Consider the following 54,941-nt stretch of genomic DNA (forward strand, 5'->3'; position numbering starts at 1 on the left):
ACCCGGCTCGGTCCGGACGCGGCCGTCGGCACCGTCGGCCGTCGGACGGTCGACGTCGTGCTCCGCCCGCCCGCGGGGGCCGACGTCCCCGCGGTCGCCGCGACCGACGCCGTGACCGCGGAGTTCGCCGCGATCGACGCGCAGCCCGGCGTCACCGCGCGGGTCCGCGTGCAGCCGACCGGACGGGTGGACGGATGAACGCCACGAACCGCGTCGTCGGACGGACGACGCTCGTGCTGGTCGGACTCGCGCTGCTCGTGCTCGGCGTCGGGGCGATCCTCGTCCAGACGCTGCCGTGGGCGGCCACGGCGTGGCACGAGCGTGCCGGCGTGCTCGACGCCCTGGGTGCGGATGCCCCGCGCGAGGCATCGGTGACGGCGTGGACCTGGGTCCTCGGCGGCGCGGTGGTGCTCGGGGTCCTGGCGATCGTGGTGCTGTCGACGCTCGGTGGCGGTCGGGTCGGCACCGTGGTCGAGGACGACGGGTCCGCCGGCGGGGTCGCCGGTTCGGTCCGGATCGACGCCGCTGCGGTGCAGCACGCGCTGTCGTCGGCGATCGGTGCCATGCCGCAGGTGGGCTCGCTCGCGGTCGACGTGTTCCGGGTCCGGGGCAGCCGGGCGATCCGGATCCGCGTCCGACCCCGTCGCGGAGCCTCGCCGCGCGACATCACGTCCGGGGTGGAGGACATCGTCGCCGACCTGGACGCCCTGCTCGGGGACCGTCTGCCGGTCCTGCTCGAGATCGCCCGGGGTGGCGCGGGCTCCGGCCGCACGGACCGGGTGCACTGAGGTCGGCATGCCGCGCTCGATCGACGGACTGTCCCGCGCGCGGGGTGCCGTCGCGGTGCCCGCGGTCGTCCGTGGCGTCGCACGGGGTCGTCCGGTGCAGGCCGTGTGGGTCAACGAGATCGGTGGCCGGACGTTCCGCATCGGTGCGGACGGCCTGGCCGAGGAGTACGTCAAGGTGCTCCCGCACGCCTACGCGCCGTGGATCGTCGGCGAGGCCGCACGCCTGACCTGGGCCTCCCGGTACGCGCGGGTCCCGGAGCTCCTCGACCACGGGGTCGACGACGAGGGGGCCTGGCTCCGCACCCGCGCGCTGCCGGGGTGGAGCGCGGTCGACCCCCGGTGGCACGACGAACCGCGCACGGCCGTGATCGCGGCCGGCGAGGGACTGCGGGCGCTGCACGACACCCTGCCCGTGCTCGACTGCCCGTTCGAGTGGTCCACCGTGCAGCGGGCCGGACGGGCCCGCGCTGCCGGTGCCGACCCCGAGGCGCTCGGTCCGGAGCCGCCCGTGGACCGCGTGGTGGTGTGCCACGGCGACCCGTGCACGCCGAACACCCTGATCGGCGCGGACGGCCGGTTCGCCGGGCACGTCGACCTCGACGCCCTCGGCATCGCCGACCGCTGGGCGGACCTGGGCGTGGCGACGATGGCGCTCGGGTGGAACTACGGCCCCGGGTGGGACGGACTCTTCCACGAGGCGTACGGGCTGCCCGTCGACGAGGAGCGGACAGCCTGGTACCGGGCGCTGTGGAACCTGGACGACGACGGCATCGAGACCGCTTCCGGCACGGAGACCGCGTCCGGCACGGAGACCGCCGACGGGACGAGCGCCGGACCGGATGCCGGACGGGACGGCTAGAAGGCCACGCCCCGCGCCTGCATGAACGGCACCGGGTCGACCGTGGCGCCGTTCACGTGGACCTCGAAGTGCGTGTGGCAGCCGGTCGAGTTGCCGGTGGAGCCGACGAGCGCGATCAGCTGCCCGGCCGACACCTGCTGGCCGGGGCTGACCCGGAACCCGCCGTTCACGATGTGCCCGTAGGCCGTCTGGACCCCGCCGCCGTGGCTGATCCGCACGTAGTTGCCGTACCCGCCGTACCAGCCGGCGTAGTCGACCGTGCCGGCCGCCGCCGCGACGATGGGCGTCGAGCACCCGCTCGCGAGGTCGGCGCCGTCGTGCTTGATCACGGTGCCGTAGATCGGGTGCACGCGGTACCCGTAGGGGCTGATCACGTACCCGCTGGCCGGACGGACCCAACCCGTCCCCGAGCCGGACCCCGGCGAACCGCTGGAACCCGAGCCGCTGCTGCCGGTACCGCCACCCCCGCCGCCGCTGCCGGCGTTGGCCGCGTTCGCGGCGTTCTGGGCGGCGATGGCCCGGAGGTAGGCCTCGCGCGCGGCCTTCTCCTCCGCCGCCTTGCGCACGGCCTCGCCCTTGGCGAACTCGGCCTCGGTCCGGACCCGGCCGGAGGTCAGCGTCGCGAGCTGGGCGTCGAGCCGTGCCTTGTTGGTCTGCTGTTCGTCGTAGGCGGCCTGTACCTTGTCCGCCGCGGCCTGGGAGGCCTGCATGCGGCGCTCGGCCTCGGCAGCGAGGTCGTCGAGCGCCTCGGACGCACGGTCGGCCTGCGCGGTGAGGGACCGGGCGACTGCGGCGTCGGCGGTGGCTGCGGCCTCGACGCGTTCGGCCTGCTCGGAGAGCTTGCTGAGCGCACCGAGGTTGTAGAGGAGGTCGCTGGCGTCCTGGCCGCCGGAGATCACGGACGCGGTGACGTCGGCGCCGCCGGACCGGGCCATCTGGGCGGCGAACTGGCCCGCCTGGGCGGCGCTCTGCTCGGCGACCTCGGCGTGGTCGTCGGCGTCGGCGCGGAGCCGCTGTTCCTTCTCGGCGGCGTCCTGCGCTTCGCTCTGCGCATCGAAGAACTCGGTGCCGAGGCGCTCGGCCTCGGCCTCGGCCGCCTTCACCTTGCTCGACAGCCCGGAGATGATGCCGCGGATCTCGGTGATCTGGTCCTGCTTGTCGGACTCCTGCCCGCGCGCGGCCATGACCTCGTCCCACGAGGGGTAGGTCGCCGCGCTCGCCACCGGCGCGTCGAACACCACCGTGCCGACGAGGCCCGCGAGCGCGAGGCCGGTGGCGGCGAGACGGAGTCGGACGGCGGCACGGGGACGGGAGTGGCTGGTGGGACGAGTCACGGGCACGAGCCTATACATCCGTTCAGGCACGATCGGCCGTCGCCGCGCGGCTGTGGACAACTTCGCAGGGCGGGCGTTCAGAAGCCGCGTTCCCGCCGGACGGCATCGGCACTGTCGACGACGTCCCGCTGCAGGACGGCGGCGCCCGACGTCCCGGCGTAGTCGTACACGTCGAACCCGGTGCAGTGGGTGATCGTCGCGGGCGGGCCGAGCGAGTCCTCGACGGCGGTCGTCCAGACGTCGCCGGACCCGATCACCACGAAGGTCGGCGCGGCGTCGCGGTAGGCCCCCAGGTCGACGAGCCAGGGGTAGGTCGCGAACGTGTCCCGCACCTGCAGCAGTTGCACGTTCGTGGACGCGTACGTGGCGAGCGGGCGGATCGTCCAGAACTGCCCGACCCCGACGACGTCCCGCCCGTCGGCCCAGCGGTCGAGGCAGGCCGCCGGGTCGTACCGCGCCTGTGCGACCGCGCGGGCGGTGCTCGGTGCGGTGGCGGTCCCGGCGAGCAGCACCCCGGCGGCCGCGAGGGCGAGCACGGCCCGGATGCCGCGTCGCGGCCGGTGCACCTGGGTCCGTCGGACGGCGGTGCGGGCGAGCTCGGCGACCGCGACCAGGGCGAGCAGCGGTGCCGTGACGATCGGCTCGAGGTAGCGCGGGGTCTCCGAACCCGCGACGACGACCCCGACCGACACCGCCACGACGGTGACGAGCGCGAGCGCTGGGGCGACGAGGACGGTCCGCGAGGTCCGGACCCGCCACGCCCAGACGGTGCCGCCGACCGACAGGAGCACCCCCACGAGCAGCAGGAGCAGCCCCGCGTCGCCCGCCGCCGACCCCGCGCGGTCGTCGGTGAGCGCGGCGAAGAACCCGAGCGTCTCGCCGGCCCGCGACGGCTGGACGTAGGTCGACGGGTCGAGGGACACGAACGGCCGCAGCGGGATCCGCAGCAGGTACCCGACGACGGACCCGAGGGTGAGCGTCGCAGCGAGCAGCCCGACCGGACGCCACGGGAGCCGGCGGGCGAGTGCCAGGAGCACGAGGGTCACGACGACCGGGGCGGCCGACCACGGGACGTACAGCGGGTTCGACGCCGTCGTGCACGCGGCGACGAGGCCGAGCACGACGAGGACCGTGACGGACGCCCGCCCGAGCCGCACCGCACGGAGCACGAGCACCGCGGTGCCGAGCATCGCCAGCACCGCGCCGTAGTAGTACGTCGTCGTGAGGAGCAGGGACGCGAGCTCCAACGAGGTCGCGGTGGCCGACGACTCGGTGAGCACCAGGAGTGTCACGAACCCGAGGGCGACCGCGGACACCGCGATCCGGGCCGACCGCCGGGCCGCCGGCATGAGCTCGTTCGCCGCGGCCCGGACGAGCGCGTACACGGCGAGCAGCACGAGGACGCCGTTCAGCGCGAGCGCCTGCTGCGGCGTGGCCGTCACGAGGGAGCACAGGAGGTAGACCGGCAGCTCCGGGAAGAAGAACAGCGCCGGGGACATCGCCCACTCGAACGGCTGCCCGAGCTGCATCGACCGTTCGACGAGCGGCAGCAGCACCGAGTCCCCGTCGTACCAGAGCAGGGCGACCCTGGAGGTCGCGACGACGTGGCGCAGGGCGATGACGGCCAAGGCCAGCGCGACCAGGGCGCCCAGGGCCTCCTGGCCGACCGCGAGCCGTCGCGCGCGCCACCGCGAGCCGCCCGTCGGACGCACGACCTCGCTGACCGGGCGCGCGTCGGAGGACATGACCGGAGCGTACCGAGCGTGGCTCGCAGCGCACCCCACCCACACGGGGCAGCGCGCTGCGGGGACGACCGGCTACCCTTGTGGGCTGTGACCGACGCGCGCGACCAGCTCATCCAGTTCATCACGGACGAAGCGGTGTTCCACGGAGACTTCACCCTCACCAGCGGGAAGAAGGCGACGTACTACATCGACCTCCGCAAGGTGAGCCTGGACCACCGTGTCGCCCCGCTCATCGGTCAGGTGATGACCGACCTCATCGGCCAGGTACCGGACGTCGCCGCCGTGGGCGGACTGACCATGGGCGCCGACCCCATCGCGAGCGCCGTGCTGCACCAGGCCGCCGCCCGCGGACTCGCCTACGACGCGTTCGTCGTGCGCAAGGAGCCGAAGGACCACGGCCGCGGCAAGCAGGTCGAGGGGCCGGACCTCGCCGGCAAGCGCGTGATCGTGCTCGAGGACACTTCGACGACCGGCGGCTCGCCGCTCAAGGCCGCCGAGGCACTGGAGCGCGAGGGCGCGATCATCGCCGCCGTGGCCGTCGTCGTCGACCGCGACACCGGCGCGAAGGAGAAGATCGAGGCTGCCGGGTACCCGTACTTCGCGGCGATCGGGCTGGCTGATCTGGGGCTGAGCGCGTGACCGAGGAGCGTCCGGACGACGCGCACGAGCCCGACCAGACCGCCGGTCCCGCAGACGGGGACGACGGACTGGAGGCACGGCGCGACTCCGCCCCGGACGCTCCGTTCCACGGTCTCCGCAGTGCCGCCGACATCTTCGGTGCGCCGCGGGGCGCGGACGACTGGCCCTCGCGCCGTGAGCGGCGCGAGGCGGAGAAGACCGCGCGCGAGACCGGCGCACCCCTGCCGGACCCGTTCGAGCCGGTGGTGTCCGACGAGCCCGTGACCCCCGCGTCGCCCGCGTCGCCCGCATCGCCCGCGTCGTCCGCGTCGTCCGCGTCGTCCGCCGAGGACGACTCCACGCAGGCGATCTCGATGCCCGAGCAGCTCGAGGCACCGTCCGAGAACCCCCAGGCCGACGCCGAGGCCGAGCGGGCCACGCTCTCCGACCGGATCCCCGCAGCGGCCCCGGTCCCGCCGTCGTCGACCGCACCGCACCCGTCGTCGATCAGCCTGCCGACCGCCCAGTCCCACCGCGACCAGCGTGCGGCCGAGAACCGTGCGATCGACGAGGAGCGGCGCCGCACCGACCCGTTCGGCGCCGGACGCGAGGACGTCGACTGGCTCGGTCGGGCCACGGGCTCGCAGCCGGCCGACGCGCCCGCTGCCCCTGCGTTCCCCGTCGTGCCGCAGCCGGTCGGCGTGGAGAACGTCCTGCCGGCCACCGACGAACCGCCGAGCTTCACGGAGCTGCTCCGCATCGCCGACGGCGAGGGCGAGGGCACCGGCGGGCAGGAGCGCCCGTTCGACTGGGCGATCCGCGACGACGAGGCCGGCGAGGTGCCGGCGACCCTGACCACGAACGCGTTCGACACGACGGCGCTGGCCGGCGGCTCGTGGAGCCTGGCGGACGACCCGGACGACGACGTCGTCGCGGGTGCACTGCCGACCCCGGTCGGCGGCACGCCCGTCGTCGAGCCGACCACGGCGGTGGAGCCCGGGCGCCCCGACGACGCGACGGCGGCGCCGGAGGACGAGCCGCGCCTCCAGGCCGACGAACCGACCACGGCGCTGCCCGTCGCCGGCGGCCCGTGGTGGGCCGAGCCGGACGGCACCGTGCCGCCCACGGCTGCCCCGCCGCTGGTCGAACCGGCCGCGTCCGAAGCGGAGCCGAGCGCGTACCCCGCGCACCTGCCTCCGGCGGTCGGGCAGGACCTCGACGCCGTGATGGGTATCCGCGGTCACGAGCCGGCGCCGCAGCGCGACGAGCCGGCACCGCTCCCGGCCGCCGCGCCGGACGACCTCGACCAGTCCGAGTGGGACGGTCGCGAGACCAGCGACACGAGTGCGATCAAGGACCTCTTCGGGACCGAGGCGGTCGGGCAGCTCGGTGGGACCGGGTACGACCCGCACGACACCGGAACGCGCATGATGCCGGCCGTCGGTGCCACGCCGGCGCACGCACCCGCGCCCGAGCGCACGCCCGTGCCACCCGTGGCGCCGGTGCCGTCGGCCTCCGCGGGCGGGGGCGACCGCGACAACTTCATCAACGAGGGCTTCGCCAAGCTCCGGAACGAGGGACAGCGCGGGAAGCGGCTGCTCATCTGGGGCTCGGTCGCGCTCATCGTCGTGCTGCTCGTCGCCGTGTTCGCGCTGACGCGGTGGATCCTCGGCAACTCGATCGAGGAGCGCACGCCGGCGCCGACGTCGACCTCGGCGGCCTCGGCGTCGTCGGCGGCGACCCCGAAGGAGACGCCGTCCGCCGCGGCGTCGCAGCCCTCGTCGGCATCGACCTCGCTCGAGACGCTGCAGTTCGCGACGACGCCGGCGGCCCCGGGCGAGCACGCGTGGACCGACCTCGCCGGCGGGGAGTGCCTGTCGCCGTTCACGAACGCGTGGGCGCAGACCTACACGGTCGTCGACTGCCAGACGCCGCACGTCGCCCAGCTCACCGCGCGGCTGCCCGTCTCGGCGAACCAGTGGCCCGGGCCGGACGCGCTCGCGGCCCAGGCGGCCGAGCAGTGCCAGACCTCGGCGGCGTTGAACGCCTCGGCCGCGGCGGCGTACGGCGATGTGCAGGTCCAGGGCTCCTACGCGCCCGACCAGGCGACGTGGGACCAGGGGGACACGTTCATCTCGTGCTTCGTCACCCGGTCGTCGGGCGACACGATGACGGGGTCGGTCGCGCCGAGCGCGTGAGGGGTCGGGCCGGGCGGACCCGGAACGACATCACCGAGGTCGTACGACGTCGGTGATGTCGTCCCGGGTCGACCGCGCCGGTGTCAGGCCGCGGCCGACACCTTCCCCGACACGTCGGAGAGGGTCCGCAGCTCGTCGGCGCTGAGCTCCAGCTCCGCCGACGCCAGCAGTGCCGGCAGCTGCTCGGTGTTGCGTGCGCTGGCGATCGGCGCGACGACGTCCGGCTGCGCCTGCAGCCACGCGAGGGCGACCGTCGCGACCTCGGTGCCGCGGTCCTGGGCGATCGTGGCGAGGGCGTCGACCACCGCGAGCCCCGCCTCGTTGAAGTAGCCGGAGACCTGGCCTTCGCGGTCCTTGCCGGCGAAGTCCTCCTTCGTGCGGTACTTGCCGGTCAGGAAGCCCGCCGCGAGGGAGAAGTACGGAACGACCCCGAGGTGCTCGGTGGCGGCCAGGGGAGCGATGTCCGACTCGTACGGCTCGCGGGTGACCAGGTTGTAGTGCGGCTGGATCGCGACGGGCAGGGCGAGGTCGTTCTCCCGCGCGATGCGGATCCACTCCGCCGCCCGCTCCTTCGAGTAGTTCGAGATGGCTGTGTACCGGACGAGGCCGTCGCGCACGAGCTGGTCGAACGCGCGCACGGTCTCCTCGAGCGGGGTCGACTCGTCGTCGAAGTGCGCGTAGTACAGGTCGATCCGGTCGGTGCCGAGCCGCTCGAGGCTCGCGCGTGCGGCCGCGGCGACGTTCGTGGCGGAGAGGCCCTGGAACTGCGGGTGCTGGGAGACCTTCGTGGCGATGACGACGTCGTCGCGCTTGCCGGACGTCGCGAGCCACGAGCCGATGACCTGCTCGGACTCGCCGCCGGAGTTCCCGGGTGCCCAGGCGGAGTAGACGTCCGCGGTGTCGACGAAGTCGCCGCCGGCCGCGGTGTAGGCGTCGAGCACCTGGTGGGAGGTCTGCTCGTCGGCCGTCCAACCGAAGACGTTGCCGCCGAGGGCGAGGGGGAACACCGTGAGGTCACTGGTACCGATGCGGGGCATGGGGATCCTTTCGTGGTCGTGTCGAACGAACCCGCCCACGCTATGCCTCGACCCTTGGCGGGCGGTCTCCGGACGTCACGCAGCACGGTGCGCTTGCATGGGACCATGTCCGCGCTCACCACCGCACTCGCCGACCCGCGCTCGTCCGTTCGCCTCCGCGCCGTCATGGCCGCGGGGACGCACCCGGACCCGGCGGACCTCGACGCGCTGGTGGAGCAGTGCGCCGTCGAGCCGGACTTCTTCGTCCGCGACATGCTCACGTGGGCGCTCATCCGGCTCCCCGCCGACGCGGTCGTCCGTCGGGTGCTGCCCGAGCTCGACCGACCGCTGCCGCAGGCCCGGAGCCAGGCGCTGCACACGCTCTCGAAGATCGGCGACCCCGCGGTCTGGCCGTCGGTGCGACCCCTGCTGCGGGACTCCGACGTCGGGGTCCTCCGAGCGGCCTGGCGCACCGCGGCCGCACTCGTCCCGGACGCCGAGCGGGACGCCCTCGCCCGGACGCTCGCGGAGCACCTCGGCCGTGGCGACCAGGAGACCCGGCTCAGTCTGTCCCGTGCCCTGGTCGCACTCGGCGAGGACGCCGTGCGACCGGTCCTCGACGACGCCTCGGCGCGCGGTGCGGAGGACGTCCGAGCGCACGTGGCCGAGGTCGACCGCCTGCTCCGCGACCCGGACGCCGCGAGTGCCCTCGCCGTCGAGCGCGCCCGCCGCGAGGTCGCCCTCGGCCGCACCCGCTCCGCGAAGGGGTAGCGCGCGCCGCGCGCACCGCGCGCCGCCGCGCGGCGTCGTTTCGTGAGCAGGAACGGTCGAGTCGGCGGGGGCGACCCGACCGTTTCTGCGCACGAAACGCGGTGGGCGCGACCCGGGGACGGACGGGAGGCGCGGTGCGGCGCCGCCACGCGCCTCCAGGCCGTTCCGGGGCGGGTCGGGGAACACCGGGATTCGGGATGCCGAACAGGCCGGATCGGCTTGCGCACGCGGATCGGAGCGCGCCAAGGTGGTGGCGAAGGGGAGTAGCTCCCAGCGCGTGCATCGACACACTGGCCATCACGACGATCGGCCCGGTGCACGTGGCCCTCGAGGCGAGCGAGACCTTCGGCCGTTCCGCCATGGCCGAAGCCGCTCGAGTGTGTGCAGCGTCATGGCTCGACCACGAGGACCACCATGACCGACACCCTGTCTGCTCCGACGCCCGGCGTCGTGGCGTCCCGGATGGGCGCCAGCGCCTGGGGCCGCATCGCGATCTGCATCGCCATCGCCCTGCCCGCCGTCGTCTTCCGGATCGGCGGGTTCGCGCCGAACCCCGTCGTCGACCTGCTCGTCTTCGGCGGTGCCGTCGTCGCCGCCTCGTTCCTGCTCGCCTGGGCCGCCGAGGCCGCGCAGAAGGACATCGCCGGCGCCCTCGCGATCGCGATCCTCGCCCTGATCGCCGTGCTGCCCGAGTACGCGGTCGACCTGTACTACGCGTTCCGCTCCGGGTACGACCCCTCGTACGAGCAGTTCGCCGCGGCCAACATGACCGGCTCGAACCGGCTGCTGCTCGGGTTCGGGTGGCCTCTCGTCGTGATCATCTCGCTGCTCGTGGCGCGCCGGTTCGTCCGGACCGGGTCGCTCCCCGCCTCGGCCACCCGGGTGCTCGAGCTCGAGCGGTCCTCGCGGCTCGACATCGGGTTCCTGGCGCTCCTGGCCCTCGTCGCGTTCCTCATCCCGCTGATGGGCTCGATCCCGATGTGGTTCGGGTTCGTGCTGCTCGCCGCGTTCGTCTGGTACCTCTGGCGGGCGTCGAAGGTCGAGGACGGCGACGACGACGAGGAGGAGATGGTCGGCATGGCGGAAAACATCGCCTCGATGCCGCAGCGTGGGCGTCGCTGGACGATCGTGGCGCTGTTCGTCGTCGCCGCGGCCGTGATCCTGTCCTCGGCGGAGCCGTTCGCGGACGCGCTCGTGCAGTCCGGCAGCGCGCTCGGGATCGACAGCTACTTCCTCGTGCAGTGGCTCGCGCCGCTCGCCACGGAGGCGCCGGAGTTCATCGTCGCCGCGCTCTTCGCGCTGCGGGGGATGGGCGGGGCGGCGATCGGCACGCTCATCGCATCGAAGGTCAACCAGTGGTCGCTGCTCGTCGGGTCGCTGCCGATCGCGCACGTGCTCGGCGGTGGCACCTCGGGCGGGCTGCCGCTCGACGGTCGGCAGGTCGAGGAGTTCATGCTGACCGCGTCGCAGACCGTGCTCGGCGTGGCGATCATCATCGCGCTGCGGTTCCACCGGTGGTCGGCGATCGGGCTCGCGGCGCTGTTCGCGGTGCAGTTCTTCGTGACGGACACGAACGGGCGGTGGGTGCTCAGCATCGTGCACCTCGTGGCGGCGGTCGTGGTGTTCTGGATCAACCGGCGGGAGATCCTGCCGACGGTCACGGCGCCGTTCCGCCGGGCGTCGTCCCCCGTGTTGCGGGGCTGACGCGCGGCGTGCGTGGGCGCGTGCGGCGGGGGCGCGCGGCGCCGAGGTCGCGTGTTCTGCCGGATGGCGGGCGTGCGGGCGGCGCTTCGTGCGATCTCGGCGGACGTGAGCGGCATGTCGTGCGACCGCGGTGCGGCGCAGCCGCGAGCGGCGCGGCCGCGAGCGGCGGGCGCGGGGCGTCAGTCGGCGTCGGGGGCGAGCCAGATCGCGGAGGCCGCCGCCGCGGGCAGGTCCACGAGGGACTCCGACCCGTCCGACGACCGCCGGGACACCGCGATGACGCCCGCGTAGTCCCGCACCTGCTCCACCCGCAGGTGCGTCCCGAGCCCGACCCCGAGCTCGTCGAAGTACCGCAGCAGCGAGGGGTCGTCGTCGGACACCCGGTCGACGGTGCCGCACGCCCCGGGCTCGATGGCCCCGAGCAGGGTCCCGGGGGAGTCCGGCACGGTGCCGTCCGCGCGGGGGATCGGGTCGCCGTGCGGGTCGTGCGTCGGGTGCCCGAGGTCGGCGTCGACCCGGTCGAGGAAGGTCTCCGACACCGCGTGCTCGAGCGCCTCGGCCTCGGTGTGGACCTCGTCCCACGAGTACCCCAGCCGCTGCACGAGGAACGTCTCGATCAGCCGGTGCCGCCGGACCATCGCCACGGCGACCTGCTGGCCGAGCGGGGTGAGCACGACGCCGTAGTACGGGGTGTGCTCGATGAGGCCGTCGCGGTCGAGCTTCCGGAGGTTGCCCGAGACCGTCGACGCGGACACCTTGAGCGCCGCGGCGATGTCGCGGGTGGCCAGGCCTGTCCCGCCGCGCTCACTCGCCTTCCAGACGAGCTTCACGTAGTCCTCCGCCATCGTGGACAGGGAGGGCAAGCGCATGCCCCAATGGTACAAACGGCAGGTGACCGCCGCCGACTCCTCCCGCCGCCGCCGCTGGCCCGTTCCGCCGTCGCTGCTCGTCGGCCTCGCGCCGCTCGTGGTGTTCGCGGCCGTCAGCGCCTGGCGGGCCCGGCCGAGCGACGACTACCCGACTCTCGGACAGACGGTGGACAGCGTCGTCCGGTCGCTCGTCGTCCCGGAGGGCATCGCCGCCGTCGCACTCTGCCTCGTCGTGACCGGGCTCGGCTGGTGGCGCATCGCGACCGTCGACCCGACGCGCACGCGCCTGCGGTGGACGATGGTGGCGCCGATCCTCATCGTGGTCGTGTGCATCGTGCGGCTGCCGCTCGTGGACTGGTCGGCGCTGCCGGTCCGCTACTTCCTGCTGCTCGCTGTCGGGGTGCTGCTCGTCGGGGTCTTCGAGGAGCTGATGACCCGCGGCGTCCTGCTCGTGGGGCTCCGGCGGCGCCTGCCCGAGTTCGGCGTGTGGATCGCGTCGTGCGCGCTGTTCGGGGTGCTGCACCTGCTCAACGCCCTCGCCGGGGCCGGTCTCGGGGTGACGCTCGTGCAGGTCGTGTTCGCGGCGTCGTTCGGTTCGACGCTCTACGTCGCGCGTCGGCTGACCGGGAACCTGCTCCTGCCGGTGCTGCTGCACGCGTTCTGGGACTTCGGGTCGATCGGCCTCTCGGCGACGACGGACGTGCAGGACCCGTCGAAGCTCGCCGTCGTCGGCGTGATCGGGCTGCTGTCCTTCGCGGTCCTCGCCTTCGGGGTCGTCGCCGGTGGGGTGATCGCCTGGCGGGACGACCGGCCGCGCCGCCTGCGGCGCCGGTGGCGGACGGTGCCGCCCATGGGGGCGTACGCGGTGCTGGGCGACGAGCCCCGCCTCTCCCCACTCGGCACGGCCTGACCGCCGCTGACGCGTCGTCCAGGGACCGGCGAGCGTGGGCCCAGTCCGCCGTGTGGTGACGACGGACGGACGGGAGGCGCGGGGCTGCGAGTGCGCACAGGCTGCGGTCCGGTTCACCTCGGCTTGGTGCACCGTTCCCCGCTCGGCAACCACCCGTCCTTAGCGTTCGGCGCATGCACAGATCAGCACTCCGCGGGGCGACCGTCGCCGCCGTCGCGACCGCCCTCGTCGTCGGCTCGCCCCTCGTCGCCACCGCGGCGGGGTACCCGAGCGACACCGCCAAGCCCGACCTCGTCTCCCTGCTGAGCGGGTACGACCAGTACTGGAAGTCGAGCGGGACGAACGACCTGCACGGCACCGTGCTCGATGCCGGGACGCTGGCGGAGAACGACCGGCTGACCTCGTGGATCAACCAGCACGCCACGAAGGCGCAGCAGCTGAAGGCGCTGCAGGACTCCGAGTACCAGAACGCCACGAACACCGCCTACGACCAGTCGATGACGGTGTCGCAGGGGCTCGGTCCGGCACTCGAGAAGATCTACGTCGAGGGTCGGAACGCCGGGAAGCTGCCGCTGACCTCGGCGGTGGTGAACTCCTCGAACGGCACGAGCGGCGCGTACGTCAGCACGGGTGACGCGAAGGCGCACTACAGCTACCCGCGGCCGTACCTGCCGGCGAGCAGCACCGCGACGCTGCCCGCGACCGACGACCAGACCGGCTGCGCCCCGGCGAAGGTGAACGCGTCGTCGCTCGCCGCGAACCGCGCCGGCAAGGCCTGGGCATCGGCGGACGGGACGCTCGACATCACGCGGGTGCCGGTCGCCACGGACACGTCGCACGAGTTCTCGCCGAACGACGTCGTGCTCGACCCCGGGTACGGCACCGCCGGCATCTGCACGGGCGGCTCGTACCCGAGCGGTCACACCACCACGGCGTACCAGGCGGGCATCACCCTCGCCACGCTCGTGCCGGAGCTGGCACCGGAGCTCCTCGCCCGCGCTTCCGAGGCCGGCAACGACCGCATCGTGCTCGGCGTCCACTACCCGCTCGACATCATGGGCGGGCGCATCGACGGCGAAGCGGCACTCGCGGCCCGCTGGTCGGACACCCAGTACCGCACCGAGGTCCTCGAGCCGGCGCGGAAGGAACTCGTCTCGTACCTCGAGCAGCAGTGCGGCGACACGCTCGCGAACTGCATCGCCCACTCGACGGCGTACTCGGACGACCCGTACGGCGGGGCCGCGATCCCCGGTGGCACCGCCCAGGTGGTCACCGACCGCGCCTCGGCCGCGGCGGTCTACCGCGAGCGGATGACCTACGGCTTCGCGGCGACCGGCACCACCGGGCTCGCCCCCTCGGTGCCGACCGGTGCGTCGAACCTGCTCCTCACCGCGTTCCCGACCCTGACCGACGCGCAGCGCACCGCCGTGCTCGCCCAGACCGAGATCGCGTCGGGCTACCCGCTCGACCAGTCCGGTTCGGCCGCGGGCTCGTGGGAGCGCCTGGACCTCGCCGCCGCCACGAGCGCCACGGTCGCGGTGTCGGCCGACGGCACCGCGAAGGTCCTCTCGACCGGCGGCACCGCTCGCGTCGTGACCGGCGTCCTCACGGCGCCGAAGGGCACCTCGGTCGCTGCCGGAGGGTCGCTCGCGCTGGCCGGCACCGGGTTCACCCCGGGGGCCTCGGTCCGGGTCGTCCTGCACTCCACCCCGGTCACGGTGGGCACGCTCACCGTGGCGGCGGACGGCACGGTGTCCGGCAGCGTCACCATCCCGGCCGGCACGGCCACGGGAGCGCACACGATCGACGTGGTCGACGCCTCCGGCGCCTCGGCGCTCGTCGCACCGCTCGCGATCACGGTGACCCCGGCCGCTGCCGGGTCGGGCACGGGCACCGGTGGCGCGGGAGCCGGGAGCGGCGGCACCGGCACCGTCGTCGACCCGGGCACGGGCATCCACCTGCCGGTCGTCTCCGGCTGATCGCGGGCCGGCCGGCGTCCGTCCCGTGCGGCGGCGCCGGCCGCCTTTCCGTTCCCGTCACCCCTGGAGCACCCCCCATGCGCACACGCACCCTCTGGACCGCGACCGGCGTCGCTGCCGCGGTCGTCCTCGCCGGGGCGGTCGCCGTCCCGTTGCTCGGGTCCACCCCGGTCGCCTCGGCGCCCGTCCCGTCGGCGTCGGCGACGCGGTCCCGCGTTGCCCCGGCCGTGCCGCACGTCGGGGCAGCCGCGCTCGCCGCACTGCCGGAGGCGCAGTACTCGGCGGTCATCGGCGGGCTCATGCCGTTCGACCGGACCATCACCTCGGACACCGTGTTCCAGCTCCGGGCCGACGCACCCCTGTTCGGCGCAGCGCGGACCACACCGGTCGCGCGGTTCGCCGCCACCGACTTCCTCCGGCAGCCCACCACGGTCGTCGGGGTCGAGCGCGACGGGGACTGGGAGCGTGTCCTCACCCCGGCGCGCCAGCAGCTGCCCTCGGCCGCCGGGGGATCGGCGGCGGCGCAGACCTCGGCGTGGGTACCGGTGGCGTCGCTCCGGGAGGTGTCGACCCCGACCTCCCGCGTCGTCATCTCGACGACGGACCAGTCCGTGTCGATCGTCTCGTCGGACGGCGGGGCCGTGCAGCGGTTCCGCGCCGGGGTCGGCACGGCGGACACCCCGACGCCGACCGGGGTCACCGGCTACCTCGAGCAGCGGTACGTCGACCCTGCCCAGGGGACCGGCGACCACCCGATCCAGCTGACCTCGCTGCACTCGAGCGCGGCGGACGAGCCGTACGGCGGGCACGACGGCGGGCTGATCGGGTTGCACTGGAACGCGACGACCTCGGGCGCGGTGTCGCACGGCTGCGTGCGGCTCGACGCCGAGGCGGTGGCGGCGGTGGACGCCCTGCCGCTCGGCACCCTCGTCACGGTCGAGTAGGGCGCCGAGCGGCGGCGATCAGCCGGTGGCGCCGCCGATGATCGCCGGACGCTCGAACGGGTCCGCGGTGACGAACGTGACCGCCTGTGCGCGGAACTGGTCGACCCCCGCCGTCGGCAGCCTGACGAAGTCCGTCCACGTCTCGCCCGCGGCGACGAACCGCGAGGCCTGCTGCTCGTCCACGATCACGTGGTCGTCGGGCGTGCCCGAGAACGCCGTCGCGTCGACGACGACGGTGCGGGCCTCGGTGCACTCGATCGTCCAGTGGACCCAGCCCTTCAGGTGGTCGGCGACCATCGTCGTCGTCGAACAGCCGGGGGCTGACGGGTCCCGAGGTCCGGGGACCGAGGCGGACGCGGCGGTGGGCAGTGCAGCGACCGAGAGGCCGAGCGCCATCGTGCCGACCGCGGCGACCGAGAGGATTCGCTTCATCGTGGAACTCCAATCTGATGTATCAGGAGTTCCGAGTCTGGTGGCGGCGACGCGGTCGAGCAACCAGGTGGCAACGCGTTGCCGCGCCCGATGGGCAGCGGCGATCACGGGGTGGCGATCAGGGCTTGCGGCCGACGGCGAAGACCCGCCGGAACGGGTACACCGTGCCGTGCGCCCCCGCCGGGTACGCCGACCGCAGCGCCGCCGCGTACTCCGCCTCGTACGCCGCGGTCGACGCGCCGGACGGGTCCGCCGCGTCGAGCGCCTGCAGTGCCGGACGGAGCCCGGTCCCGCGCACCCAGTCGAGCACCGGGTCGACGCCCGGCAGGATCTGGGCGTAGGTGGTCTCCCACGCGCGGGCCTCGAACCCGGCGTCGAGCATGATGCCGAGGTAGCCCGCCGGGTCGAGCACCGGGTCCTCGCGGAGGACACCGGCCAACGCCGGCGCCCACGGCCCGGAGGCGGCGACGGACCGCATGAGCGCGTGCGACGGCGACCCGAAGTTGCCCGGCACCTGCATCGCGAACCACGACCCGGACGGCATCGCGTCGAGCCACCGCGGCAGCAGTGACACGTGCGACGGCACCCACTGGAGCGCCGCGTTCGTCACGACGACGTCGTCCGTGGGGCCGGGTGTCCAGTCCTCGATCGAGCCCAGCTCGAACGACAATCCGGGGCCGGTCGGCGCCGACGCCAGCATCTGCGCCGAGCTGTCGATCCCGACCACCGACGCGGAAGGCCACCGCGCTGCCAACGTGGCGGTGAGGGTCCCGGGGCCGCAGCCGAGGTCGACGACGCGACGTGGCGCCTCCTGGCCCGCACCCGCCGGCCACGCGATCTGCGCGACGAGGTCGTGGAAGGGCCGCGCGCGGTCGTCCGCGAAGGCGGCGTACCGCGACGGGTCCCAGCGCATCGCTACAGCTCCACCTCGAAGGGTTCGGTGCGGACGAGCTCGTGGACGCCGGAGATGACCTCGCTCGGGCGGAAGGGGTAGCGGTCGATCTCGGCCTGGTCGCTGATGCCGGTCATGACGAGGACGGTGTGGAGTCCTGCTTCGATGCCGGCCTGCACGTCGGTGTCCATCCGGTCGCCGATCATGCCGGTGTTCTCGGAGTGGGCGCCGATCCGGTTCATCGCCGAGCGGAACATCATCGGGTTCGGCTTGCCGACCACGTACGGCTGCTTGCCGGTGGCCTTCTCGATCATCGCGGCGATGGCGCCGGTCGCCGGGAGGACCCCCTCGGCCGACGGGCCCGTCGCGTCGGGGTTCGTGACGATGAAGCGGGCACCGTCGCGGATGAGGCGCACGGCCTTGGTGATCGCCTCGAACGAGTAGTTGCGGGTCTCACCGACGACGACGTAGTCGGGGGCGGTCTCGGTCATGATGAAGCCGGCCTCGTGCAGGGCCGTGGTCATGCCGGCCTCGCCGATGACGAACGCGGAGCCGCCGGGCATCTGGGACTTGCAGAAGTCGGCGGTGGCGAGGGCGCTCGTCCAGATGCGCTCCTCGGGGACGTGGATGCCGGACCAGCGGAGCCGGGCGCTGAGGTCGCGCGGGGTGAAGATCGAGTTGTTCGTCAGGACGAGGAACTCCGTGCCCTCGTCGAGCCACTGCTGGATCAGCTCCGGCGCCCCGGGGAGCGCCTGGTTCTCGTGCACGAGCACGCCGTCCATGTCGGTCAGCCAGCACTCGACCTCGTCGCGGGTTGCCATGCCCCTCACCCTAGTGCGCGCCCGTGACGGCCCGGCTCGGCGTCGGCTCGGAGAAGGCCGGGAGGCACGGATCGGCTCCCGCGCGCCGGACGCGGACCCGAGATGGTCGAGACACCGAACGCCGCTCGGCTTTGCCCTAGGCTTTTCGGGACACGTACTGGAAGAAGGAGGACGCCCGTGCTCGTCGAACCCGGAACCCCGCCCGTCGCACCCCGGCCCGTCACGGCGCCGGAGCAGGCCGAGGCGACTCCGCGACGGCGCCGTGGCCGCCCCAACGTCCTCAGCCGCGAGCAGGTGATCGACGCCGCGACGGCCATCGCGAACGAGGACGGCCTCGACCGGCTGTCCTTCCGCGCGCTCGGCGTCCGGCTCGGCGTCGCGCCGATGACCGTGCACCGGACGATCGGCGGCCTCGACGACCTGCACGCCGAGCTCGTCCGCCGAACGGTCGACGAGTTCACCGCGACGTTCGTCTGGCCGGACGAGTGGCACGCGGTCGTCCGGACGTTCGCCACGACCTTCCGCGACCTCATGCTGACCCACCCCCTCGTGCTCGAGTCGCACAGTCGCCGCGGGGCCCTGGTGTCGACGGAGTCCGACGCGGTCGTGGCGAAGGTCGTCGGTGCGCTCCGGTCGGCCGGCCTGCCCGACGCCGAGGCGATGTACGCGTTCTTCGTCGTGTACGACTTCGTGGTCGGGCACACCGGCGTGCAGGTCGGCCGGGGCTCGGCCGCGGCAGGTCGTCCGGAGCGGCACGAGCTCGTGGCGGAGATCCTCGGTTCGCACTCGTACGAGGACCGGTTCGCGCTGGGGCTCGACGTCCTCATCGCGGGGATCGAGTCCCGGATCCGGTGACCGGCGACCCCGCCGTACGCTTGGGGGCGTGACCGCCGTCCCCGAACCGTCCCACGAGCGGACGACGAACGGGGTCGGGCCGCACCCCGAGCCCTGGCCGGACGACCCGCGACTCGACCCGGAGCTCCTGGCGACCGGGGACACCCGCAACGTCGTCGACCGGTTCCGCTACTGGTCGATGGACGCCATCGTCGCCGAGCTCGACACGCACCGCCACGCGTTCGACGTGGCGATCGAGAACTGGCAGCACGACCTCAACATCGGGTCGATCGTGCGGAGCGCCAACGCGTTCCTCGCCGGCACCGTGCACATCGTCGGGCGCCGTCGGTGGAACAAGCGCGGCGCGATGGTCACCGACCGGTACCAGCACGTCCGGTACCACCCCGACGTCGCCGCCTTCCTCGAGGCCATGCGCGACGAGGGCCGCCCGGTGATCGCGATCGACAACACCCCCGGGGCGTCCCGCATCGAGACGGCGCCGATCCCGGAACGGTGCGTGTTCCTGTTCGGGCAGGAGGGACCCGGGCTCACCGACGAGGCCGTCGCCGGGGCGGACGGACACCTCGAGATCACGCAGTTCGGGTCGACGCGGAGCATCAACGCCTCGGCGGCCGCGGCGATCGTCATGCACAGCTGGGTCGTCCAGCACGCGGACACCGGCCGCACCAGCGGGGCCGACGGCACCGCGCGCTGAACCCCGCCACCCGTTCGTCGCAGCCGGCGGGGCGGGGGTGAGCCGCGCCTCCAGTCCGCTACCGCGTCGGCGTCAGCGCGCCGCGGTGGTGCGCCGCGCGACCAACCGGGGCTCGACCAGGACCTCGGTCGCCGCCGACGTCGGGTCGGCGATCCGCGCGAGGAGCCGCTCGCCGGCGCCGCGCCCGATCTCGACACTGCGGTCGTCGATGCTCGTGAGCCCCACGTACCGCGTCGCCGCGAGCGGGGTGTCGTCGTAGCCCATGACCGACACGTCCTCGGGGACGCGCAGCCCACGCTCGGCGAGCTCGGACAGCGCGCCGAGCGCCATCACGTCGTTCGCGGCGAAGACGGCCGTCACCTCGGGGTGCGCGTCGAGGAGCTGCGCCAGGGCGCGCGACCCGGCCTCCTCGGTGGGCTCGCCCGGGAGCACGACCGTCTCGACCTCGGCGCGGCCGTCGACACCGGCGCTGAACCCCGTGCGTCGTTCGTCGGACGCGGCCGACGAGGCGCCGACGAACCCGAGGCGCGTGTGGCCGAGGGCGAGCAGGTGCTCCGCGGCCATCGCCCCGCCCGCACGGTCGTCGTTCGCCACGGTGTCCGCGCGGGGGATCGCGACGCGGCCGCCGGCGATGACGAGCGGGGTCGAGGCGGGGATCGCGAGGTCGGTGTCGGGCTCGCCGGCGATGACGATCCCCTCGACGCGCATGGACAGGAAGCCCTCGACCGGCGAGGCGTCGAGCCCGGTGTTGAGGAAGCGGTCCGCGACGACGAGTCGGTGGCCCTGGTCCTGCAGCGACTCGCGCAGGCCGGTCAGCAGGTCGACGAACCACTGGTTCCGGAAGTCGTCGAGGACGACGCCGATCGTCCGGGAGCGCGTACCCGCGAGCGACACCGCGGCCGTCGAGGGGCGGTAGTCGAGCTCCTGGATCGCCTTGAGCACCGCGTCACGCCGCTGCTGGCTCACCCGCGGGGAGCGCTGCAGGACGAGCGACACGAGGGACTTCGAGACCCCGGCGCGCGCGGCGACGTCGTAGATGGTCGCGGGTTTGCCGGCTCCCATGATCTGCATCGACCTCCGTGGCTCTCCCGTCGATGGTAGCGGGGGCGGGGCGGGGGCGGCGCGCCGGGGGTAGCGTCCGGGCAATGGCGACGCTGCTCATCACCGGGGTCGCAGGACGCATCGGCGCTGCACTCCGGCCCCGACTCCTCGCGGCCGGTCACGACCTCGTGCTGCTCGACGAGTGCACCCCGGACGACCCACCGACGGGTGGTGAGCGCTTCGTGCCCGGGTCGGTGCACGACGCCGATGCCCTCGACGACGCGTTGATCGGCGTCGACACCGTCGTCCACCTGGCGGGCATCCCGACCGAGGCCGCGTGGGACGACCTCGTCGCGGCGAACCTCACCGGGACGAAGAACGTGCTCGAGCGAGCGGCCGCGGCCGGGGTCCTCCGGGTCGTCCAGGCGAGCTCGATCCACGCCGTCGGCCGAGTGCCCGAGCCGCTCGACGAACCGGGGAGCGTGCCCGGGGACCGGCTGCCCCGTCCGGACACGTACTACGGCGTGACGAAGGCCGGGATGGAACTCCTCGGCAGTCTCTTCGCCGACCGGTTCGGGATGTCGATCGTCTCGGCACGCATCGGGGCGTTCGGCGAGCAGCCGTCGTCCGGTCGTGCGCTCCTGATGTGGAGCTCGCCGGACGACCTGGTGCGGTTCGTGCTGGCGACGGTCGCGCTCCGGGACCCGGGGCACCACGTCGTGTGGGCGCTGTCCCGGAACACCGGGTCCCCGGCCGACCTCACCGCGGGGGAGCGGATCGGCTTCGTGCCGGTCGACGACGCCTCGGGCGTGCTGGACCCTGACGCCCGTGCGGCCCTGCCCGCCGAGGACCTCCGCTACCTCGGTGGCGACATGGTCGAGCTGCCGCTCGGGCGGAGCACTTCGTGAGCAGAAACGGTCGGGTTCCCTGAGGTCACCCGACCATTTCTGCTCACGAAGCGGCGCGGCGGCGCGCCCGCCCCGCCCGCGCTACCCGATCAGGCTCGGGCGCAGGTCGCGCAGCGTCCGCGACCGGGTCTGCCGCGCCGTCACGACGAACGACACCAGGAGCGCCCCGAGCAGCCAGCACGCGAGCACGCCCGCGTCCGACCACGCCGCACCGAGGTCCCCGCCGTACATCGTCTGCCGGATCGCGTCGACCGAGTACGTCATCGGCAGCGCGAAGTGCAGTGCCGCCAACGGCCCCGGCAGCGTCTGCCACGGGAACGTCCCGCCGGCGGTGACGAGCTGCACGAGCATGAGCACCAGGCCGAGGAACTGCCCGACGGAGCCGAGCATCACGTTCAGCGCCATGATGATCGCCGCGAACGTCGCCGATGCCAGCACCATGACCCCGATCGTCGCCCCGGCGTGCACGACGTTCAGGTCGAGGGCGAACCGGACGATGAAGAACAGCGCCACCATCTGCACGAGTCCGAGCAGCGCCGGCGTCAGCCATCCGCCGAACACCACTGCGAGGGGCTTCCGCACCGCGGTGATCGCCCGCTTCGAGATCGGCTTGAGGATGAGGAACAGCGCGTACATGCCGATCCAGGCTGCGAGGGAGATGAAGAACGGCGCGAGACCGGCCCCGTAGTTGTCCGCCGCCGCGACGTTGTCGTCCCCGACCTTGACCGGGTCCGAGATCACCGACGCCTGGTCCTCACGCTGCGACGCGTTCGACGCCGGGATCTTCGTGCGGCCCTCGTCGAGCTTCGAGGCGAGCTCGGACGAGCCGCTCTGCAGCTTCGTCAGCCCGGACGCCAACGACTTCGCGCCGTCGTCGGCCGAGGCCGCTCCGGACGCCAAGGAAGCCGCGCCGGACGACAGCGTGGGCGCGGCCGACGCGAGCTGCGAGGTGCCAGAGGCCACCTGCGACGAGCCGGACGCCAACTGCGCGGCACCGTCCGCGGCGGAGGAGACCCCGCCGGCCAGGGTGGGGGCCGCCGTCGCCAGGGCGGAGGTGCCGGCCGCGACCTGGGCTGACCCGTCGCGCAGCTGGTCGACGCCCTCGAGCGCGGCCTTGGCCTTCGCGAGATCAGCCTTCGTCTGGTCGTCACCGAGCTGCGCCTCGACGGTGGAGGTGATGACCGCCTGCACCTCCGGCGTCAGGTCCACGCCACGGTCCGCGGCGGCCTTCGTGATCGCCGCGGTCACGGTGTCGGGAGAGAGGCCGTGCAGCGCGTCGAGCGCCGGATCGGTCTGGTCGGCCAGTGCCTTGTTGCCGGCCGCGACCTGCTGTGCGCCCTCGTTCAGCTGCGCGGTCTGCGCCGGCAGCGACGCGGTCTGCTGCTTGGCCGTCTGCAGCCCCGAGGACAGCGTCGCCGCCCCGGAGGCGACCTGCTGGGCGCCCTGGTCGAGCGCAGCGGTCTGCGACGGCAACGCGGCGGTCCCGTCCGCGAGCGTCGCCGCGCCGGAAGCGAGCTTGCCGGTGCCGTCCGCGAGCGTGGCCGCGCCCGACGCAGCGGACTTCGCACCGGAGGCGAGCTGCCCCGCGCCGTCGACCGCGTCGCCCAGGCTGTCGCGCACATCGGCGAGGCCCACGAGCAGGGTCTTCGCCGCCTGCTTGCCGACCCGCTCGGCGACGGCGGTGCGCATCGTCTTGCCCGCCTGCTCCGCGATGGTCGAGGCGAGGTACGAGTTCGTGTCCGCCGTCGTCATCACGAGCTCGGCACGCTTCGGGTCGTCGGACTGTGCGGAGACGAGGGACTCCGAGAAGTCGTGCGGGATCGTCACGACGAAGTCGTACGTGCCGTTCCGGACGCCGGCACGCGCGTCGGCCGCGGTCGTCTTCGTCCACTTGAAGTCGGCGCCGTCGATGGCCTCCTTCGTGACGTCCTTGCCGTAGTCGACGTGGTCGCCGTCGAGCGTCGCCCCGGCGTCCTGGTCGACGATGGCGGCGGGGACCTGGTCGAGCTTGGCGTACGGGTCGCGGTTCGCCCAGAGGTAGGCGCCGCCGTACAGCAGCGGCACGACCATGAGCGCGATGAACGCGAGTCGTGCGAGCGGGGTCGCGGTGAGTCGCGCCAGTTCGGCGCGGACGAGCGAGGTGGTGGTCACGCGGTCGCCTCCGTGGGCAGGTGGTCGGTGTCGGACTGGAGGCGCGGGTCGTCTCCGTCAGGTCGGGCCACGTCCTCGGGGTCCTCGGTCTGGATGGTGTCGAGCAGGTGTTCGACGGTCGCGGCTGCGGCCTTGGAGGTCACGAGCACGACGGTCACGCCGCGGCGGGCGACGTCGCGGACGACCGCGAACCACCCCTCCACGGCGCCGCCGTGCCGTTCGGGCGAGGTGATGACGAGCCCGGTCACCCCGTCCCGCAGCAGGGCGAGTTCGACGAGGAGGCGGACCCGCACGTCGGTCGGGACCCGCTGCACGTGCGTGTCGGCGTAGTCCCGCAGCCCGAGCTCCTCGAGCACGGTGTCGACGTGCTCGAGGGTGGGCCGCTGTCCGGCGAAGGCGAGCTCCTCGCGCACGATGCGCTTGAGGCTCATCACGGGGAAGGGCTCGGCGATGCCCGGCGTGTCAACGAGGGCGAACGTCCTCCGGACCGCCGCGGCGTCGTCGTGCCCGTCGAGCAGCACGCGACCGGTCTCGGGCCGCATGCGCCCGCCGGCGACGAGCGAGGCGAGCACGGGTGCCTGCTCCGTCTCGACGGCGACGACACCCGGGCGGCCGGGGGCGGCGACGGCGGAGACGACGGGCAGCGCGGCACCGGGCTCGTCGCCGATGCCGACGTGGTCGAGTTCGAGCGTCATGCGCGGTCCTTCTCTGTGGAGACCTTCGTGGTGGTGGAGGCGGCCGGCTCGGAGAGCGAAGCGGTGCGCCAGTCGATGCCGGCCATCCCGAGCGCCGAGAGGACGACCATGCGGCGTCCGTCGTCGTCGGAGGTGCCGGAGCGCGTGGCCTCGTCGAGCACGGCGATGCAGGCGCCCTCGACGAGCCGGCCGAGCGTCGCGGGGTCGACGTCGTCGCGCATGGTGCCGTCGGCGATCCCGAGGGCGCACGCGTCGCGGACCTGGGCGCGCAGGGGTGCGAACACCGCGGCCACCGACTCGTTGAACGGGCTGCGGATCGCGACCCGGGCCATCGACCGGACGTGGGACACCTCGGACCACAGCGTCACCGCGATGGCGGCGAGCCGAGCGGCCGGTGGGAGTGCGCCGAGGTCCGCCGCGGTCGGCATCGCACCGGCGACACGGGCGGCCCCGGCGGTGACGACCTCGCGCACGAGGTCGTCACGGGAGGGGAAGTGTCCGTAGACCGCACGCCGGGAGAGTCCTGCGGCGGACGCGATCGTCTCGAGCGAGACGTCCGGGTCCGCCTGCAGTGCGGTCTTCGCCGCCTCGATCAGGGCAGCCCGGTTCTCCGTCGCGTCCCGGCGGGGAGCGCGTGCGGGCTGGTCAGGAGTGGTCACGCACCCCATCGTAATAACGTGCACACACGTGTGCAAGTTATCAGTTCCAGCACCCCCGACCGGGGGTGGTCCCCCAAAGTGCCGACTGCGCTCCCTGAGAGCAAGCGCATAACTTCACAGCAATTCCATGAAGAACACGGACGGAGCCAGGAGTGCGCCTTTTGAACCGTGCAACACCGAACGACAACCCGAACCCGAACCCGCATCGCATCGCACGCGTGCTGACCGCCGGCATCGCCGCCGCGGCCCTCGCGTGCGGTGGGCTCGCCGTCGGTGGGGCGGCCTCCGCGGCCCCGTCCGGCCTCTCGCCCGCCGACCTGAAGATCGCGCAGCCGCTGCGTGACGCGAAGCCCCAGAAGACGATCGCGGCGTTCGTGCGCACGACCGGCCAGGGCGCCCTCGAGGTCGACGCGAAGGCCAAGGGCGGCGACCTGACGAAGTCGAAGACGCAGTCCTCGGCCGCGAAGCAGCGCGTCAAGGCGATCGGCTCGACCGTCGACGCGGTCCGCGCTGCCGTCAAGCAGTCCGACGCGGACGCCACCGAGCTCTACTCGACCGAGTACACCGTCCCGGGCATCGCCGTCGTCGCCGACGTCGAGGCGCTCCGGAAGGTCGCGGCGCGCTCCGACGTCGCGAGCATCATCCCGCTCACGCCGAAGAAGGTCGTCGAGCCGACGGTCAACGAGGATGCCTCGGCGGCCCCGTCCGGCGTCGACCCGAGCCTCGCGAAGCCGGGCGCGGACGGCGTCAGCCCGAAGAACGCGGCGAGCGACGTGTACACGCGGGCACTCAACGCGTGGCAGCAGACCGGCCACACCGGCAAGGGCGTCAACGTCGCCGTGCTGGACACCGGCCTCGACTACACCCAGGCGGACTTCGGCGGCCCCGGCACCACGGCCGCCTACGACGCTGCCCTCGCCTCGACGAGTGCGCCTGCTCAGGGCTCGTACGACCCGCAGAAGTTCCTCGGCGGGTACGACTTCGCCGGGCCGACCTACAACGCGGACCCGACCGACCCCGACACCTACCAGCCGGTGCCCGCGCCGGACGACAACCCGATCGACGGCAAGGGCGGCGACCACGGCACCCACGTGTCCGGGACGATCGCCGGCTACGGCCTCGACGCCGACAAGCAGACCTTCGACGGCGACTACACCAAGCTCACCACGCAGCAGGTGCAGGACATGTGGATCGGTCCGGGCACCGCGCCCGAGGCCGGCCTCTACGCCCTCAAGGTGTTCGGCGACGGCGGCGGCTCGACCGACCTCACCGGTGCCGCGCTCGACTGGGTCGGCCAGTCGCTGACCGAGGGCAAGGACATCAACGTCCTCAACCTGTCGCTCGGTTCCGACTACGGCGCACCGGACGACCCCGACAACGCGAAGATCGACGCGCTCACCGCCCGCGGTGTCCTGCCCGTGATCGCTTCGGGCAACGCCGACGACTTCACCGACATCGGTGGCTCGCCCGGGAACGCCGAGGGTGCCCTGACGGTCGCCGCCAGCGCCACTGGCCAGTCGCTCTACGACGGTGTCCAGGTGACCGCCCCGTCCGCCGTCGCGAAGACCTACCGCGCGCAGTACTCCCAGAACTTCCAGGGCACGCTGCCGGTCGAGGGCGACGTCGTCGTCCCGACCACGAACGTCGACGGCTGCACGCCCTTCACGGGTGCGGACGCCGCGGCCGTCGCAGGCAAGGTCGTCTGGCTCAAGTGGACCGACGCCGCGCTCGAGTGCGGGTCCGGGGTCCGGTTCGGCAATGTCCAGGCCGCCGGCGGCGTCGGCGTGCTCCTCGCGGGCACGATCAACACCTTCAGCTCGGGCATCGCGGGGAACGCGACCATCCCGGGTGCTGAGCTGACCAAGGACAGCGTGACGAGCCTCCTGGCCGCTGCCAAGGCCGGGACCCTGCACGTGAAGTTCGCCGACGAGCTCAAGGGCTTCGAACTCGCCACCGACCCCGAGGCCGTGAACACGCTCGCGTCGTTCACCAGCCGCGGTGTCCACGGTTCGTTCGGTGACATCGTCAAGCCGGACATCGCCGGCCCCGGGGTCAACGTGATCTCCGCGGCCAACGGCACCGGTGACGACCGCATGTCGATGAGCGGCACGTCGATGGCGACGCCGGACGTGGCGGGCATCGCCGCGCTGACGTTCGAGTCGCACCCGACCTGGTCGGCCCCGGACGTCAAGGCCGCGCTCATGAACACGGCCACGCACGACGTCGAGGACGGCTCCGGCACGGCGACCCTGCTGCGCCAGGGCACCGGCCGCGTCGACGCCCTGCAGGCCGTCACCGCCGACACCACCGTGAAGAGCGTCGAGAACGGTCAGCTCGTGACCGCCTCGTTCGGTGTCGTCGAGGTCTCGGGCAAGACCAGCGAGACCCGGTCGCTCCTCATCGAGAACACCGACTCCACGGCCCACACCTACGACGTGGCCTACCAGCCGCAGGTGTCCCAGCCGGGTGTCGCGTTCTCGCTCAGCACGAAGCGCGTCACCGTCGGCCCCGGTCGCGGTGCCGTCGTGGACCTGACGTTCACGGTCGCCGACCCGACGCAGCTCCGCCGCGTCATCGACCCCACCCAGGAGTCGGTGCAGCAGGGCTACCAGCGGGAGTTCGTCACCGCCGCGACCGGTCTCGTGACCTTCACCCCGACCGACAAGACGCTCGACCCGCTGCGCCTCGGCACCTACGTCGCGCCGAAGCCGGTCAGCGCCGTGCGCGGCTCGGGTGTGTCCTTCACCGGGTCCCAGAAGACCGCGAACCTCGCGCTGAGCGGCCGTACGGTCGACCAGGGCGGCCTGACCTCGGGCTACCACGCCGCGGTCGCACCGTTCGTGCTCGGCGGGACGGACGGCGTGGAGTCGTTCCCGACGGGTTCGGCGTCGCAGTCGCTCAAGGCCGCTGACGTCCGTGCCTACGGCGTCAGCTACGACAAGGCGTCGGACACCCTCGCGTTCGGTGTGCAGACGGCCGGTCCCGACGCCAACCCGGGCGCCGTGACCAACGTCGAGGTGTTCATCGACACGAACGGCGACGGCAAGGACGACTACCTCGTCTACGACGCGAAGTCGTCCGTGGTCGACGCGACGCTCGTCACGACGATCGACCTCAACGCGACGTCCGACGACGACGCCGTGGTCGACGCCTTCCCGCTCAACGGCGGTGCCCCCGGCCAGGACGTCAACACGTTCGACAGCGCCGTCAAGGTGCTGCCGGTGACGGCCTCGGCGATCGGTGCCGCGGGCAAGACCATCTCGTACCGGGTGGAGACCGAGTCGGCGTACGCGCCGGGTGCGGCCACCAGCGGGTCCTCGGTGGTCGACGTGACCTCGACGGCGAAGTTCAACCTCGCCAAGCCGACGCTCACGTTCGCGCAGGGTGGCCAGGGCGGCACGCTGTTCGCCGACAAGGGCACGCTCCAGGTCACCCGCGGCGCCGGTGTGGCCAGCGCCCGGATCCTGCTGCTGCACCTCGGCAACGCGGTCGGCAGCCAGGCCCAGAGCGCCGCGGCGACCTGGGTGGCCCCGGCGCTGACGCTCGTCAAGGGCAGTGCGGTCTCCATCAGCGGCAAGCCGACGGTCGGTACGAAGCTCAAGGCGAACCACGGCACGTGGAACGGCTCGGGCGTCACGTACTCGTACCAGTGGCTCCGTGACGGCAAGGCGGTGAAGAGCGCGACGAGCTCGTCCTACAAGCTCGGCACGTCCGACGCCGGCCACACCTTCTCGGTGAAGGTCGTCGCGACGGCGAAGGGCTACCAGGACGGCACGTCGACCTCGAAGTCGACCGCCAAGGTCGCTCGCCGCTAGGCACCGACATCACCACTCGGGCCCCGTCGCACCCCAGCGACGGGGCCCGCAGTGCGTCAAGAGGACATGTAGTTAGACAAACTAGTTATCCGGTGGGAGGGTTGCAGCATGCAGACGCAGACCACCCTGAAGCAGCTCCGGGCCAACCCGATGGAGTGGCGTCGCCGTGGGCTCACCCCGCCGGACGTCATCCAGTCGATGATCGAGGAACGCCTCGCCGAGCCGGGCCACTCGGCCCCGGTGGGCGACCCGTCGTACCAGGACTTCTTCCGCAGCTGAGCGCGCGGGCGCGAACCGCTCGGGACTGGAGGCGCGGTGCCGGCTGGCACCGCGCCTCCAGTCCGTCCCCGGTACCGTCCGTCGGACAGACGGCGGGGCGCCGCGTCGGCCGCGCCAGGCGACCGGCAGGTAGCGTGCCGGTGGCCGTCCGATAGACTCGGGTGGACCACCGGCCCGACTGGTCGTGTGAGGTCCTCCGCCAACGTGAGGAGAACCAGATGCCCGCTGCAGTGATCATCGGAGCCCAGTGGGGCGACGAGGGCAAGGGGAAGGCCACCGACCTCCTCGGGTCCCGCATCGACTACGTCGTGAAGTTCAACGGCGGCAACAACGCCGGGCACACGGTCGTCGTCGGCGGCGAGAAGTACGCCCTGCACCTGCTGCCCTCCGGCATCCTCACGCCGGGCGTCACGCCCGTCATCGGCAACGGCGTGGTCGTCGACCTCGAGGTCCTCTTCCAGGAGCTCGACGCGCTGAAGGCCCGCGGCGTCGACACCTCGAAGCTGCTCGTGTCGGCGAACGCCCACGTCATCACGCACTACCACCGCACGATCGACAAGGTGACCGAGCGGTTCCTCGGCAAGCGCCAGATCGGCACCACCGGTCGCGGCATCGGCCCGACCTACGCCGACAAGATCAACCGCGTCGGGATCCGCATCCAGGACATCTTCGACGAGAACATCCTGCGCCAGAAGGTCGAAGCGGCCCTCGACCAGAAGAACCACCTGCTGGTGAAGGTCTTCAACCGGCGCGCGATCGACGCCGACGAGGTCGTCGAGTCGCTGCTGTCCTTCGCGGACCGCCTGCGTCCGATGGTCGCCGACACCGGGCTCGAGATCCACCGTGCGCTCGAGCGCGGCGAGACCGTCCTGTTCGAGGCCGGCCAGGCCACCATGCTCGACGTCGACCACGGCACCTACCCGTTCGTGACCTCCTCGTCGGCGACGGCGGGTGGCGCGGCGACCGGTTCGGGCATCGGCCCGGGCAAGCTCGAGCGCATCATCGGCATCGTCAAGGCGTACACGACCCGCGTCGGCGCCGGTCCGTTCCCGACCGAGCTGTTCGACGAGTCGGGGGAGTTCCTCCGGGCCAACGGCTTCGAGTTCGGCACGACCACGGGTCGCCCGCGCCGCTGCGGCTGGTACGACGCCCCGATCGCCCGCTACACGGCGCGCGTCAACGGCGTGACGGACTTCGTGCTGACGAAGCTCGACGTCCTCACCGGGCTGTCGACGATCCCCGTCTGCGTGGCCTACGAGGTCGACGGCGTCCGCGTGGACGAGGTCCCCGTCAACCAGTCGGACTTCCACCACGCCAAGCCCGTCTACGAGGAGTTCCCCGGCTGGACCGAGGACATCACGGGTGCCCGCTCGTTCGAGGACCTGCCGAAGAACGCGCAGGACTACGTGCTCGCGGTCGAGGCGATGTCCGGGGCGCGGATCTCCGCGATCGGTGTCGGCCCCGGTCGTGACGCCATCGTCGTGCGGCACGACCTGCTCGGCGACACCGCAGCCTGACGATGCGCGTCCTGTTCGTCTGCAGCGGCAACATCTGCCGTTCGCCGCTCGGCGCACAGGTCCTCACGGCGCGACTCGGCCCGGACGCACCCGCGTTCGTGGTCGAGTCCGCCGGCATCATCGCGCAGGACGGCGCTCCGATGGACGATGCCGCCGCAGCGCAGTCCGTGCGACTCGGCGGGTCGCCCGACGGACATCGTGCGCGGTACCTCACCGCGGCGATCGCGGGGTCGGCGGACCTCGTGCTCACCGCCGAGCGCTCGCACCGTGCGGCCGTGGTCTCGCTCGCGCCCCGGACGGCGAAGCGCGCGTTCACGGTCAAGCAGTTCGCCCGGGTGCTCGACGGGCTCGAGCCGGCCGAGCTCGCCGGCGTGTCCACGCCCGAGGAGCTCGTCGCACTCGTGGCCCGACTGCGGGGGACCGTGCCGCCGCTCGAGGACCCGGCGGACGACGACGTCGACGACCCGTACCGCCGGTCGACGGCGACGCACGAGCGGGTGGCGGACGAGATCGCCGCGGCGCTCGTGGTGGTCGCGGACGCGCTGCGCGCCGTGCGCTGACCCGCGGGCACACTGCGGGTCGGCGCACACTGCGTGCACGCGGTGGCGCGCCGCGCGGACGCCCGCCGCTCAGCGCCGCGCCAGCACCTGCCGCTCGCGACTCGCGGCGACGCCCGCCACGAGCTGCACCCCCAGCAGCGCCAGCAGCACCACGACCGGCACCGTCCAGCCCCCGGTCGCCGTGTGCAGCAACCCGATCCCGAGCGGTCCGAGCCCCGCGAGCAGGTACCCCGTCCCCTGCGCCATCGTCGACACGTGTGCGGTGTGCCGGGCATCGGGCGACCGCCACACGATGTAGCTCAACGAGAGGCTGATCGCGCCGCCCTGCCCGAGCCCGAGCAACGTCATCCACAGCCACGCCCCAGCGGCCGGAGCCACGAGCAGGCCGACGAACCCCACCGCGCAGAGCACCACCACGACGACGACCGGCACCCACGTCGGTCGCAGTCGCCGCGCGATCGCGGGCCCGGTCACCCCGGTGACGATCCCGGGCAGGCTCGAGTACGCGAGCATCAGACCGGCCTCGTGCGCGGTCACCCCGGCGTCCTGCAGCACCGTCGGCACCCAGGTGAGGAACGCGTAGTACGACAGGCTCTGCAACCCCATGAACCCGGTCACCGCGATCGCCACGGGGTCGCGGAACAGGCGGGCGAACGTCGGCTCGTCGGCCGCCTCGACCGGAGCGTCGTCCACCGTCCGCGAGCGCCCGGTGTGCCCCGGGTTCCGCAGCGCCCGCGGCAACCAGACGAGGAACGCGACGACCGCCGGCACCGCCCAGAACGCCAGTGCCGGTCGCCACGACCCGAACGCCGCCGCGAGCGGGACGACGGCCGCCGAGGCGATCGCGGCACTGAGGAACAGCGCCGTCGAGTACAGCCCCATCATCAGCCCGACACGGTGCGCGAAGTCGCTCTTGATCGCCGCGGGCATGAGGACGTTCGCCACCGCGATCGCGGCGCCGGCCAGCACGGTGCCGCCGTAGAGCGCCCAGCCGTGGGGCTCGATCCGCAGCGCGATGCCCACAGCGAGCACGGCCATCGTCAGGCCGAGCAGCCGGTGCAGCCCGATCCGCCGGGTCAGCAGCGGCGTCAGGAACGCGAACGCCCCGAACGCGAACACCGGGATGGTGGTGAGCAGGCTCGCCGCCGACGGCCCGAGGTGCAGGGAGCGCTCGACGGCACCGAGGACCGGACCCACCGACGCCACGCCCATCCGCAGGTTCAGCGCGACGAGCAGGAGTCCGGCGCCGACGTACCAGGCGGCCAGGAGTCGCCGGCGGGGTCTCGTGTCGGGCACGGTGGTGGAAGCGGTGGTCATGCTCCGATCCCACCACCCGGCGGGACCGGCCCGGAACACGTATGCTGCCGATCGATGTCGGTTTCCAGCCACGCCCACGAGCGGATCGTCGACGACCGCACCGAGGCGGCGTACCGCTTCGAGCACGCCGAGACGGTCCCGCCCCACGCGCACCCGCTCGGTCACCTCGTGCACGCGGCGACGGGCGTGCTGTCGCTCATCACCGCCGACGGTGCGTGGATCGCGCCGTCGAACCGGGTCGCGTGGGTGCCGGCCGGTGCCGAGCACCGGCACCGGGCCCACGGGGTGACCGACATGCGGATCGTGTACCTGTCCGCGGAGGCCGCCGCGCGCCTCCCGTCCGGCCCCGCCGTCCTGTCCGTCTCACCGCTCGCACGGGAGGCGCTGCTCGCCCTCACGACACCGGCGCCGCGCTCCGAGACGGCCAGGTCCCACCTCCGTGCGGTCGTCGTCGACGAGGTCGCGTCCGCGCCGGAGCAGCCGCTGCACCTGCCGGAGCCGCGCGACCCCCGGCTGCGCCGGGTGGTGCGACGGGTCGAGCGCGACCTGTCGACCCCGCTGTCGCTCGCCGAGCTCGCGGCCTGGGCGGGGCTCGGGGAACGGACGCTGACCCGGCTGTTCCGGCAGGAGACGGGCACGGGGTACCGGCAGTGGCGCCTGCAGCTCCGGGTGCACCGTGCTCTGGTGCTGCTCGCGGGAGGACACAGCGTCACCGACGTCGCGGCGGCCTGCGGCTGGGCGACGACGAGCCAGTTCATCGAGCAGTTCACGCCGCTGGCCGGGATGACACCGGGGACGTACCGCCGGGCTGCTGGCCGAACGAGCGCCTGACGGTCCTCCAGCGGATTGGCCGGAGAACGAGTACCCCGATCTGTCCCCTGTACCCCGGAAGTGCGACGCCCGACCCCGGAAACCCGGGCTTCGCCGATGGGGCGCATTGACGGAACCCGTGAATCGGCGGGCGTCGCTGGCGGGTGGAGGGGTCGGTCTCGTAGCGTTCTCATGTCAGCCGATGTACCCCGGATCGCGAAGGAGAGCGACATGAGCACCACCGTCAGCACCGACACCCGAGCCGAGGTCACGCTCGACACCGAGACCGTCGACACGATCGCCATCCTCGAAGCCCAAGCTGAACCGCACGCCCGCCCGGCCCGCGCCAAGCTCACCTGGACGCAGGAGGACGACGGCGAGTGGGTCGCCAACTACGGCGGGTACTTCGGCGGATCGGTGGACAAGCGCGACGACCGCTACGTCGCCTCGGACACGTTCGGCCTCGTCGTCGGCGACTTCGCGTCGCTCGAGCAGGCACAGGCGAAGCTCGCGGACCAGCTGCACGTGATGCTGCCGTCCGTGATCCGCCCGGTCGACTAGCACGTCGCTCCCCGGAGCACTGCACCACCCCGCACCACCCGCACCACGGAACGCCGCACCACAGCAGCACGCACCAAGAGGAGCACGACCATGAGCACGCCCGTCGACCACCACCAGCACACCGAGGTGACCGTCGACACCGCCACCATGGTCGCGATCACCGGCATGGACGCCCACGTCGACCTCGTCGTCGACACCGACGTCGACGAGCCGGTCCACCCGCGCATCCTCTGGTCGCGGCCCGACACGGGGCTCTGGGCGGCGAACTACGGCGGCTACTACGGCGGGACCGTCGACCGCCAGGGTGCGCACTACTTCGTGTCGGACACCTTCGGGCAGTACGTCGGCGACTTCCGGTCGCTCGAGGAAGCCCAGCTGCGGCTCGCCGAGCGGCTCCACGTGCTCCTGCCGGACGTGCGTCGCGACGGCGCCTGACGCTCTGGACTGCGGGCCCGGACCACGTCAGCCGATCGGCTGACGCGATCCGGGCCTCCTGTCTGTCATGCTCTCGACGTGGGCCGACGCTCGGCCCGGACCGGGGGGACCATGACGTCGGACGAGCACGCGACCATCCCGCACCGAGCGGGCCCGTCTGCACGCGCGGTGCTGGCGACGTGCGTCGTCGCGGCCCTCGTCCTGCTCGCCGGGCTCGTCGTCGTCACCTCGTCGCCCGCGCCGCTGCGCGCGCTGGGCGCGAGCGGCGTCTGCGGCGGGTGGTCGGACGACGAGGCCGGACGTGACGAGACCCGGATGTCCGCCGGGTTCGTCCTGCGGAACCCGTCCGACCGGCCCGTCACGCTCCGGGGCGTCCGCGCGACGTGGGACTCCGGGCTCCGCTCGGTGCGCGTCGTCCTCGCGGAGAAGGTCCGGGGATCCGGCACGGGCGCACTGATGGGCGACACCGCGAGCGTCGTCGACGGCGCGCAGGTCCTCGACGCCGACGGTACGGTGATCGCGCCGCACCACGACGTCCGGGTCGTCGCCGAGATGCGCTCGAGGAGCCTGGCGCACGGCGGACACCTGACCGGGCTCCGGGTGACGACGACCGGGCCGCTGGGGACCCTGCGGACCCAGGACCTGTCGGACGTGACCGTGGGGATGACCACGCCGGGGTCCGACGTCTGCTGAGCGGCGTGGCTAGGCGACCCGCTCGATGAGCTGCGGCCCGTCGTTCCTGACGCTGTTCACCGCACGTGAGACCTCGTACTGCTCGAGGCCCGCCGCGACCGTCAGCGACTCGTGGTCGAGCAGGGCGAGCAGGTCGTCCTGTCCGAGGCCGCCCTGCTCGGTGTCCAACCAGGCGTCGTAGCCGTCCGGGGTGAGGAACGCCGGCATGCGGTCGTGCACCTCGCCCGGGGCCACGTGGGCGTCCCGCGTGATGATCGCCAGGGACAGCCGCCACTTGTCCGGGTCGCTGTCGGGCTTCGTGGGGTCGGGCCAGGCGCTCACGACACCGGCCATCGCGAGGGCGCCGCCGGGTTCGTGGACGAAGTGCGGTTCCTTGCCGTCCTCGCGCACGACCCACTCGTAGTAGCCCTGGGCGGGGACGATGCAGCGGTTCGTCGCGAACGCCCGCTTGAACATGCCGCTCGTCGCGACGGTCTCGATGCGGGCGTTGATCGGCTTCGGACGCTGCTTCTGGAAGTCCTTCGCCCAGCTCGGCACGAACCCCCAGCTGATCTGCGGGAGTTCGCGCTGCCCGTGCCGCTGCCGGACCGCGAAGACCGGGTCGGTCGGTGCGACGTTCCAGCTCGGGACCAGGCCGGTGCCGACCACGCCGGTGTCCTCGTCGACGTGCTCGGTCCGGTCGGCGAGCTCACCGATCAGTTCCGGCAGCAGATCGGCCGTGGTGTCGGAGACGACGAACCTTCCACACATGCGCCCAGTGTGCCCGGTGCCACCGACACGCGCTCACGCGCTCACTCGCCCGGGAGCGCCAGCTTGCTGCCGCTCGGGCTGTCGGGGCGTCCTCGGCGTGGCGCGGGCGGGACGGGCGGCAACGCCTCGGCCTCGACGCGGAGTTGCTCCTGGCGCCCGAGCGTCCGGATGCCGATGACCCCCGTGCCGCTCGTGACCACGATGGAGAACAGCCAGACGCCCGGGAACAGGATCACGGTGTCGCTGCCCACCGACGAGGCCACGTCGAACACCAGGGTGCCGAGGACGATGCCGATCCACCCGCCCGTGAGGAACAGCGAGCGGTACGCCGCTCGGACGAGCAGGTCGCGGGTCGCCGGCATGCCCTGCAGCACGGCGTCGCGGTGCTCCGGCGCGACCGGCGGCGGGTTGCGGCGGAAGTACCGGGCGATCGCCTCCTGTGTACGCCACCCGATGCCGGGCACGGGTGGGAGCGACCATCCCCGGGGGCCGATCGGCGTGAGGGCGGCACCGACGCACCCGATGCCCGCGGCGACCAGGAGCGCCACGACGACCCCGGCAGCGACCGGGACGGCTCCGTCGAGGCGCTCGACGAACGCCCCCAGGAGCAGCAGCCCGGCGAACGCGACGACCGCGACGACGATCCCGACGCGGACGGCACGGCGGTGGTGGCGCCGGTCGACGAGCTCGGGGAGCCGCTCGCGGTACACCTGCCACCCGGTGCGGAAGACGGTCCGGGGTACCTGCTCGCGGGCCTCAGTCACCGGGCAGCCGCACCTTCGATCCGTCGACCCCGTGCTTCCCCGTATCGGCGTCTCCGGCCGGCGGGTCGACCGCGAGGGCTGCGAGCCGCGCGCGCTCCGAGCGGCCGAGCCGCACCACGAGGTCGGGCAGCGTGCAGACGTACACCGCTGCCCACAGCAGCGCGATCGGCCGCACGTCGCTGCGCGCGAAGGCCGCGATCCCGAGCAGTGCGACCCCGCCGAGGAGCGGGGCGAGCCGCGTCAGCCGCCGGACCAGCCCGCGCTGCAGGAGTCCGACGTCGGTCAGCACCGCCGCACGGTCCTCGGGGGTCACCGGGAGCTGCCGTCTCGCCAGGTAGGGCTGCACCGACCACCGCACACTCATCTGCCAGTCCGGCCGGACCTGTCGCCCGTTGATGGTCGCTGCCGGGTCGAGCGGACGGTCGGTCCGGAAGCCGGAGAACACGATCGATCCGAGGCCGAGGGACACGAGCGCGATGACCACGACCGGTCGGACGGCCCCCGTACCGGCCCAGCCGAACGCGAGCTGCAGCGCGACGGCGCCGACCAGCACCACCACGGAGCACGCGGCGGCGATCCACGCGGCACGACGGGCGCGCGCGGGATCGACCACCGTGGCGATCCGCTCCCGCAGCACCTGCCACCCGAGTCTGAACACGAGATTCCGTCTACTCCGTGAAGCTGACAGCGGTGGGGCCGGACACGCCCGACGCGTCCTCACCGACCGACCGCCGCCGCCCGCCGTTGCGCCCCGCTCCAGCGGTCGTCCAGGAACGCACGATGCGCTCGTGCCATGAGTCTCGACATCGTCTACACCGCCGCCGCCCACGCCACCGGAGGCGGCCGCGACGGACACGTGCGCAGCGAGGACGACCGCCTCGACCTCGACACCCGTCCGCCGAAGGAGATGGGCGGCAGCGGCGAGGGCACGAACCCCGAGCAGCTCTTCGCCGCCGGGTACGCCGCGTGCTTCCTCGGGGCGCTCCACGCCGCGGGCCGGGAGCTCGACGTCGACACGACCGGCGCCGAGGTCTCGGCCGAGGTCGGCATCGGCGGCACCGGCAACGGGGGCTTCGGCCTCGCGGTCGAGCTCGACGTCTACGCGCCGGCCGCCCGACCCGAGCAGCGCCAGCGTCTCGCCGAGCGCGCGCACGAGATCTGCCCCTACTCGAACGCCACCCGCGGCAACATCACGGTCGCGCTGTCGATAGTCGACTAGCGTGCCGCCCGTGGTCACCGACGAGTCGCGCTGCCCCTGCCTGAGCGGCAACCCCTACGGCGAGTGCTGCGGCCCGCTGCACGCGGGCGCCGCGGCCCCGACCGCCGAGCGGCTCATGCGGTCGCGGTTCAGCGCGTTCGCCCTCGGCCTGCCCGAGTACCTGCTGCAGACGTGGCACCCGCGCACCCGCCCGGCGAACCTCGAGCTCGACCCGGCCCAGCGCTGGACGCGGCTGGACGTCCTGTCGACGGAGTCCGGCGGCCCGTTCGACTCCCGCGGCACCGTCGCCTTCCGCGCGTGGTGGCGCACCGACGACGAGCGGGGCACACTCGAGGAGACGAGCGACTTCGTGCGCGAGCACGGCCGGTGGTCCTACGTGGACGGCACGGTGTCCTGAGCGCCTCCGTCCGCAGACAGGAGCACACCGTGCCGGACCGTGACCTCGCCGCCTTCGGCGCCCACACCACCGCCGCCGAGGTCGTGGCGGGGCTCGACCTCCGGGGACGGACCGCCGTCGTGACCGGTGCCGCCTCGGGCATCGGCGTGGAGACGGCCCGAGCGCTCGCCGGGGCCGGTGCGACCGTGACCCTGGCGGTCCGCGACGTCGAGGCCGGACAGCGGGTCGCGGCGGACATCGCCCGCACGACCGGGCGCACGGCACCCGACGTCGCCGAGCTCCACCTCGACCGCCCGGCCTCCGTGGAAGCGTTCGCGGCGTCGTGGTCCGGCCCCCTCGACGTCCTGGTCGCCAACGCCGGGGTGATGGACAGCCCGGAGTCGTACACCTCGGCCGGGTGGGAGACGCAGTTCGCCACGAACCACCTCGGGCACTTCGCGCTGGCCCTCGGGCTGCACGAGGCGCTCGCCGCGGCCTCCGGTGCGCGGATCGTCTCGCTGTCGTCGAGCGGGCACGGCAGCTCGCCGGTCGTGTTCGACGACCTGTTCTTCCGGCGTCGCCCGTACGAGCCCGGACTCGCCTACGCCCAGTCCAAGACCGCCAACGTGCTCTTCGCCGTCGAGGTCGGACGACGATGGGCCGCCGACGGGATCACGGCGAACGCGTGCATGCCCGGAGGGATCTGGACGGGGCTGCAGAAGCACTGGGACCCGGAGGTGCTCGCGGCGACGAAGGTCTCCGCGGCGGACGTCGTCAAGTCCCCGGAGCAGGGCGCGGCGACGTCGGTGCTCCTCGCCACCGCTCCGGAGCTCGACGGCGTGAGCGGCCGGTACTTCGAGGACTGCCACGAGGCCGCCGTCGTCGACCGCATCACCGACGGGCTGCACGGCGTGCTCCCCTGGGCGCTCGACCCGGCCGCCGCCGAGCGGCTCTGGGACGTCTCGGTCGCGTTGCTCGACGCCGAGGCACGAGCTCGACGCTGACCGAGGCTCAGGCCCCGATGGTCTCCGGCAGGCCCACGGAGGCGCGCATCGCCCTCCGCACGTCGGCCTCGGCCGGCAGGAACTCGTCCTGGTCACCGCTCAGGAAGAACCGGATCTGCCCGAGGGCCTGCTCGGCGAGCATGTCGAGCCCGTTCAGCACGCGCCCGCCGGCGTCCGCCCACCGGGTCGCGACGGCGGTCGGCCAGGGCTCGTAGGCCACGTCGAAGAGCACCGCGTCCGGCCCCGACGGCACGAGGTCGAGCGTGTTCGCCGCACCCCCGGGCAGCGTCGAGACGACGAACCCGTGACGGCTCCCCGGCAGCTCGGTCAGCGGGAGCACCTCGAGCGAGACCCCGAGCCGCACAGCCAGGTCGACGAGGTGTCCGGCCTTCGCGGTGTCGCGGAGGAACACCCGCACGAGCGACGCCCCGAGCCGCACGGCCGCGGTGAGGGCGCTCGCTGCGGTCGCACCCCCGCCGAGGACGGTCGCCTCACCGGGGAGGTGTCCGAGCGCCTCGACCGGGCGCACGATCCCCTCGACGTCGGTGTTCGCGCCGGACCGCAGGACGGTGTCGCCGACCGTGCGGAACGCGATGGTGTTGGCGACCCCGAGCTCGTCGACGAGCGGGGTCGTCCGGTCGAGCATCGGCAGGACCTCGCGCTTGAGCGGCATGGTGAGGCTCAGTCCGCGCCAGTCGGGACCCAGCCCCGCGACGAACGCGTCCAGTCCGCCGGACGCGACCTCGTGCCTCCCGTACGTGAACGGCACCCCGAGCACGTCGTAGGCCGCTGCGTGCAGCGTGGGGGAGAGGGAGTGGGCGATGGGGGAGCCGAGCACCGCGAGGCGGGTCCGGGAGGGGTCGGAGTACATGTCCCCGTCAGCCTATCCAGGCGTGTTCCGCGCCGAGCGCTTAGGTTAGGCTTACCTTCGTGATCCGAACTCCCTCCCGCTTCCGCCGAGCGCTCGCCGCTGCCGGCGCCGTCGTCGCAGCGTCCCTCGTCCTCGCCGGGTGCGCCTCCGGCTCTGGTTCGTCGTCCGACGACGCCGCGACCACGTCCGCCGACGGCCAGTTCCCGGTGTCCATCACCACCGCCCTCGGCACCACGAAGATCGACTCGCAGCCGAAGCGCGTCGTCGCCCTCGGCTGGGGCGACGCCGAGACCGCGCTCGAACTCGGCGTGCAGCCCGTCGGCGCGAGCGACTGGCTCGCGTTCGGTGGCGACGGCGTCGGCCCGTGGCTCAAGGGTGCGTACACGAAGTCGCCGAAGATCATCCAGACGCTCGAGCCGAGCTACGAGGACATCCTCAAGCTCAAGCCCGACGTGATCCTCGACGTGAAGTCGTCGGGTGACGAGGACCGCTACGCGAAGCTCTCCGCGATCGCACCGACCGTGGCGATCCCGAAGGGCGGCGAGAACTACCTCGCGTCGACCGAGCAGCAGACCACGATGATCGCGAAGGCGCTCGGCAAGGAGGCCGCGGGCAAGAAGCTGCTCGCCGGCCTCGACGACGCCTACGCCGCCGCCCGCAAGGCGCACCCGGACTTCGCGGGCAAGTCGGCGGTCGTCGGCGCCTACACGTCCGAGGGCTTCGGGGCCTACGCCTCGACGGACAGCCGCTCGACGTTCATGCGGAACCTCGGCTTCACGATCCCGAAGGCGATCGACGAGCAGGCCGGCAAGGCGTTCTCGGTGCACCTGTCGGACGAGAACCTCGACCTGCTGGACGCCGACCTCACGCTGATCCTGCCGATCTACGTCGAGGCGTCCAAGGCCGAGTCCGACCCGCTCTTCCAGAAGGTGCCGTCGGTCGAGGCCGGGCACGCCATCGTGTTCGACGACCCGGACGTGTCGTCGGCGTTCTCGATGGGGACCACCGCCGCGATCGAGTGGGCGCTCGAGAAGCTGCCGGACGAGTTCCAGGCGAAGCTCGGCTGACGCCGATGCGGAACGACGGGAGGCGCGGTGCCAGCTGGCACCGCGCCTCCCGTCGTCCTGTGGTCGCGTCACGGACCGGCGTCCGGCCCGTCGGGACGCTGCGGTCAGGCGCCGAACGTCGAACCGAGGAACGCGAAGAGCAGGGCGATCAGCGGGAACGACCCCTGCACGAACGCGGAGTTGAGGTACCGGCGACCCGTCCCGAGCAGGACCACGGCGGCACCGAGCATCGACGCCGTCGAGAACACCACGAGCGTCCACCCGGTGGCCCCGTTGCCCGTGACGGCGAGCACCACACCGAGGATCGCGCCGATCGCGAGGAACAGGTTGTAGAAGCCCTGGTTGAACGCCATCGAGCGGGTGGCCTGGACCTCGGTCTCGGACGACAGGCCGAAGATCTTCCGCACACGGGGACTCGTCCACGCGACGGACTCGAGGAAGAAGATGTACACGTGCACGAGGCCCGCGAGGACCGCGAACACGCACGAGATCACGAGCAGGACCGACATGGTCCCCATTCTCGCAGTTCCGAAGGCGTGCTCAGTTCCCGCTCAGGTTCCGGTCGCCGGCCGCCGACGTAACCGACACCTGCCGAGCGGTCGCGGCCGTTAGGCTCGGGGCATGAGCGACGACGACACCACGCCCCAGTACGACCCGGCGGCCGTCGCCGAACTGGCCAGCATCCGCCAGAGCATCGACAACATCGACGCCGCGGTCATCCACATGCTCGCCGAGCGCTTCAAGTACACCCAGCGGGTCGGTTACCTCAAGGCAGCAGCGGGGATGCCGGCGGCCGACCCGGGGCGCGAGCAGATCCAGGTCGCACGACTCCGCTCCCTCGCCGCCGAGTCGCACCTCGACCCCGCCTTCGCGGAGAAGTTCCTGAACTTCATCGTCGCCGAGGTCATCCACCACCACGAGCAGATCGCCGGCGGCGACGAGTGAGCGACGCGCTCCCGACGCTGCTCGTCGGCTCGTACACGGCCACCGGCGGCGGGAACGCGACGGGCATCTCGATCGTGCCCGGCGGACCGGTCGGGGCTGCGGACGGCGGCGCGCCGACCGCTCGCACCGTCGCGGTCATCGACGACCCGTCGTTCCTGGCCGTCTCCGGCGACCGGGTCTACGCCGTGTCCGAGACGGCCGACGGCGGTGTCTCGGCGTTCCGCCTGGGCGGCTCGTCGCTCGAGCACCTCTGGGACGCTCCGGCCGGCGGCGACGCCCCGTGCCACGTGCGCGTCGACCCGTCCGGTGCGCTCGTCGTCACCAACTACGTCTCCGGTACCGTCACGGCGGTCTCGCTCGCCGCAGCGGAGTCGCACGCCGCGTCGGTGCTCGGCAGCGACGGGCTGATCGGCGCGCACGGCAGCGACGACCAGGTGACGGTGCCCGCGTCGGCGCTCGTCACCGAGGTCCTCCCCGACGCCACCGGCCCCGTCGAGGACCGACAAGAGGGTCCGCACGCCCACCAGTCGACCGCGACGCCGGACGGCACCGTGCTCGTGGCGGACCTCGGCGGCGACGCCCTGCACGAGTTCCGGATCACGGACGCCCCGACCATCGAGCAGGTCCGCGTCCACCACGTCACCCCGGGTGTCGGACCGCGGCACCTCGCCTGGTACGAGGGCGACCTCATCGTGGCCGGTGAGCTCGACGGCCGGGTCCACCGCCTCCGCCGCGACGGCTCGGGGTCGTTCGTGTCGGTGGCCTCCGCGGCGACCTTCACCGGCGAGGTCGGCGAGTCGCTCCTCAGCCACATCGAGGTCGACGACGCCGGGCGCGTGTACGTCGCGGTGCGCGGGCGCGACCTCGTGGTGGTGCTCGACGCATCCGAGGGCGGGCTGTCGCTCGTGGGGTCGGCGTCCTCCGGTGGGGTGTGGCCCCGGCACTTCGCACGGGTGCCCGGGTTCCTCCTCGTGGCGAACCAGATGTCCGACGCCATCGCGGTCCTGCCCCTCGGCGAGGACGGTGTCCCGGGCGAGGCCGTCGCGCAGATCGCGGTCGGCACGCCGGCGTGCGTCGTCCCGGTCGTCGTGCCGGTCTGAGTCCGACCCCATGGACGCGTCCTACACCCTCGTCCCCGGCCCGCCTCCCCTCGACGACTACCTCCGGCTGCGCCATGACTCCGGCCTGACGCCGAAGGACGCCGACCAGGGCGCCGGGGCGATCGCCGGCAGCTGGTCCGCCTGCCACGTCCTCGATCCCGACGGGCGGCCCGTCGCGATGGGCCGGACGATCGGCGACGGCGGCTGGTACTTCCACATCGCCGACATCGCGACCGACCCGGCGCACCAACGCCGGGGGATCGGTCGTGCGGTGGTCGCTTGGCTCGTCGCGGACATCCGCTCCCGGGCACCCCGTGGCGCGTACGTCACCCTCGTCGGCGACCCGCCCGGGCAGCGGCTCTACCGATCGCTCGGCTTCGACGACGTGGCACCGAGCCTCGGGATGGCGCTGCTGACCGACTGACCGGCCGGCCGGGTGGTCAGGACTCGATGACGTTCTCGAACGGTCGGCCCTCGGCCAACGCGGCCACCTGACGGCGCATCAGCTCGATCGACCGCGGCACGCTGAGGTCCGTGTTGCCGCCGACGTGCGGCGTCAGGACCGTGTTCGGCGTCGTCCAGAGCGGGTGCCCGTCGGGCAGGGGTTCGGGATCGGTGACGTCGAGCGCTGCCGAGAGCCGTCCGGACCGCAGCTCGGCGACGAGGGCATCGGTGTCGACGACCTTGCCGCGGGCGACGTTCACCACGAGGGCGCCGTCGGGCAGCGCGGCGAGCAGGTCGGCGTCCACCAGCCGTTCGGTCTCGTCCGTCAGCGGGGCGATGAGCACCAGGACGTCGGTGGTCGCGGCGAGCTCCGGGAGCTCGCCGAACGCGTGGACCTGCCGGCCGTCCTGCTCACGCGCGGTCCGCGCCACCACGGTGACCTCGGTGCGGAACGCCTCGAAGCGGGTCGCGATGGCGGACCCGATCGCGCCGTAGCCGACCACGGTCACTCGACGGTCGGCGAGGGACCGGGTGGTCCGGGCGTCCCAGACGCCGTTCGCACGGTCGGCCTGGAACGCCCCGAGCTCGCGCAGTGACGTCAGCGCGAGCCCCACCGCGAGTTCGGCGGTCTCGTCGTCGTGGATGCCGCGGCCGTTCGCGAGCTGCGCGTGGCCGGGGACGTGCGGGACCGCGTGCTCGTACCCGGCGCTCGGCAGCTGCAGGAGCCGCAGGTTCGGCAGGTCGTGCACGTACTGCCACCGGTGCCGCCCACCGAAGTAGAACGGCAGGAACGCGATGGCCACGTCGTCGGGGCGTCCGTACGGTGCCTCGACGTCCCACACGTCGAGCTCGATGCCCTCCGGCACGGGGCCGAAGCGATCGACGAGTCCACGGAACGGCAGGGTGACGACGGGCATCAGTCGGTACCCGTCGTCGTGGCGCTCCGGTCCGACCCGTTCAGGAGTCGGTCCGCGGCGAGAACGAGCCGTGGTCGTCGAGCGGACCCCGACCGACGTAGCCCTCGGTCACGTCCTCGACGATGACGTCCCCGAAGCGGCTCGGGAGCGTGGCGCCGTGGGTGCCGCGCAGCTCGTCGAGCGTCGCCTCGAACGCACCCTGGACCTCGAGCGACCCGCTCGTGGCGTCCGTGACACCGATGCGGAGCACCGGGAAGCCGCGGCCGTCGCAGAGGCCCTGGAAGCGGACGTCGTCCTCGCGCCGGACGGTCACGATCACGCGGCCGGTCGACTCGGAGAACAGCGCGGTGGCGGTGTCGACGCCGTCGCGGGCCTCGAGCTCGTCGAGCACGACGCGGGCGCCGAGCCCGAACCGGAGCACCGACTCGGCGAGGGTCTGGCCGAGGCCGCCGTCCGCCAGGTCGTGGGCGCTCGTGAGCAGCTGCTCGTTCGCCGCGGCGTGCAGGAGGTCCGCGAGGGCCTTCTCACGCTCGAGGTCGACCGACGGCGGACGGCCACCGAGGTGTCCGTGCACGGTGCCGGCCCAGGCCGACCCGTCGAGCTCGAGCGACGTGGTGCCGAGCAGGTAGATGTTGTGGCCGTCGTCCTGCCAGCCGGAGGGCACGCGCAGCGCCACGTCCTCGATCACGCCGAGGACACCGACGACCGGGGTCGGGTGGATCGGGGTGGTGCCGGTCTGGTTGTAGAACGACACGTTGCCGCCCGTGACCGGGATCCCGAGCTCCATGCAGCCGTCGGCGAGCCCCTCGACCGCTTCGGAGAACTGCCACATGACCTCGGGGTTCTCGGGGGAGCCGAAGTTCAGGCAGTCGGTCACGGCCGCCGGGACGGCACCGGTGACGGCGACGTTCCGATACGCCTCGGCGAGGGCCAGCCGGGCGCCCTGCTTCGGGTCGAGCTGGCAGTAGCGGCCGTTCGCGTCGGTGGCGATCGTGACGCCGAGCCCGGTCTCCTCGTCGACGCGGATCATGCCGCCGTCGTCGGGGAAGGAGAGCGCCGTGTTGCCGAGCACGTAGGTGTCGTACTGGTTCGTCACCCAGTTCTTCGACGCCAGGTTCGGGGAGCCGAGCAGCTGCAGGAACTGCGCCTTGAGGGCGGGGCCGTCGGCCGGGCGGTCGAGCGATGCAGCCGAGTCGGCCTGCAGCGCGTCGATCCAGGTCGGGTAGGCCACGGGGCGGTCGTAGACCGGGCCGTCGACGGCGACCGTGCGCGGGTCGACGTTCACGATCTCCTGGCCCTGCCAGTCGATGACGAGCCGGCCGGTGCCGGTGACCTCGCCGAGGACGCTGGTCTCGACCTCCCACTTGCCGACGACGCTGAGGAACTCGTCGAGCTTCTCGGGGCGGACGACCGCCATCATGCGCTCCTGGCTCTCAGACATGAGGATCTCCTCGGCGGTGAGCGTGGGGTCGCGCAGCAGGACGTCGTCGAGCGAGATGTGCATGCCGCCGTCGCCGTTCGACGCGAGCTCGCTCGTGGCGCACGAGATGCCGGCGGCACCGAGGTCCTGGATGCCCTCGACGAGTTCCTTCTGGAACAGCTCGAGGCAGCACTCGATGAGCACCTTCTCGGCGAAGGGGTCGCCGACCTGGACGGCGGGACGCTTGGTCGGGCCGCCCTCGGTGAAGGTGTCGGACGCCAGGATCGACGCGCCGCCGATGCCGTCGCCGCCGGTGCGGGCACCGAAGAGCACGACCTTGTTGCCGGCACCCGAGGCGTTCGCGAGGTGCAGGTCCTCGTGGCGGAGGACCCCGACCGCGAGGGCGTTCACCAGCGGGTTGCCCTGGTACACCGGGTCGAAGTAGGTCTCGCCGCCGATGTTCGGCAGGCCGAGGCAGTTGCCGTAGAACGAGATGCCGCCGACCACACCGTGGACGACGCGCTGCGTGTCCTCGTGGTCGATCGCGCCGAAGCGGAGCTGGTCCATCACGGCGACCGGGCGCGCGCCCATCGAGATGATGTCGCGGACGATGCCGCCGACACCGGTCGCGGCGCCCTGGTACGGCTCGACGTAGGACGGGTGGTTGTGCGACTCGACCTTGAAGGTCACCGCCCAGCCGTTGCCGACGTCGATGACACCGGCGTTCTCGCCCATGCCCACCATGAGGTTCTTCGTCATCTCCGGCGTGACCTTCTTGCCGAACTGCCGGAGGTAGTTCTTCGAGGACTTGTACGAGCAGTGCTCGGACCACATCACGGAGTACATCGCCAGCTCGCCCGAGGTGGGGCGGCGGCCGAGGATCTCGCGGATCTTCGCGTACTCGTCGGCCTTGAGCCCGAGCGCCTCGTACGGCTGCTCCTTGTCGGGCGTGGCTGCGGCGTCCTGGACGGTGTCGGGCTTCGGGCGGACGTGTGTCGTCACGGTGGTGTCGTTCCCTGTCACTGGAGTCGTGTTCGTCGGCGTGGTCGTCACTTGACGAGCGTCGACTCGATCACGGAGGTGAAGAAGGTGAGGCCGTCCGTGCCGGAGGCCATCGCCGCGGGGGTGTCCGGGCCGAACCCGGGCTCCGTCGCGTGCTCGGGGTGCGGCATCAGGCCGACGACGTTGCCGCGCTCGTTGGAGACGCCCGCGATGTCGTCGATCGACCCGTTCGGGTTCACGCCGACGTAGCGGAACACGACCTGGCCGTTGTCCTCGATGCGCTTGATCTCGTCGGCGTCCGCGACGAAGCGGCCGTCGGCGTTCTTCAGCGGGATGGTGATCTCCTGCTGGGCCGTGAAGCCGCTCGTCCACGCCGTGGCGGTGGTCTCGACGCGGAGCTTCTGGTCGCGCCGGATGAACTGCTGGTGCGCGTTGCGGGTGTGCGCGCCCGGGACGAGTCGCGCTTCGGCGAGCATCTGGAAGCCGTTGCAGATGCCGAGCACGGGCATCCCCTTGCCGGCGGCGTCGATCACCTCGGCCATGATCGGGGCCTTCGCCGCGATCGCACCGGCACGCAGGTAGTCGCCGTAGGAGAACCCGCCGGGGAGGACGATCGCGTCGACGCCCTGCAGGTCGTGGTCGCCGTGCCAGAGCGCGACGGGGTCGGCACCGGCGAGGCGGACCGCGCGCTGGGCGTCGCGGTCGTCGAGCGAGCCCGGGAACGTGATGACGCCGATGCGCACCGGTGTCACTCGCCTTCGACCGTCACGGACACGACGTCCTCGATGACGGCGTTGGAGAAGACGTCGGCGGCGATCTCGCGGACCTCGGCCAGCTTCTGGTCGTCGACCGGGCCGTCGACGGCCACCTCGAAGCGCTTGCCGATGCGGACGTTGGTCAGGTCTGCCTTGCCGAGACGGGCGAGGGCGTTGCCCACCGCCTTGCCCTGGGGGTCGAGGATCTCGGCCTTCGGCATGACCTCGACGACGATCGTTGGCACGTGTTCACTCCAGCACTTCGGGGATGGGTGGGACGCGAACAGTCTACGGGGCGCGCGCGGCGCGTCGGACGCGCTTGCGCTCGGTTGTTCGAAGGCGTACATTCCACTTGGAATAATCGGTACGGACCAGTCCAGGAGGCACGGATGGCGTCGCTCACGCCCCTCGCGTTCGCCGCGCTCGGGCTCCTCGCGGAGTCACCCATGCACCCCTACGAGATGTTCCAGACGATGCTGCAGCGTCGCGAGGACCAGAACGTCAAGGTCCGACCGGGCACGCTCTACCACCAGATCGGTCGCCTGGTGGACCTCGGCTACGCCGAGGCGCTCGGGACCGCGCGCGAAGGCAACCGACCGGAACGCACCACCTACGCGATCACCGACCACGGGCGCACCGCGCTCGAGGACGGCCTCCGCCGCATGATCGCCGAGCCCGCCGACGAGTACCCGGAGTTCCAACTCGCGGTCTCGCACGTCGACAACCTGAGCGCCGAGGACGCGGCGACCGCCCTGCGCGCCCGCGCCCGCGCACTCCGGACGGAACGCGAGCAGTACGACGAAGCCGCCACGGGCCTCCAGGCCAAGCGTCTCGCGGACCGCTTCTGGCTGGACGTGTCGTACGTCCGTGCCATGCTCACCGCGCAGATCGAGTGGCTCGACGCCGCGGCCGACCGGATCGCGAGCGGCGACATCCCCTGGGACGGCCCGGCCGTCCCCACCGACACAGGCACCACCACGAACAGCAAGGAACCCACTCGATGACCTCCGTCTCGACCACCACCGAGAAGAAGCCGTGGCCGGCCCTCTGGGCCCTCGTCGTCGGCTTCTTCATGATCCTCGTCGACTCGACGATCGTGTCCGTCGCGACGCCGACCATCGCCGCGAAGCTCGACGCCAGCATCAACTCCGTCATCTGGGTGACGAGCGCCTACCTGCTCGCCTACGCCGTGCCGCTCCTCATCACCGGCCGGCTCGGTGACCGCTTCGGGCCGAAGGTCATGTACCAGATCGGGCTCGTGGTGTTCACGCTCTCGAGCCTCTGGTGCGGGCTCGCCGGCTCGATCGAGGTGCTCATCGTCGCCCGTGTGGTCCAGGGGCTCGGTGCGGCGATGATGACGCCGCAGACGATGGCCGTGATCACGCGCATCTTCCCGCCGCAGAACCGCGGCGCGGCGATGGGCCTCTGGGGTGCCGTCGCCGGTGTCGCCTCGCTCGTCGGCCCGATCGTGGGCGGCCTGCTCGTCGACGGCTTCGGCTGGGAGTGGATCTTCTTCGTCAACGTCCCGGTCGGTGTGGTCGCGTTCGTGCTCGCGCAGCGCTTCGTCCCGTCGTTCGACCGGCACGGGCACCGCTTCGACACCCTCGGCATCGTCCTGAGCGCCGTCGGCATGTTCCTGCTCGTCTTCGGCATCCAGGAAGGCGAGACCTACGACTGGGGGACCATCACCGGCCCGATCTCGGTCTGGTCGCTCATCATCGCCGGCATCGTCGTGCTCATCGCCTTCGTGGTGTGGCAGGGCGTGCAGAAGGGTGAGCCGCTCCTGCCGCTCGGCCTCTTCAAGGACCGGAACTTCACGCTCGCGAACATCGCCATCACCGCGGTCGGCGTCGCCATCTCGTCGTTCGCCCTGCCGATCATGCTCTGGGCGCAGGACGTGCTGACGTTCAGCCCGACCCAGGCGGCGCTGCTCCTCGTCCCGCAGGCCGTGCTCTCGGCCGGCCTCGCCCCGCTCGTCGGCAAGAACCTCAACCGGTGGAGCCTGCGCTGGGTCGCGGCGTTCGGCCTCGCCTGCTTCTCCGGCGCGCTGTTCTGGTTCGGGGCGCTCCTGGCCTCGGGTGCCGACTGGGGCTGGGTGCTCCTGCCGTCGACGCTCCTCGGCCTCGCGAACGCCTGCATGTGGGGGCCGCTCTCGGTCTCCGCGACGCGCAACCTGCCGCCGAAGCTCGCCGGCGCCGGCTCGGGCGTCTACAACACCACGCGGCAGATCGGCGCCGTCCTCGGCTCGGCCGGCATCGCGGCGCTGATCGAGGCGCGGATCACGGCCAACTTCCCGGCGTCCACCGGCGGCACGAGCGCCGGCGGTGCGGAGCAGCAGGTCGGGGCGCTCCCGGCCTTCCTGCAGCAGCCGTTCGCCACCGCCATGGGGCAGTCGCTCGTCCTGCCCGCCGTGGTGCTCGGCATCGGGATCGTCGCCGCGCTGTTCCTGGCGAAGCCGAAGCAGACCGTGGCGTGGCAGCAGACCGGCGGCACGTCCGACGGGTCGCCCGCGTCTGCGTCCGACGGCAGCGTGGTGGGGGCCGAGCAGCGTCACGGTGTCCACGCCGCGGCACCCGCGCCGGAGACCGCCGAGGCCGAGCTCGCCGCGACCGACCACCACGGGCGGCACGCCGACGCCTAGTCCGAGCCAGCCCGGAGCCCCGGAGCCCCGTGTCGCACTCGTGCGGCGCGGGGCTCCGTCGCGTGCGGGGCGACTTCGCGACAAGACGCGCCGTGATCGACTCGTGGAACGTCGTTCTCTGCGCGTGCATCCACTGCGTGTGCACACGACGGACACCGACACCGACACCGCGTCACCCGCGGCGCTGCAGGTGCGCCCGGGTGAGCTCCGCCATCTCCTCGTCGGTGAGGGCGTCGACGGTGCGGGCCTCGCGGCGATCGGACCGCTGCCACCGGATGAACAGCGAGATGAGCACCGGCACGTCCGCGACCTCGGCGATGAACCACAGCAGGTCCCCGGCGAGGTGCTGGTCGCGCAGTGGCGACGGGAACCACGGCTGCCCGACCGCCGCCGTGACCGACCCGTCGAGCACGTGGTTCGTGATCCGGAGCACGATGCCCGGGATCGCGTCCGCCATGAGCTCGACGAACGCGAGCAGGAACTCCATCGTGACGAACGTCGACGAGCGGAGGATCCCCGGCTCGGACAGCGGGGTCAGCAGGGCGAACCCGAGCATCGGCACGAACACCGTGATCGCCGTCGCCCAGACCGGGGACTCGCGGATCGTCGCCGAGAACGGGGTGAGCAGCACGCAGAAGAGCGCGAGGGCGATCAGCGGCGACACGACCGCGTTGCCGAGGACCCGTGCCGGACGCGATGCGAGCGCTGCGGAGGCTGCCTGCGCGAGGCGAGCCGGGCCTCCCGAGCGGAGCAACGAGACGGGCGCGGCGAACGCGGCGAAGGTGGGGACCGCGAAGAAGAGCAGGGCCAACCGCAGCACGAACGCCCACCGGAGGTCCTGGTCGTGGATGCCGACGATCCCGAACTGCAGGATGCCGAACAGGACGAGCGCCCCGACGAAGGCGAGCGTCCGCCACCACGGCCACCGGGTGCCCCGCCTGGCGGCACCGACGACCCACCAGCCGTAGGTGATCGCGGCCACGGCGATGAGGACGGCGGCGAGCGGGTCGAGGTGCCACGTGCTCCAGAACTCGGGTGTCGACGGCGTGGGGTGCCTCCTCGAGGATCGTGCGGCCGACGACAATCCTCCGCCCGGTACGCACCCCGGAGCAGCCCCTGCCGGTGAGAACCGGTTCAGATCCGGGCGGTGCTCCGGGTCGGCACGGTCCTCGTCAGGAGCCGGACCCCCACCGGCACGGCCAGTGCGCCGAGCAGGGCGACCCCGAACGACAGGTGCAGCTGCATCACCGCGAAGGCCGGCCCGATCGTGCAGAGCGCCGCGACGGCGAGCACAGGCCAGGCCGGGCGATCGGTGCCGGGGACGAGCCGGGGGAGCGGCCGGTCGAACCGGCGCAGCGCGCGGGCGGTGCCGAGGGCGACCGCGAGGAGGACGACGAGGGCCACCCCACGGGTCGCCCACCACGTCGGGGACCCCGGCGCCGGGAACGGAACGCCGACGAGCAGGGCGACCCCGTTCAGCGCGATGAACAGCGGCAGGTGCCAGAGGTAGATCGTCATCCCGTCCCGGCCGAGCAGGAAGACGGCGCCCTGGGCCGCGCGGGTGCGCATCAGCCGGGTGAGCGGGGCGTGCACGACCTGCACGAGGCAGGCCTGGGCGATGGCCAGCACGGCGAGCGGGAGCATCGGCGGGTCGAGGTCCTGCAGCATGTCCGGAGCCCAGAGCCCGATCGACGTCAGGGGTACGAGCACGCCGTACCCGGCCGCGGCGACGGCGACGAGCAGCACGCGCGATCGTCGGGCGAACCAGCCGTCGGCCCAGAGGAAGCCCAGCTGCTGCGCGAAGAGCCACACCGGGCCGAGGTTGAGGAGACCGACCGCTGCCGTCCCGGTGGCGAACCGCACGCCGTCGACGGCCGCGGCGAGCACGAGCAGTGCGCCGAGCGTGCGCCACGGAGCGCGTTCGTGGAGTCGCACCATGAACGGCACGCAGCACTGGGTGATCCCGTACGCGGCGAGGAACCAGAGCGGGGAGCCGATGCCGAACGCGACCTCGGCGAGGAGCCCCGGCGGCGTGCCGAGCAGCGTGGCGACGCCCAGCCCGAGCGCGAGCACCGCGAAGAGCGGGATCGCCGGCCGGAAGAGCCGCACGAGCCGCGTCGCCACGAAGTCCCGCGCGCCGCCGCCCCGCGCGACCGTGGAACGCCACCCCACGGCGCTGGCGAAGCCGCCGACCACGAAGAAGAGCGGCATCACCTGGCCGATCCAGGTCGCGGCGACGTACCAGGGGAGTTCCTGGAGCGGACTCGTCACCGCGATGCCGTCCGCCCCCGCGGCGACACCGACCATCGTGACGTGCACGAAGACGACGAGGACGACGCAGGCCGTCCGGATGAGGTCGACGACCAGGTCCCGCTGCGCGATGGTCCCCCGGACGTCCTGAGCGCTGTGCGCCTGCTGCGGCAGGCCCTGCTGCATGGACATGTCGGGACGGTAGCGCGGGTTCCCGCCCTCCCAGCGTCGTTCCAGCCGATCGCGACCGGATCGTGACACATCGTATTCCGCCACGGGCATGCGTCCGGCAGCGTCCGGCCCGTCGCGCCGGTGCGGACGAGCTCCGGGAGGCGCGGGTCGCGCCGGTCGCTCGGCCCGCCCGCGCCCCGGGTCGGCTCAGGCCCGCGGTACGTCGGGCTCCACCGTCGCGTCGTCCGCGCGTGACGTCCGTCCGATCCGACCGACCGCTCCCGCGACGACGGCGCCGAGCACGGGGAAGACCAGGAACACCCACCACTGCGCGAGCCAGTCCGGCCCCGCGAACACCGCGGTGGCGAACGACCGCGCCGGGTTCAGCGACGCGTTCGAGATCGGGACGAGCGTGAGCAGCAGGATCGTCAGGGTCGCGCCGATGACCACGGGCGCCGGGACCGCGCTCCCGCGGGCTCCGGTCACGCGGAGGATCACCGTCACGAAGACGGCGGTCGCGATCGTCTCGGCGAGGGCGACGCCGAGCAGGGTGGAACCGCCGGGACTCTGCGCGTCGAAGCCGTTCGAGGCGAAGCCGCCGTCGAGCCTGCTCTGCAGGGCGGTGGCCGGTCCGAGTCCGGCGAACATGACGAGGACCGCAGCACCGGCCGTACCGCCGACGAACTGGGCGACGAGGTACGGGCCGACGTCCGCCCACCGGTGCCGGCCGGCGACCGCGAGGCCGATCGTCACCGCGGGGTTGAAGTGGCCGCCACTGACGGGACCGAACGCACTCGCGCCGATCATCACCACGAGGCCGAGGGTGAGCGCGACCCCGAGCAGCCCGATCCCGAGCGTGTTGTGCTCGTCGGGGAACACGGCGGTGGAGGTCGCGGCGCCGACGAGGGCGAACACGAGCAGGAAGGTCCCCGCGGCCTCGGCGACGAGGCGGGCGGGGAGCGCGGCGGGGACGGGAGTGACTGGTGGTGCATCTGTCATGACCCACCGTTCGCGCTCGACCATCGGATCGCCTGGTGTACAGTGGCGGTGTTGTCTTGATCTCTGCAAAAGAAAGGCTCAGCATGGACGTCGACGCCGACCTGCTCCGCGCCTCCGGTCTCCGGGTCACGACACCACGCCTGGCGGTCCTCCGTGCGACGGAGACCATGCCGCACGCGACCGCCGACGACATCGTCACCGCGCTCGCCGCCGAGCTGCCCACCACGAGTCACCAGGCGGTGTACGGCGTCCTCGCAGCACTGACCGGCGTCGGACTGGTCCGGCGCATCGAGCCCGCGGGCAGCCCCGCCCGGTACGAGCGACGGACCGGCGACAACCACCACCACATCGTCTGCACGATGTGCGGCGCGATCGAGGACGTCGACTGCGCCGTCGGCCACGCGCCCTGCCTCACCCCGTCCGAGACGCACGGCTTCGCCGTCACCACGGCCGAGGTCACCTACTGGGGCATCTGCGAACAGTGCGCCGCTGCCGAACGCGACGACACCGTGGCCGTCCCGGCCTGACCGCCGACACCCCGACCCGGGGACGACCGCAGTCGTTCCCGCTCCCGGCACCGAACCGGGACCACGAGCAACCCGAGCACCCCTGACCGAACCAACCGTTCCACCCAAGGAGGAACCGTGTCCGACCAGAACACGACGCCCGGCCAGCCGGCCGGCACCCCCACCACGACCACCAACTCCGGCGCGCCGGTGTCGAGCGACCAGCACTCCATGGGTGTCGGCGCCGACGGCCCCCTCGCGCTGCACGACCACTACCTGGTCGAGAAGCTCGCCCAGTTCAACCGTGAGCGCGTCCCGGAGCGGGTCGTCCACGCCAAGGGCGGCGGTGCCTTCGGTACCTTCACCGTCACGCAGGACATCAGCAAGTACACCCGTGCCGCGTTCCTGCAGCCGGGCAAGCAGACCGAGATGCTCGCCCGCTTCTCGTCCGTCGCCGGCGAGCAGGGCTCCCCGGACACCTGGCGCGACCCGCGCGGCTTCGCGCTGAAGTTCTACACCGAAGACGGCAACTACGACCTCGTCGGCAACAACACCCCCGTGTTCTTCATCCGCGACGGCATCAAGTTCCCGGACTTCATCCGCTCGCAGAAGCGCCTGCCGGGTTCGCACCTGCGCGACCACGACATGCAGTGGGACTTCTGGACCCTGTCGCCCGAGTCGGCCCACCAGGTCACGTGGCTGATGGGCGACCGCGGTCTGCCGGCGTCGTGGCGCGAGATGGACGGCTTCGGCTCGCACACCTACCAGTGGATCAACGCCGAGGGCGAGCGCTTCTGGGTGAAGTACCACTTCCTCACGGAGCAGGGCCACAAGACCCTGACGCAGGAGGACGCCGACCGCATCGCCGGC

At 72.7% G+C, this 54,941-nt stretch carries 56 protein-coding genes (1 of these 56 running past the window's edge); 32 read left to right on the forward strand and 24 right to left on the reverse strand.

Going from position 1 to position 54,941, the window contains the following annotated elements; translation table 11 throughout:
• The 3 genes from HWD93_RS07075 to HWD93_RS07085 all read left to right on the forward strand — a co-directional run.
• The coding region (locus HWD93_RS07075; RefSeq protein ID WP_374115149.1) for a hypothetical protein at positions 1-198 on the forward strand (198 nt) is incomplete at its 5' end.
• The gene (locus HWD93_RS07080) at positions 195-788 is read left to right on the forward strand and encodes a hypothetical protein (protein ID WP_261646442.1); all 594 of its coding nucleotides are present in this window, start codon (positions 195-197) and stop codon (positions 786-788) included. The genes HWD93_RS07075 and HWD93_RS07080, both read left to right, overlap by 4 nt.
• 7 nt (positions 789-795) lie before the next feature.
• Entirely contained in the window at positions 796-1,647 is an 852-nt protein-coding gene (locus HWD93_RS07085) for an aminoglycoside 3'-phosphotransferase (RefSeq protein WP_261646443.1), read from the forward strand.
• On the opposite strand, the gene HWD93_RS07090 is transcribed toward HWD93_RS07085, so the two are convergent.
• Both HWD93_RS07090 and HWD93_RS07095 read right to left on the reverse strand, forming a co-directional pair.
• Positions 1,644-2,981 (reverse strand): M23 family metallopeptidase, encoded by a 1,338-nt coding sequence (locus HWD93_RS07090; RefSeq protein ID WP_139201829.1) that lies wholly within the window; start codon positions 2,979-2,981, stop codon positions 1,644-1,646. The two genes, HWD93_RS07085 and HWD93_RS07090, sit on opposite strands and share 4 nt — an antisense overlap.
• 77 nt (positions 2,982-3,058) lie before the next feature.
• A complete protein-coding gene (locus HWD93_RS07095) occupies positions 3,059-4,726 on the reverse strand; it encodes a hypothetical protein (protein ID WP_261646444.1) in 1,668 nt (555 codons plus the stop codon).
• 87 nt (positions 4,727-4,813) lie between these two features.
• Between HWD93_RS07095 and pyrE the strand changes: the two genes are divergently transcribed.
• Entirely contained in the window at positions 4,814-5,365 is a 552-nt protein-coding gene (gene pyrE, locus HWD93_RS07100; RefSeq protein ID WP_022905654.1) for an orotate phosphoribosyltransferase, read from the forward strand.
• Positions 5,362-7,542: a septum formation family protein gene (locus HWD93_RS19440; RefSeq protein WP_261646445.1), complete on the forward strand. Its 2,181-nt coding sequence runs from the start codon at positions 5,362-5,364 to the stop codon at positions 7,540-7,542. The genes pyrE and HWD93_RS19440 overlap by 4 nt, the downstream gene beginning before the upstream one ends.
• 83 nt (positions 7,543-7,625) lie before the next feature.
• Here HWD93_RS19440 and HWD93_RS07110 read toward each other — a convergent pair whose 3' ends face one another.
• Positions 7,626-8,579: an aldo/keto reductase gene (locus tag HWD93_RS07110; protein ID WP_261646446.1), complete on the reverse strand. Its 954-nt coding sequence runs from the start codon at positions 8,577-8,579 to the stop codon at positions 7,626-7,628.
• A gap of 105 nt (positions 8,580-8,684) precedes the next feature.
• On the opposite strand from HWD93_RS07110, the gene HWD93_RS07115 reads away from it, so the two are divergent.
• Positions 8,685-9,329, forward strand: a complete 645-nt coding sequence (locus HWD93_RS07115; protein ID WP_261646447.1) for a HEAT repeat domain-containing protein — start codon at positions 8,685-8,687, stop codon at positions 9,327-9,329.
• 414 nt (positions 9,330-9,743) lie between these two features.
• Positions 9,744-11,033, forward strand: coding sequence for a sodium:proton exchanger (locus tag HWD93_RS07120; RefSeq protein ID WP_261646448.1), 1,290 nt, complete (start codon positions 9,744-9,746; stop codon positions 11,031-11,033).
• 179 nt (positions 11,034-11,212) lie between these two features.
• On the opposite strand, the gene HWD93_RS07125 is transcribed toward HWD93_RS07120, so the two are convergent.
• Entirely contained in the window at positions 11,213-11,902 is a 690-nt protein-coding gene (locus tag HWD93_RS07125) for a metal-dependent transcriptional regulator (protein WP_071294437.1), read from the reverse strand.
• Between the two features lie 22 nt (positions 11,903-11,924).
• Between HWD93_RS07125 and HWD93_RS07130 the strand changes: the two genes are divergently transcribed.
• The 3 genes from HWD93_RS07130 (at position 11,925) to HWD93_RS07140 (ending at position 15,735) form a co-directional block, all read left to right on the forward strand.
• On the forward strand, positions 11,925-12,812 hold the full coding sequence (locus tag HWD93_RS07130) for a CPBP family intramembrane glutamic endopeptidase (protein WP_261646449.1): 888 nt from the start codon (positions 11,925-11,927) through the stop codon (positions 12,810-12,812).
• A gap of 173 nt (positions 12,813-12,985) precedes the next feature.
• A complete protein-coding gene (locus HWD93_RS07135) occupies positions 12,986-14,791 on the forward strand; it encodes a phosphatase PAP2 family protein (protein WP_261646450.1) in 1,806 nt (601 codons plus the stop codon).
• Between the two features lie 77 nt (positions 14,792-14,868).
• Positions 14,869-15,735: a L,D-transpeptidase gene (locus HWD93_RS07140; protein WP_261646451.1), complete on the forward strand. Its 867-nt coding sequence runs from the start codon at positions 14,869-14,871 to the stop codon at positions 15,733-15,735.
• 18 nt (positions 15,736-15,753) lie between these two features.
• On the opposite strand, the gene HWD93_RS07145 is transcribed toward HWD93_RS07140, so the two are convergent.
• From HWD93_RS07145 to HWD93_RS07155, 3 genes are all read right to left on the reverse strand, one after another.
• A complete protein-coding gene (locus tag HWD93_RS07145) occupies positions 15,754-16,167 on the reverse strand; it encodes a hypothetical protein (protein WP_261646452.1) in 414 nt (137 codons plus the stop codon).
• Between the two features lie 118 nt (positions 16,168-16,285).
• Positions 16,286-17,080 (reverse strand): methyltransferase domain-containing protein, encoded by a 795-nt coding sequence (locus tag HWD93_RS07150; RefSeq protein ID WP_261646453.1) that lies wholly within the window; start codon positions 17,078-17,080, stop codon positions 16,286-16,288.
• A 2-nt stretch (positions 17,081-17,082) separates the two neighbouring features.
• Positions 17,083-17,880 carry an HAD-IIA family hydrolase gene (locus tag HWD93_RS07155; RefSeq protein WP_070417042.1) on the reverse strand — a complete coding sequence of 266 codons (798 nt, stop codon included), beginning with the start codon at positions 17,878-17,880 and terminating at the stop codon, positions 17,083-17,085.
• 177 nt (positions 17,881-18,057) lie between these two features.
• Here HWD93_RS07155 and HWD93_RS07160 point away from each other — a divergent pair, with 177 nt between their 5' ends.
• Both HWD93_RS07160 and HWD93_RS07165 read left to right on the forward strand, forming a co-directional pair.
• Positions 18,058-18,735, forward strand: a complete 678-nt coding sequence (locus HWD93_RS07160; RefSeq protein WP_070417041.1) for a TetR/AcrR family transcriptional regulator C-terminal domain-containing protein — start codon at positions 18,058-18,060, stop codon at positions 18,733-18,735.
• A gap of 28 nt (positions 18,736-18,763) precedes the next feature.
• Positions 18,764-19,429 carry a TrmH family RNA methyltransferase gene (locus HWD93_RS07165; RefSeq protein WP_261646454.1) on the forward strand — a complete coding sequence of 222 codons (666 nt, stop codon included), beginning with the start codon at positions 18,764-18,766 and terminating at the stop codon, positions 19,427-19,429.
• Positions 19,430-19,501: 72 nt separating this feature from the next.
• Here the strand turns inward: HWD93_RS07165 and HWD93_RS07170 are convergent, their stop codons facing one another.
• Entirely contained in the window at positions 19,502-20,500 is a 999-nt protein-coding gene (locus HWD93_RS07170) for a LacI family DNA-binding transcriptional regulator (RefSeq protein ID WP_261646455.1), read from the reverse strand.
• 74 nt (positions 20,501-20,574) lie between these two features.
• On the opposite strand from HWD93_RS07170, the gene HWD93_RS07175 reads away from it, so the two are divergent.
• Complete coding sequence (locus HWD93_RS07175) at positions 20,575-21,378, forward strand: NAD(P)-dependent oxidoreductase (RefSeq protein ID WP_261646456.1); 804 nt, start codon at positions 20,575-20,577, stop codon at positions 21,376-21,378.
• A gap of 81 nt (positions 21,379-21,459) precedes the next feature.
• On the opposite strand, the gene HWD93_RS07180 is transcribed toward HWD93_RS07175, so the two are convergent.
• Genes HWD93_RS07180 through HWD93_RS07190 form a run of 3 tightly spaced genes read right to left on the reverse strand, consistent with a single transcriptional unit; the run spans position 21,460 to position 24,883 of the window.
• Positions 21,460-23,529: a YhgE/Pip domain-containing protein gene (locus HWD93_RS07180; RefSeq protein WP_261646457.1), complete on the reverse strand. Its 2,070-nt coding sequence runs from the start codon at positions 23,527-23,529 to the stop codon at positions 21,460-21,462.
• Complete coding sequence (locus tag HWD93_RS07185; protein ID WP_261646458.1) at positions 23,526-24,224, reverse strand: hypothetical protein; 699 nt, start codon at positions 24,222-24,224, stop codon at positions 23,526-23,528. The genes HWD93_RS07180 and HWD93_RS07185 overlap by 4 nt, the downstream gene beginning before the upstream one ends.
• The gene (locus HWD93_RS07190; RefSeq protein WP_261646459.1) at positions 24,221-24,883 is read right to left on the reverse strand and encodes a TetR/AcrR family transcriptional regulator; all 663 of its coding nucleotides are present in this window, start codon (positions 24,881-24,883) and stop codon (positions 24,221-24,223) included. Before HWD93_RS07190 ends, HWD93_RS07185 begins: the two co-directional genes overlap by 4 nt.
• A gap of 161 nt (positions 24,884-25,044) precedes the next feature.
• On the opposite strand from HWD93_RS07190, the gene HWD93_RS07195 reads away from it, so the two are divergent.
• The 4 genes from HWD93_RS07195 (at position 25,045) to HWD93_RS07210 (ending at position 31,054) form a co-directional block, all read left to right on the forward strand.
• Entirely contained in the window at positions 25,045-28,698 is a 3,654-nt protein-coding gene (locus HWD93_RS07195) for a S8 family serine peptidase (RefSeq protein ID WP_261646460.1), read from the forward strand.
• 108 nt (positions 28,699-28,806) lie between these two features.
• Entirely contained in the window at positions 28,807-28,977 is a 171-nt protein-coding gene (locus tag HWD93_RS07200; RefSeq protein WP_156794772.1) for a hypothetical protein, read from the forward strand.
• Between the two features lie 218 nt (positions 28,978-29,195).
• A complete protein-coding gene (locus tag HWD93_RS07205) occupies positions 29,196-30,494 on the forward strand; it encodes an adenylosuccinate synthase (protein WP_070417034.1) in 1,299 nt (432 codons plus the stop codon).
• Between the two features lie 2 nt (positions 30,495-30,496).
• The gene (locus HWD93_RS07210) at positions 30,497-31,054 is read left to right on the forward strand and encodes a low molecular weight phosphatase family protein (RefSeq protein WP_261646461.1); all 558 of its coding nucleotides are present in this window, start codon (positions 30,497-30,499) and stop codon (positions 31,052-31,054) included.
• A gap of 69 nt (positions 31,055-31,123) precedes the next feature.
• On the opposite strand, the gene HWD93_RS07215 is transcribed toward HWD93_RS07210, so the two are convergent.
• Complete coding sequence (locus tag HWD93_RS07215) at positions 31,124-32,371, reverse strand: MFS transporter (RefSeq protein ID WP_261646462.1); 1,248 nt, start codon at positions 32,369-32,371, stop codon at positions 31,124-31,126.
• Between the two features lie 54 nt (positions 32,372-32,425).
• On the opposite strand from HWD93_RS07215, the gene HWD93_RS07220 reads away from it, so the two are divergent.
• From HWD93_RS07220 to HWD93_RS07235, 4 genes are all read left to right on the forward strand, one after another.
• Complete coding sequence (locus HWD93_RS07220; RefSeq protein ID WP_083403142.1) at positions 32,426-33,202, forward strand: helix-turn-helix transcriptional regulator; 777 nt, start codon at positions 32,426-32,428, stop codon at positions 33,200-33,202.
• A gap of 210 nt (positions 33,203-33,412) precedes the next feature.
• Entirely contained in the window at positions 33,413-33,742 is a 330-nt protein-coding gene (locus HWD93_RS07225; protein ID WP_070417032.1) for a hypothetical protein, read from the forward strand.
• Between the two features lie 90 nt (positions 33,743-33,832).
• Positions 33,833-34,177 (forward strand): hypothetical protein, encoded by a 345-nt coding sequence (locus HWD93_RS07230; protein ID WP_071294452.1) that lies wholly within the window; start codon positions 33,833-33,835, stop codon positions 34,175-34,177.
• A gap of 111 nt (positions 34,178-34,288) precedes the next feature.
• The gene (locus HWD93_RS07235; RefSeq protein WP_261646463.1) at positions 34,289-34,870 is read left to right on the forward strand and encodes a hypothetical protein; all 582 of its coding nucleotides are present in this window, start codon (positions 34,289-34,291) and stop codon (positions 34,868-34,870) included.
• A 9-nt stretch (positions 34,871-34,879) separates the two neighbouring features.
• On the opposite strand, the gene HWD93_RS07240 is transcribed toward HWD93_RS07235, so the two are convergent.
• The 3 genes from HWD93_RS07240 to HWD93_RS07250 are packed head-to-tail and all read right to left on the reverse strand — an operon-like array spanning position 34,880 to position 37,042.
• On the reverse strand, positions 34,880-35,620 hold the full coding sequence (locus tag HWD93_RS07240; protein ID WP_261646464.1) for an SOS response-associated peptidase: 741 nt from the start codon (positions 35,618-35,620) through the stop codon (positions 34,880-34,882).
• Positions 35,621-35,661: 41 nt separating this feature from the next.
• Complete coding sequence (locus HWD93_RS07245; RefSeq protein WP_261646465.1) at positions 35,662-36,384, reverse strand: hypothetical protein; 723 nt, start codon at positions 36,382-36,384, stop codon at positions 35,662-35,664.
• On the reverse strand, positions 36,377-37,042 hold the full coding sequence (locus HWD93_RS07250) for a hypothetical protein (protein WP_261646466.1): 666 nt from the start codon (positions 37,040-37,042) through the stop codon (positions 36,377-36,379). Before HWD93_RS07250 ends, HWD93_RS07245 begins: the two co-directional genes overlap by 8 nt.
• Positions 37,043-37,177: 135 nt before the next feature.
• Here HWD93_RS07250 and HWD93_RS07255 point away from each other — a divergent pair, with 135 nt between their 5' ends.
• The 3 genes from HWD93_RS07255 to HWD93_RS07265 are packed head-to-tail and all read left to right on the forward strand — an operon-like array spanning position 37,178 to position 38,983.
• Positions 37,178-37,603 (forward strand): organic hydroperoxide resistance protein, encoded by a 426-nt coding sequence (locus HWD93_RS07255; RefSeq protein ID WP_071294457.1) that lies wholly within the window; start codon positions 37,178-37,180, stop codon positions 37,601-37,603.
• 10 nt (positions 37,604-37,613) lie between these two features.
• Entirely contained in the window at positions 37,614-38,000 is a 387-nt protein-coding gene (locus HWD93_RS07260) for a YchJ family metal-binding protein (RefSeq protein WP_261646467.1), read from the forward strand.
• Positions 38,001-38,029: 29 nt separating this feature from the next.
• The gene (locus HWD93_RS07265; RefSeq protein WP_261646468.1) at positions 38,030-38,983 is read left to right on the forward strand and encodes an SDR family NAD(P)-dependent oxidoreductase; all 954 of its coding nucleotides are present in this window, start codon (positions 38,030-38,032) and stop codon (positions 38,981-38,983) included.
• Between the two features lie 7 nt (positions 38,984-38,990).
• Here the strand turns inward: HWD93_RS07265 and HWD93_RS07270 are convergent, their stop codons facing one another.
• Complete coding sequence (locus HWD93_RS07270; protein ID WP_261646469.1) at positions 38,991-39,854, reverse strand: shikimate dehydrogenase; 864 nt, start codon at positions 39,852-39,854, stop codon at positions 38,991-38,993.
• Between the two features lie 59 nt (positions 39,855-39,913).
• On the opposite strand from HWD93_RS07270, the gene HWD93_RS07275 reads away from it, so the two are divergent.
• A complete protein-coding gene (locus HWD93_RS07275) occupies positions 39,914-40,921 on the forward strand; it encodes an iron-siderophore ABC transporter substrate-binding protein (RefSeq protein ID WP_071303485.1) in 1,008 nt (335 codons plus the stop codon).
• 104 nt (positions 40,922-41,025) lie between these two features.
• On the opposite strand, the gene HWD93_RS07280 is transcribed toward HWD93_RS07275, so the two are convergent.
• On the reverse strand, positions 41,026-41,430 hold the full coding sequence (locus tag HWD93_RS07280; RefSeq protein ID WP_083295407.1) for a DUF1304 domain-containing protein: 405 nt from the start codon (positions 41,428-41,430) through the stop codon (positions 41,026-41,028).
• 112 nt (positions 41,431-41,542) lie between these two features.
• Between HWD93_RS07280 and HWD93_RS07285 the strand changes: the two genes are divergently transcribed.
• From HWD93_RS07285 to HWD93_RS07295, 3 genes are read left to right on the forward strand one after another with little or no spacing between them, the layout of a single operon-like run.
• Positions 41,543-41,866 (forward strand): chorismate mutase, encoded by a 324-nt coding sequence (locus tag HWD93_RS07285; RefSeq protein WP_070417024.1) that lies wholly within the window; start codon positions 41,543-41,545, stop codon positions 41,864-41,866.
• Entirely contained in the window at positions 41,863-42,966 is a 1,104-nt protein-coding gene (locus HWD93_RS07290; RefSeq protein WP_261646470.1) for a lactonase family protein, read from the forward strand. Before HWD93_RS07285 ends, HWD93_RS07290 begins: the two co-directional genes overlap by 4 nt.
• Positions 42,967-42,976: 10 nt before the next feature.
• Positions 42,977-43,390: a GNAT family N-acetyltransferase gene (locus HWD93_RS07295; protein ID WP_261646471.1), complete on the forward strand. Its 414-nt coding sequence runs from the start codon at positions 42,977-42,979 to the stop codon at positions 43,388-43,390.
• Positions 43,391-43,406: 16 nt separating this feature from the next.
• On the opposite strand, the gene HWD93_RS07300 is transcribed toward HWD93_RS07295, so the two are convergent.
• From HWD93_RS07300 to purS, 4 genes are read right to left on the reverse strand one after another with little or no spacing between them, the layout of a single operon-like run.
• Positions 43,407-44,327 carry a 2-hydroxyacid dehydrogenase gene (locus HWD93_RS07300; protein ID WP_071294462.1) on the reverse strand — a complete coding sequence of 307 codons (921 nt, stop codon included), beginning with the start codon at positions 44,325-44,327 and terminating at the stop codon, positions 43,407-43,409.
• A 40-nt stretch (positions 44,328-44,367) separates the two neighbouring features.
• Positions 44,368-46,749 carry a phosphoribosylformylglycinamidine synthase subunit PurL gene (purL, locus tag HWD93_RS07305; RefSeq protein WP_261646472.1) on the reverse strand — a complete coding sequence of 794 codons (2,382 nt, stop codon included), beginning with the start codon at positions 46,747-46,749 and terminating at the stop codon, positions 44,368-44,370.
• 47 nt (positions 46,750-46,796) lie between these two features.
• On the reverse strand, positions 46,797-47,492 hold the full coding sequence (gene purQ, locus HWD93_RS07310) for a phosphoribosylformylglycinamidine synthase subunit PurQ (protein WP_031263015.1): 696 nt from the start codon (positions 47,490-47,492) through the stop codon (positions 46,797-46,799).
• 5 nt (positions 47,493-47,497) lie between these two features.
• Positions 47,498-47,749, reverse strand: a complete 252-nt coding sequence (gene purS / locus HWD93_RS07315) for a phosphoribosylformylglycinamidine synthase subunit PurS (RefSeq protein WP_070417019.1) — start codon at positions 47,747-47,749, stop codon at positions 47,498-47,500.
• 144 nt (positions 47,750-47,893) lie between these two features.
• Here purS and HWD93_RS07320 point away from each other — a divergent pair, with 144 nt between their 5' ends.
• Positions 47,894-48,508 (forward strand): PadR family transcriptional regulator, encoded by a 615-nt coding sequence (locus HWD93_RS07320; RefSeq protein WP_071303488.1) that lies wholly within the window; start codon positions 47,894-47,896, stop codon positions 48,506-48,508.
• The gene (locus tag HWD93_RS07325; RefSeq protein WP_254790689.1) at positions 48,505-50,145 is read left to right on the forward strand and encodes a DHA2 family efflux MFS transporter permease subunit; all 1,641 of its coding nucleotides are present in this window, start codon (positions 48,505-48,507) and stop codon (positions 50,143-50,145) included. Before HWD93_RS07320 ends, HWD93_RS07325 begins: the two co-directional genes overlap by 4 nt.
• A 172-nt stretch (positions 50,146-50,317) precedes the next feature.
• On the opposite strand, the gene HWD93_RS07330 is transcribed toward HWD93_RS07325, so the two are convergent.
• From HWD93_RS07330 to HWD93_RS07340, 3 genes are all read right to left on the reverse strand, one after another.
• Positions 50,318-51,229, reverse strand: coding sequence for a cytochrome c oxidase assembly protein (locus tag HWD93_RS07330; protein WP_261646473.1), 912 nt, complete (start codon positions 51,227-51,229; stop codon positions 50,318-50,320).
• 50 nt (positions 51,230-51,279) lie between these two features.
• The gene (locus HWD93_RS07335) at positions 51,280-52,587 is read right to left on the reverse strand and encodes an acyltransferase (RefSeq protein ID WP_261646474.1); all 1,308 of its coding nucleotides are present in this window, start codon (positions 52,585-52,587) and stop codon (positions 51,280-51,282) included.
• 186 nt (positions 52,588-52,773) lie between these two features.
• A complete protein-coding gene (locus HWD93_RS07340) occupies positions 52,774-53,565 on the reverse strand; it encodes an aquaporin (protein ID WP_261646475.1) in 792 nt (263 codons plus the stop codon).
• An 83-nt stretch (positions 53,566-53,648) separates the two neighbouring features.
• Here HWD93_RS07340 and HWD93_RS07345 point away from each other — a divergent pair, with 83 nt between their 5' ends.
• Complete coding sequence (locus HWD93_RS07345) at positions 53,649-54,092, forward strand: Fur family transcriptional regulator (protein WP_070417017.1); 444 nt, start codon at positions 53,649-53,651, stop codon at positions 54,090-54,092.
• Positions 54,093-54,209: 117 nt separating this feature from the next.
• On the forward strand, positions 54,210-54,941 hold the beginning of the coding sequence (locus HWD93_RS07350) for a catalase (protein ID WP_070417016.1). 798 nt of this gene lie beyond the right edge of the window; only the first 732 of its 1,530 coding nucleotides appear in the window; the start codon lies at positions 54,210-54,212; its stop codon lies off the right edge, out of view.

Source organism: Curtobacterium sp. C2H10, assembly GCF_025407985.1.
Classification (GTDB): Bacteria; Actinomycetota; Actinomycetes; order Actinomycetales; family Microbacteriaceae; genus Curtobacterium.

What these genes read in the sequence shown, in the direction of transcription:
- HWD93_RS07220 (WP_083403142.1), top strand. Translation starts at nt 32,426, where the DNA reads ATGTCGGTTTCCAGCCACGCCCACGAGCGGATCGTCGACGACCGCACC.
- HWD93_RS07285 (WP_070417024.1), top strand. Translation starts at nt 41,543, where the DNA reads ATGAGCGACGACGACACCACGCCCCAGTACGACCCGGCGGCCGTCGCC.
- HWD93_RS07295 (WP_261646471.1), top strand. Translation starts at nt 42,977, where the DNA reads ATGGACGCGTCCTACACCCTCGTCCCCGGCCCGCCTCCCCTCGACGAC.
- HWD93_RS07230 (WP_071294452.1), top strand. Translation starts at nt 33,833, where the DNA reads ATGAGCACGCCCGTCGACCACCACCAGCACACCGAGGTGACCGTCGAC.
- HWD93_RS07240 (WP_261646464.1), bottom strand. Translation starts at nt 35,620, where the DNA reads ATGTGTGGAAGGTTCGTCGTCTCCGACACCACGGCCGATCTGCTGCCG.
- HWD93_RS07215 (WP_261646462.1), bottom strand. Translation starts at nt 32,371, where the DNA reads ATGACCACCGCTTCCACCACCGTGCCCGACACGAGACCCCGCCGGCGA.
- HWD93_RS07095 (WP_261646444.1), bottom strand. Translation starts at nt 4,726, where the DNA reads ATGTCCTCCGACGCGCGCCCGGTCAGCGAGGTCGTGCGTCCGACGGGC.
- HWD93_RS07115 (WP_261646447.1), top strand. Translation starts at nt 8,685, where the DNA reads ATGTCCGCGCTCACCACCGCACTCGCCGACCCGCGCTCGTCCGTTCGC.
- HWD93_RS07255 (WP_071294457.1), top strand. Translation starts at nt 37,178, where the DNA reads ATGAGTCTCGACATCGTCTACACCGCCGCCGCCCACGCCACCGGAGGC.
- HWD93_RS07150 (WP_261646453.1), bottom strand. Translation starts at nt 17,080, where the DNA reads ATGCGCTGGGACCCGTCGCGGTACGCCGCCTTCGCGGACGACCGCGCG.
- HWD93_RS07125 (WP_071294437.1), bottom strand. Translation starts at nt 11,902, where the DNA reads ATGCGCTTGCCCTCCCTGTCCACGATGGCGGAGGACTACGTGAAGCTC.
- HWD93_RS07235 (WP_261646463.1), top strand. Translation starts at nt 34,289, where the DNA reads ATGACGTCGGACGAGCACGCGACCATCCCGCACCGAGCGGGCCCGTCT.
- HWD93_RS07280 (WP_083295407.1), bottom strand. Translation starts at nt 41,430, where the DNA reads ATGTCGGTCCTGCTCGTGATCTCGTGCGTGTTCGCGGTCCTCGCGGGC.
- HWD93_RS07205 (WP_070417034.1), top strand. Translation starts at nt 29,196, where the DNA reads ATGCCCGCTGCAGTGATCATCGGAGCCCAGTGGGGCGACGAGGGCAAG.
- HWD93_RS07345 (WP_070417017.1), top strand. Translation starts at nt 53,649, where the DNA reads ATGGACGTCGACGCCGACCTGCTCCGCGCCTCCGGTCTCCGGGTCACG.
- HWD93_RS07225 (WP_070417032.1), top strand. Translation starts at nt 33,413, where the DNA reads ATGAGCACCACCGTCAGCACCGACACCCGAGCCGAGGTCACGCTCGAC.
- HWD93_RS07085 (WP_261646443.1), top strand. Translation starts at nt 796, where the DNA reads ATGCCGCGCTCGATCGACGGACTGTCCCGCGCGCGGGGTGCCGTCGCG.
- HWD93_RS07300 (WP_071294462.1), bottom strand. Translation starts at nt 44,327, where the DNA reads ATGCCCGTCGTCACCCTGCCGTTCCGTGGACTCGTCGATCGCTTCGGC.
- HWD93_RS07170 (WP_261646455.1), bottom strand. Translation starts at nt 20,500, where the DNA reads ATGCAGATCATGGGAGCCGGCAAACCCGCGACCATCTACGACGTCGCC.
- HWD93_RS07210 (WP_261646461.1), top strand. Translation starts at nt 30,497, where the DNA reads ATGCGCGTCCTGTTCGTCTGCAGCGGCAACATCTGCCGTTCGCCGCTC.
- HWD93_RS07270 (WP_261646469.1), bottom strand. Translation starts at nt 39,854, where the DNA reads ATGTACTCCGACCCCTCCCGGACCCGCCTCGCGGTGCTCGGCTCCCCC.
- HWD93_RS07185 (WP_261646458.1), bottom strand. Translation starts at nt 24,224, where the DNA reads ATGACGCTCGAACTCGACCACGTCGGCATCGGCGACGAGCCCGGTGCC.
- HWD93_RS07135 (WP_261646450.1), top strand. Translation starts at nt 12,986, where the DNA reads ATGCACAGATCAGCACTCCGCGGGGCGACCGTCGCCGCCGTCGCGACC.
- HWD93_RS07110 (WP_261646446.1), bottom strand. Translation starts at nt 8,579, where the DNA reads ATGCCCCGCATCGGTACCAGTGACCTCACGGTGTTCCCCCTCGCCCTC.
- HWD93_RS07155 (WP_070417042.1), bottom strand. Translation starts at nt 17,880, where the DNA reads ATGGCAACCCGCGACGAGGTCGAGTGCTGGCTGACCGACATGGACGGC.
- HWD93_RS07175 (WP_261646456.1), top strand. Translation starts at nt 20,575, where the DNA reads ATGGCGACGCTGCTCATCACCGGGGTCGCAGGACGCATCGGCGCTGCA.
- HWD93_RS07340 (WP_261646475.1), bottom strand. Translation starts at nt 53,565, where the DNA reads ATGACAGATGCACCACCAGTCACTCCCGTCCCCGCCGCGCTCCCCGCC.
- HWD93_RS07140 (WP_261646451.1), top strand. Translation starts at nt 14,869, where the DNA reads ATGCGCACACGCACCCTCTGGACCGCGACCGGCGTCGCTGCCGCGGTC.
- HWD93_RS07200 (WP_156794772.1), top strand. Translation starts at nt 28,807, where the DNA reads ATGCAGACGCAGACCACCCTGAAGCAGCTCCGGGCCAACCCGATGGAG.
- HWD93_RS07335 (WP_261646474.1), bottom strand. Translation starts at nt 52,587, where the DNA reads ATGTCCATGCAGCAGGGCCTGCCGCAGCAGGCGCACAGCGCTCAGGAC.
- HWD93_RS07320 (WP_071303488.1), top strand. Translation starts at nt 47,894, where the DNA reads ATGGCGTCGCTCACGCCCCTCGCGTTCGCCGCGCTCGGGCTCCTCGCG.
- HWD93_RS07325 (WP_254790689.1), top strand. Translation starts at nt 48,505, where the DNA reads ATGACCTCCGTCTCGACCACCACCGAGAAGAAGCCGTGGCCGGCCCTC.
- HWD93_RS07120 (WP_261646448.1), top strand. Translation starts at nt 9,744, where the DNA reads ATGACCGACACCCTGTCTGCTCCGACGCCCGGCGTCGTGGCGTCCCGG.
- HWD93_RS07080 (WP_261646442.1), top strand. Translation starts at nt 195, where the DNA reads ATGAACGCCACGAACCGCGTCGTCGGACGGACGACGCTCGTGCTGGTC.
- HWD93_RS07145 (WP_261646452.1), bottom strand. Translation starts at nt 16,167, where the DNA reads ATGAAGCGAATCCTCTCGGTCGCCGCGGTCGGCACGATGGCGCTCGGC.